A 56,728-nucleotide genomic window follows, 5' to 3' on the forward strand; every position below is an offset into this window, starting at 1 on the left:
CGCGGTGAACACTTAACCCCGTCGAAGCGAACCCGCCACGTCATGCGGTTTCATGGGATGGATGATCGAGGAAATAACGGCGAGAAGGGGTGCGGGCGGACCTGCTGAACGCGTGAACGTGCGAACGTGCTGAACGTGCGGCACCGACCTCGACGGCTCACGAACACGGCTCGTTGAGCAGGCCACGCATTGGATGGCGGCATGTGCCCCCCGCACCGGGGCGGTATGCCCCGCACCGGTCCGGTATGCCCCGCACCGGATCGGCGTGCCCGGCATCGGGTCGCGGATCGGCGTGCCCGGCATCGGGTCGTTTATACCACGGGCGTTTATAAGGGAGGGGGCCACATATAAAAGCGAACGATGACGAACCCTGCAGACTCGATCGAGATCCAGAACGTAGTTGCATCGACGGGGATCGGCCAGGAACTCGACCTGGAGGCCCTCGCGGAGGACCTCCCGGGAGCGGACTTCAATCCCGACAACTTCCCGGGGCTCGTCTACCGGACCCAGGAACCGAAGGCAGCGGCACTCATCTTCCGGTCGGGCAAGATCGTCTGTACGGGCGCGAAGAGCATCGACGACGTTCACGAGGCGCTCGGTATCATCTTCGAGAAGCTTCGCGGGCTCCAGATCCCCGTCGAGGAAGATCCCGAGATCACGGTCCAAAACATCGTCTCGAGCGCGGACCTCGGCCACAACCTCAACCTCAACGCCCTCGCGATCGGGCTCGGGTTGGAGGACGTCGAGTACGAGCCCGAGCAGTTCCCCGGACTCGTCTACCGGATGGACGAACCGGAAGTAGTGATCCTGCTGTTCGGTAGCGGGAAGATCGTCATCACCGGCGGGAAACGCACGGACGACGCGGAGGGGGCGGTCGAAGAGATCGTCGAACGCATCGAGGGGCTCGGCCTGTTGGGTTGAAGCGGTTCACGGGACGCTCGCCGCCGCTCCGCGACGGCGTGCCATCGGGTCGGGAAGACGTCGGTCAGCTGTTCGCGGAGTCCTCGACGAGTACTTCCTTGACCACGCCGGGGTCCTCGAGGAGCTGGTGTTTGGTGTAGCTTCCTTCCGCGCTCCCGCCGCTGTGTTTCGACTGTTCGATGATGTCGAGAAAGGCGTGTTCTTTGAGTAGGTCACGGACGCGGCGCAACGAGAGGCTATCCGACCCCTCCTGTCGACAGATGTTCTCGTATATCTCGTATACGCGACTGGTTCGAAACCCGTCCTTCCCCTCGTGTGAAAGCGAGAGCAACGCGAGAGCTTGGAGGACGTATCTCGAGTGTGGCGTCGACCCGCGGATAAGCTCCCGAAAGCGATCCGTCTCCGCGCGCTCGCGCGCTTGCGTGACGAACTCCTCTCTGACCGTCGGTTCGCCGTTGGCTTGGGCGATCTCACCGGCATATCGGAGGATGTCGATCGCTTTTCGGGCGTCACCGTGTTCACGGGCGGCGAGCGCGGCAGCTCGTGGGATCGTCGACGCTTCGAGGACGTCGTCGTGGAACGCATCCGACCTGGCCTGCATGATCGCTCGGAGCTGGTTCGCGTCGTAGGGCGGGAAGACGAACTCACGTTCACAGAGGCTGGATTTGACCCGTTCGTCCATCCGGTCTTTGTATTGGATCTTGTTGCTGATCCCGACGACACCGAGTTTACAGTCGGTGATCTTCCCGGCCTCCCCGGCACGTGACAGTTGCATGAGGATCGCGTCGTCGTCGAGCTTGTCGATCTCGTCGAGGATTATCAACACCACGTCGTAGCACTGGTCGAGGATCCGCCAGAGCCGTTTGTAGTACGTCGACGTCGAGAGTCCCTTGTCGGGGACGTTGATCCCGGTCGTCTCGGGGTCGTTCACGCCCTCGGCGATGGTCTGAACGGCTTGGGTCTCGGTCGTGTCCTGTGCGCAGTCGACGTAGGCGAACGTCGCGTTGACGCCCTCCTCGCCGGCGGTCGATACGAGCCGCTTCGAGACGTACTTCGCACAGAGCGACTTTCCGGTTCCGGTCTTCCCGTAGAGGAGAACGTTACTCGGACTCTGTCCGAATATTGCGGGGTTGACCGCTGTCGCCAGATCGGCGATCTCGTCGTCGCGGCCGACGATTCGACCTTCACCCGGGAGATGGCTTATTTCGAGGAGTTCCTTATTGGCGAAGATCGGGTCCTCCCTCGTGAAGAGATCGTCCGCGGCGTCCATAGGGGAGACACCGGGTTTCCGGTGAAATACGTTCTGTTTTCTCCGCTGTATCACTCCCGGAGTGGGAGACGGAGGAACGGGTAGTACAGACGGGGGAACGAACGGGAAGCCGTGTGCTGGCGTTTCGGTGGGCGTCCGCGGCGAATCCGTCCGCGAGCGAGGCGCCGGCGCGGTGCGCTAGTGTGCGGCTTCGCCGGCGGGAGCGTGCATGTCGTCGATCCGGAGAATGAGGACGTTCGCGGTGTCGTCCTTACCGTCGACGGTCCCCTCGATGAGCAACTTCGAGAGCGGCGTGGGCCCGACCGTCACCGAGTCGCCCTCGTGGAAGCTACGTACCGAGCCCTGAACGTGGATCTCCGCCCGGCAGAGTTCGGGGTGGTGGACGCTCGAGAGGTCGATCCCGTCGACGTTCACGCCCTCGACCGTCTCACCTTCGTGTTTGATCGGGACGTACGCGGGCTCGTCCATCCGCTGGATGTCGAGCGCCTCGTAGGCGGTCGACGTCGGTTTGTAGCCGCCTTTCGGGCCTGGGACACCCTCGACGAGTTGGAGCGCCTTCAGGCTCTGCATCTGGTTCCGGATGGTTCCCGGGTTGCGGTCGACTTCCTCGGCGATCGCCTCCCCCTTGACGGCGTCCTCCTCCTCCCCGTAGAGGTTGATGAGCGCCGAGAGGATGCTCTTCTGGCTCGACGTGAGTTCGATCGATGACATGGCCATGAGTAGATGGCGACCCCGCATAAAGGCGATGGAAGTCACTTATAAAAGAACCTGGGCGAGGCAGCCCGGTTGGTTCACCGCTACCGGCGTTCACGCGTAGAGCTGCCGGTATCGAACGTACGCTACGGGGCTCGCGAACACGACGACGAGCCCGATCACGACGAGGACGAAGCCGATATCACCGAGGAGAACGAACAGCCCGAAGCCGACGAACGCGATCACCGATCCCGTGAACGCGACGGTGATCATCGCCCCCGCCGGACCGATCTCCTCCGGATCGACGGGTCCCGGCTCGCGATCGCTTCCGTCCGTATCACCTCCGGCCGGATCACCTCCGGCCGGATCACCTCCGTCCGTATCACCTCCGTCCGCGTCGTCACCGTCCATGCGTACCCGTTCGTCACCTGCCAGGAAACCGTGACGGATCCGGTCTATCTCCGCACCGATGGCCTCGAGTAGCGTGTTCCCCGGCGTCGATCCAGCGCGAATCCAGTTCTCCCTGGGGCCGACTAACCACGGATCCTCCCCTTTCAAGCGACAGGGGGGTCCCTTACCGGTATGACGAGAGTCAAGATCATCGGCGCACCGACCGACTACGGAGCCAACCGACGCGGGGTCGACATGGGGCCGTCGGCGATCCGCTACGGCGGGCTCGGGGACGAGCTGGCCGGCGCAGGCGTCGACGTCGTCGACGCGGGAGACCTCGCGGTCCCCCGCGCCGAGGAACGGGACCCGGACACCGACGCCCCGTCGGAGGGGGAGGCAAAGTTCCTCCACGAGGTCGCGGACGTCTGCCGGCGGCTTGCGGACGTGGTGGAGGGGACACTCGCCGAGGGGGCGGTCCCGCTGGCGCTCGGCGGCGACCACTCGATCGCGATCGGGTCGCTCGTGGGGGCCGCCCGCGACGCCGACATCGGCGCGGTATGGTTCGACGCCCACGCCGACCTCAACACCCCGTCGACAACGCCCTCGGGCAACGTCCACGGGATGCCGCTCGCGGCCGCGCTCGGGATCGGCGATTTCGCGGACACCGAGTGGGCGAACGCTTCGGGACTCGAACCGGAGAACGTCGCGCTCGTCGGACTCCGGTCGGTCGACGCAGAAGAGGTCGAACTCCTTCGTGAGCACGGGTTCACCGCCTACACGATGTCCGATATCGACGAACGGGGGATCACGGACGTGACGGAGGACGCGTTGAACGCGGCCTCGGCGGGCGTCGACGGCGTTCACGTCAGCCTCGACCTGGACTGGCTCGACCCCAAGGAGGCGCCAGGCGTGGGGACGCCCGTCCGCGGCGGAGTTACCTATCGGGAGGCCCACAGCGCGATGGAGATCGTCGACGAGTTCGACTGCCTCCGCTCGATGGAGGCCGTCGAGGTCAACCCGACGCTCGACCAGCACAACGAGACGGCGGAGCTCGCGACGGAGCTTGCCGCGAGCGCGTTCGGAAAGCGCGTTATCTAACGGGCGATTCCGACGGCGGAACCGGTCAGATCTATCGCATCGGTCACTCAGTCGAGCGATCAGTACGTCCGAGCGATCTGTCCGTCCGAGCGATCTGTCCGGGAGCTACGGTTCGGACTCGTCGATCCGGTCCCGTGCCCGCTCGAGGGAGGCAGTGGTTCCGGATCGAACGTAGTCGCCGAGGGCGTTCGCCGCCGCGACGAGCGCGTCGGCGGTTGCGGGTTCGACGTCTCCCTGGAGCGCCTCCACTCGCCGGATTCTATCACGGAGTCGCTCGAGCGCCTCGCGTGCGGGCGCGACACGATCGACGTCGACATCGTCAACAGCATCGACGTCGACATCGTCAACAGCATCGACGTCGACATCGTCAACAGCAACGTCGACGTCGGCATCCTCAACGTTGGCGTCCCGTTCACCGTTCCGTTCGGCGTCGACCCCCACGCCAACGTCTCGGACCGAGACCGCTCCTTCTCCCTTGCCTCCCGCCGGTTCCCGGAGGTCCGCCAGTTCCTCGAGGAAGGTCGACAGGTCCGCACGATACTCGTCGACCGAGCGGACTGCAGCCATGCCGCGGGCCTCCCGCATGGCTTCGGGGACGACGGTCGTGTCGGGACGGTCGCCGTCGTCCGCGCCGGCGAGGAGCGCGAGGAGATATTCCCGGTCGGCGTCGGTCGGGTTCCGAAGCCGGTCGTAGACGTCTACCGCCTCGATCAGCTCCCGCGCCGCGAGGTACGTCGAGTCGAGGTCGCGAAGCTCCCCGCTGTGGATGAACCCTCGCTTGTGGACGTACTCCCGGAGGTCACGTTTCAGGTCGTCGATGCCTTCGGTGGGGAGCGTTCCGCGCGCCTCGCCGAACCGGTCGCGGTGGGGGCTCAACTCGAGCGTGACGGGGGAGTCGGTGTGGGTCGCACGCGCGGTCGTCCCGACACTACGGAGGCTCCCACAGTCGGGGCATTCGACGGTGCCGGTCTCGAAGTACGACCAGCGGTTCCCGCAGTCGTGACACTTCCGCTCGCCGCGGATCTTCATTGTCGAGGCTTCGTGGACTCACAGCTAAAACGCTACGGGTCGATCGTCGACCGTCGTCGTCGAGCACGTGCTGGTCGTTGAGTGTGTGCTGGTCGTTGAGTGTATGCTGGTCGTTGAGCGCATGCTGGTCGTCGAGCGGCGATCGCAGACCGGACCGAGTGAAAATCATATATATGGGATGCCCACGAAACGCCCGATCATGAGTTGGAGTGCCGTTGACGCCGTGGACGACGCGGTCGAGGCCACCCGTAGCTTCCTGTTCCCGTTCAGTCTCGTCCGCTGGGCGAAACTTGCCCTCCTCGTCCTCCTGATGGGAGGTGGCGTACGCACGAACGTCTCGGTCCCGTTCTTCCCGAATCCCGAGTTCACGGCGGGTCCGGGAGGGACGGTAGAGCCGGGATCCACGGGTAGCGCCCCGCTCTTCGGGCCGAACGGGCTCCGAGGGGACGTCGGGTTGGAGACGGTCGACGTGAACCTCGTCATCGCGATAGCGGCGGTCGTCGTCGCCGTCGCCGTCGCGTTCTCGATCGCGTCGCTCTCGCTTCGGCTGGTCTTTTACGATGCGCTTCACAAGAACGAGGTCGAACTCTGGCGACCGTTCGTCGGTCGGCTGCGGCAAGCGTTCGGGCTGTTCGTCTTCTCGACGCTACTCAGCCTGCTGATGGCGATCCCGATCGTCGTCGCCGTGCTGGCGGAGGCGGATCTCGGGTGGGAGCCCGCGGACGCGCTCGGTTCCGTCGTGGCGAGTGTTCCGACCTGGGGGATCGGGCTGTTGATGTCGGTCGCGGTCCTACTCGCGGTCGTGGTGCTCTTCGTGCTCCGGTTCACCTACGAGTTCGTCGTTCCGGTGATGGTCCTCCGTAACGAGGGCGTCCTCGCAGGATGGAGTCGGTTCTGGCAGACGCTTCGTGCGTCGTGGGTCGAGTTCCTCCTGTATCTGGTCGTCCACTTCTTTTTGGGGGTCGGTATCTCGGTCGCCGAGAGCTTCGTCTTCCTCTTCGTCGGTGGCCTCGTCGCGGTGTTCGCGGGCGTCGCCGTGTTGATCGCCGCTGGGGTGCTGGGCGGGTTGCCAGCCATGACCGGAACGACGGTCGGACTCGCGGTGCTTGCGGTCGTCGTCGCCGTCGCGTTGCTCGCGCTCTTGATCCTGCTACTTCCGGTTCGGCTCCTCACGCGGACGTATCTGATCGCCTACGAGGTCTCGACGCTCGGCGGCGTCGATCCGGAGCTCGCACTGCTGGCTCCGGCGATCGATCCGAACGTGTCGGATGGATCAAGCGATGGTGGCGGGTCGAGTGGTTCGGATCGGGATGACGGGCCGGGTGGTTCTGGTGGCTCTGGTGGCTCTGGTGGTTCTGGTGGTTCTGGTGGCTCTGGTGGTTCTGGTGGTTCTGGTGGTTCTAGTGGATCGGGAGGGGTCGGTGGTGTAGAGAATACGGCAGATCCGGATCGACGGGATACCACGAGTGAGGACCCTGCTCCGGAGGATCGACCCGTGGAACGTTCTCGAGATCGATCCGGTGATCTCTTCGGAAACGATCGGTGAACGAAGACCGATCGGTGAACGAAGAGACAGTGGGTCGATGAACACACAGAATAGGAGCAAATGGAAGGAGAACACGGGGAAGGAGAACACGGGGAAGGAGAACACGAGGAAGGAGAACACGGGGAAGGAGAACACGGGGAAGGAGAACAAATCGACGTCCTGTGGTGTCAACGGGGTTAGACACGTGTCGAAAGGAAATCTCGACGAGTACGGATAGCTTTTTACTCCGTTCCCGAAAGGGGGTATTCATGGGATTAGACGACGACGCACGCGAGTACCACCGGCGGGACCCGCCCGGGAAGATCGAGATCTCGACGACGAAGCCCACGAACACCCAGCGAGACCTCTCGTTAGCCTACTCTCCAGGTGTCGCCGCGCCGTGCCGGGACATCGCCGCGGACCCGGAATCGATCTTCGAGTACACGGCGAAGGGGAACATGGTGGCTGTCGTCTCGAACGGCTCGGCCGTGCTCGGCCTCGGCGACATCGGCGCCGCAGCGTCGAAACCCGTCATGGAAGGGAAAGGGGTTCTGTTCAAGCGGTTCGCCGACATCGACGTCTTCGACATCGAACTCGACATCGACGAGGTCGACCCGTTCTGTACCGCGGTCTCCGCGATGGAGCCCACCTTCGGCGGGATCAACCTCGAGGACATCAAGGCGCCCGAATGTTTCGAGATCGAAGAGCGTCTCCGCGAGGAGATGGACGTACCCGTCTTCCACGACGATCAGCACGGGACCGCGATCATCTCGGGTGCGGCGTTGCTGAACGCGACCGACATCGCCGACAAGGAACTCGCCGACCTCGATATCGTCTTCTCCGGCGCGGGCGCGTCCGCGATCGCGAGCGCTCGGTTCTACGTCTCGCTCGGTGCGAAACGCGAGAACATCACGATGTGTGACTCCTCGGGGATCATCACCGAGGAGCGAGCCGAGGCGGGAGACGTGAACGAGTACAAACGGGAGTTCGCGAGCGACGTCGACGGCGGCGATCTCGCGGACGCCATGGAGGGTGCGGACGTGTTCGTCGGGCTCTCCGTCGGCGGGATCGTCTCACAGGAGATGGTCCGCTCGATGGCGGCGGACCCGATCCTGTTCGCGATGGCGAATCCCGACCCGGAGATCACCTACGAGGACGCGAAATCGGCTCGCGACGACACCGTGATCATGGCGACGGGACGGTCCGACTACCCGAACATGGTGAACAACGTCCTCGGGTTCCCGTTCCTGTTCCGCGGGGCGCTCGACGTGCGCGCGACGGAGATCAACGAGGAAATGAAGCGGGCGGCTGCGACGGCGCTCGCGGAGTTGGCTCGGAAGGACGTCCCGGACGCGGTCGTGAAGGCGTACGGCGACGACCCGCTCCAGTTCGGCCCCGAGTACGTCATCCCGAAACCGCTCGATCCCCGCGTGCTCTTCGAGGTCGCTCCCGCGGTCGCACAGGCGGCCATGGTGTCCGGATCCGCGCGGACCGACATCGACCTCGAGCAGTACCGCGAACGGCTCGAGGCTCGGCTCGGCAAGTCCCGCGAGATGATGCGGGTCGTGTTGAACAAGGCGAAAAGCGACCCGAAGCGGATCGCGCTCGCGGAGGGGACCGACGAGAAGATGATCCGGGCAGCCTACCAGCTCTCCGAACAGGGGATCGCCGAGCCGGTGTTGCTCGGCGACGCCGACGAGATCGCTCGCACGGCGGACGGCCTCGGCCTCTCGTTCCATCCGGAGATCGTGGACCCCGACGAACGGGACGTTACCGCGTACGGGGACCAGTTGTACGAGCTCCGGAAACGGAAGGGCATCACTCGACGAGAGGCGAACGAACTCGTTCGGCGGGACACGAACTACCTTGGGAGCGTCATGGTGAAGGCCGGCGACGCCGACGCGATGTTGACCGGGCTCACCCATCACTACCCGTCAGCGTTGCGACCGCCGCTTCAGGTGATCGGCTCGGCAGCCGACACCGACACCGTCGCCGGGGTGTACATGTTGACGTTCAAGAACCGGGTCGTGTTCTGTGCGGACACGACCGTCAACCAGGACCCCGACCGGGAGACGCTCGCGGAGATCACCCGTCACACCGCCGAGCTCGCCCGACGGTTCAACGTCGACCCGCGCGCGGCGGTCCTCTCGTACTCGAACTTCGGGAGCGTCGACAACGAGGGCACGCGAAAACCGCGTGAGGCGGTCGAACTCCTCCACGAGGACCCCGATGTCGACTTCCCGGTCGACGGGGAGATGCAGGCAGACACCGCCGTCGTCGACGAGATCCTCAACGGAACCTACGAATTCTCCGAACTCGACGAGGCCGCGAACGTGCTCGTGTTCCCGAACCTCGAGGCCGGTAACATCGGCTACAAACTGCTTCAGCGGCTCGGCGGCGCTGAGGCGATCGGACCCATGCTGGTCGGAATGGACGAACCCGTTCACGTCATCCAGCGTGGCGACGAGGTGAAGGACATCGTCAACCTGGCCGGCGTCGCGGTCGTCGACGCACAGGAGTGACCGTGGGCACGCGCCGGTAACTGCGGTCGCGGTCACGGGTGAACGGCCGGAGATGCGGTTGGCGTCACCGAGTTCGAAGCGTCGTCGCGTACGATCCCGGCGTTGTGACCGGGATGTTCGACTCGTTGTGACCGGGATGTTCGACTCGTTGTGACCGGGATGTTCGACTCGACCATGAGCGGGTGAAATCCGCCGTCCGTTGAAATCGCGTTCGCTGAAAACGTGATGTCCGCTTGGTCGCGATCTTCGTTTTGCTACTGAGTTCGCGATTTTCGTTTTCGCGATGCTTCGGATACATTGCTGATGTGGGGGACACACCGTGTTTCCGGTGAAATGGGGTGATGGTGGGGGTGGTCTTTCGTTCAGGACGGGCCCTGCTTTCGTCGAGTACCGTCGAGTACCAACTACTTCACTAACTATTTGTAAGACACTGTATAGTTGATTTAAGTATAACCAGTACTATTATATATAACACTCGAGAATATTCCAGTAAGTCAAATGTAGTCACGAGACGAACTTCGTGTAGTCACATCACGGGATACACTAGAAGACGTGATCTAGTCACGATCGACGACAACACGTGTCGATCTCGCGTATCAGGAACCCACGACGGAAGTCGTGGACTTGCCAGTGGACCACCGCTCTGACCGAATGATTCAGGTTGATTCGTGATCCGTGAATCGTGGCCGGATGACCCGTAAATCGCACTCGTGGCCCGTTTGACTGGTCGTCTGTATCCTGTTTTCTCGGACTTCTCGTCTCGGACCACACCTCGTTTCCGATGAATCCCCACCCCCAACCACCCACCCATTTCACCGGAAACACGGTGTGTGTCTCAACGAATTCAATACACTCCGTAGAACGGGATCGTTGCTGGCGGGATGAACGCCTCCAAAGCCTCAGCCGCTCGATTCTACAGAGTAGTGAGCACAACTTCGGTGAACACTTCCAAAGCCCCAGCCGCGAGGGCTCACGGCTTCGTCGCCGGCGGCGTTGCCGCCGGCTTCCAGAGGCGCGGAGCGCCTCGCGGCCGTTCGCCATTCGAGGGCTCGCGACTGCCCCTTTGAGTCCCGCCCCGCACAGCCCCGCAACCGCACCTCATACCTCCCCAGCCTCGCGCCCTACCGGGCGCTCGGAGGCGCGCCACCGTAAAATCGTTCGTTCTTTCAGCTGTACTGAGTGAACCCCGCATCAGACGTGTGAGCCGTTTCGAGACACCTTCTCAGGAAGCTACCACACCCGGAAAGATGTCAAGCCGCTAGCGAGCGTGAGTAGTGTCGTGCTGTCGGCCGAGTTCCCACACCTAACCGGCAGTCTAGGACATCTAGAGAGCCACGCCTCGAAAACGGTGGTTACATGTCGCCGAACGCGCCGACGCCGCGACCGGGGGAGGAGACCTTCGCGATCCAGCGCGAGGCGATCGCCTTCTTCAACAGCTTCGCGGGAGTCCCGCCGAACGTCTTGATCGGCATCCCGACCACGTCGTGTGCGACCGCCTCCTCGCCCACGGAGATCACGGTTCCCTTGTCCTCGTGTTGCCACGACTGGAGCGGCGCGCCGCGGGCGGCGCGGGCGAGGTTCTCGCCGGCGATCTCCGCAGCCTGCCAGGCAGCCTGGGCGGTCGGCGGCGCGACGTCGTCGCCACCCTGGTCGATCAGGGCGGTGTCGCCGATGGCGAATACGCGATCGTCGCTCGTGGTGAAATCGGACTCCGCGAACACCCGGTTCGAACGGTCGTCCTTATCGATCTCGACCGCGTCAAGCTCCTCCTGGCCGGTGATCCCTCCGGTCCAGATCAGCACGTCGTAGGTCAGTTCCTCCGGCTCCTCCTCCTCGCCGCCACCGAGGTACACCGCACCCTCGTCGGCCTTCGAGATGAAGTCGCCGGTGAGGATCTCGACGTCCGCGTCCTCGAGCCGCTGGCGGAGCGCCCCCTGGATCTGCGGGTCGTTCCCGGGGAAGACCTCGTCCAACCCCTCGACGAGCTTGATCTCGAGGGGGGCGCGGTGTTTGTCACGGTACTCCGCGATCTCGCCGGCGGTCTGGATGCCCGAGAGACCCGCACCGCCGACGACGACGGTGCCGGGATCGGAGCGGGTCGCGCTCCCCGCAGCCTCGCGGACGTCGTCGTGGATCGCCTGTGCGTCGGCGAGGCTCTTGAGCTGGTGGGCGTGTTGCTTCAGCCCGTCGATGCCGAAGAAGGCGGTCGTCGAACCGATCGCCAGGAGGAGGTAGTCGTACTCGACGGCCTCGCCGTCGTCGGTCTCGACGACCCGGTCGTCGGTGTCGACGTCGACGACGCGGCCCTGGACGAACTCGCCGTCGTCGGACATGATCTCGCCGACGGGAATGGTGATGCTGTCCTCGACGGCGGGGTTCCGGATCGCCCGGTGGACCTCGTGTAACACGAGGTGGTAGTCGTGTTCGGAGATCCAGGTGAGTTCCGCCTCGCCCTCGCCGACCTCGCCTTCGAACGACTTCACCGCCCCGGCACCGGCGTACCCGGAGCCGACGACGACGACCTGAGTAGTCATGTATGTCGTTCCGCGGTCCGCGGATAAAGACGCTTTGGAACCGCGTTCGGCGGCGTCGTGGGCTATCGGATCGAGAGCCCGGCGTGCCAGCGGTCGGCACCGGCCTCGCGTTTGACCTCGTCCATCCGCGCGAGCAACTTCACGGCGAGGCTCGCGGTCTCGGCCGCCCGCGACTCCCCCTCGGTCCGGAACTCGCCGGTGACGCGGTTGGCGTACACAGAACATATCGCGCCCGCGCGCAGGCCGTACACGTTCGCGATCGTGAGGATGGACGACGCCTCCATCTCGATGTTCTTCACGTTCGCGTCCCGGAGCGCAGCGACCAGCTCGTCCGATCCTGCCGCCTCGAACCCCTCGAACCCCGGGCGACCCTGTCCGGCGTAAAACGAGTCGGCGCTCATCGTGATCCCGGTGTGGTACTCGTAGCCGAGCTGTTCGGCGGCGGCGACGAGCGCGGAGACGACCTCCCGGTCGGCAGTCGCCGGGTAGTCCTCGCGGACGTACTCGTCGCTCGTCCCCTCTTGCCGGACCGCGCCGGTGGTTATCACTAGGTCGCCGACGTCCATCCCCGGCTGGATGGCCCCACAGGAGCCGACCCGAACGAACGTGTCGACGCCGATCCGGGCGAGCTCCTCGACGGCGATCGCCGCCGATGGCGAGCCGATCCCGGTGGAGGTCACGGAGACGGGCGTGCCCCCGTAGGTCCCGGTCGCGGTGCGGTACTCGCGGTGGTATGCGACTTCCTCGTGGTCGTCCCACAGCGCGGTGACCTTGTCGACCCGCTCCGGGTTTCCGGGGAGAAGCACGGCGTCGGCGACGTCGCCCGTGCGGAGCTCGACGTGATACTGGACCTCGTCGTTGGGATCTTCGCTGTCGCCGGCGGTTCCGGTGTTGCCAGAGATCCCAGCGTCGTGCTCGTCGGTCATGACCTCGACCTTCGAGGAGACGTTTAAAAGTCGTTCCGCATCGAGTGACCTCGAGTGGCGCCCGCGCACTCGTGTCGAACGACGCGACGTACTCAGCGGTTGCGGGCGTCGTCGAGCGTCCCCTCGCTGATGGTGTTCGGGAGGAGCTCGCCGAGCGTGTACTCGCTGGTCTCGCCGTCGCCCTCGTCACAGACCACCGGGAGGTCGTCGTCCGCGAACTCGGTGAGGCTCTGTCGGCACATCCCACAGGGAGTGACGCCGTCCCGCGCACCCGAGGCGACGGCCAAGCGGTCGAACTCCCGGTGGCCGTTCTTCACTGCCTCCGCGAGCGCCACCTCCTCGGCGTGGAGGCTGTTGGAGTAGTTGGCGTTCTCGATGTTACAACCGGTGTAGACGGTGCCGTCCGCGGTCCGGAGCGCGGCCCCGACGCGGTACTCGGAGTACGGGACGTGAGCGTCCGCGAGCGCGTCACGGGCGGCCTCGATCAGGTCCATGTTCGCCACTCGAGGGGCGACCCGATAAGCGACCGGGTCACCGACGGGTATCTACTGTCGGGTATCCACCGCCCGGTGTCGTTCACTCCCCACCGTCGTTTATCGCCCGGTGTCGTACTTGTAGGTCGCCGACTCCGGGTCGATCCCGAAGTCCTCGGGTGATTCGACGGGTTCCTCCGTGTCGCCTTCGTCCCCGTCGGGGTCGCCGGCGTCGGCGTTCTTGAACGCGTCCCGGAGCCGATCCGGCATCTCGAAGTCGTCGACGTCGACGTGGAGCCCGACCACGCCGCCGCCGAGGAACTCGCGTTTCTCCGCCAATCGGTCGGAGAGCGCTGACGGGAGGTCGTCGGTGTCGACCTCGTCGAAGCCGAACTGCGTCAGGTAGTCGGGCTGGTCAGTGAGCACGTACACCGTCTCGAACCCCTCTGCGGACGCGGTATCGACGAGCCGCTCGACGACGTGTGCCCCGACGCCCCGCCCCCGCCACTCCGGGAGCACGCCGATCCCGGTGAGCTCGATCCGCTCCACGTCGTCGCCTCGATGAAGCCGGAGCCGACCGAAGCCGGCCCTGTCACCCGACTCCTCGTCGACCGCGATCACGTAGTCCCGTGACCGGAAGGCAACGTCGTCGAGCCCTAGCCGCTCGATCGCGTCCAGTAACCACGCCTCGTCACGGTTCTTGGCGTCGCGGACGTACATAGGCTGTCCTACGAGGCCGAGAGTAAAAACGGTTCGCCGGCGGCCAACCGTCACCGCTCGATGGAGACCGACCTCACCGCTCGATGGAGACCGACCTCACCGCTCGACGGAGCGCTCGTCGAGCGCGACCGGGATCGACCGGGACGCGACGTCGCCGGCGAACGCCTCCCCATCCGCCTTCAGGGCGTCGAAGGTGTCGTAATGTATCGGGACGACCAGGTCGGGCCCCATGCGATCGGCGAGGTCGGCGGCAGTGTGACGGTCGGAGACGATCCCGCCCCCGCCGATGTTCGCGAGGAGGACGCCGACGTCGAGCTCGGCGAGCCCGTCGAGCGCGTCGCCGTCGCCGGGCCAGAGCACGGTTCGGCCCCCGATCGAGAACAGGAACCCACAGCCGAACCCCGGCGGGTGTGGAACCGTCCCGTCGTCGTTCGCACAGGGGCCGTCCGGCTCGTTGTGCGCTGGGACCGTCCAGACCGTCACCGTCCCGGCGTCGGTCTCGACGTCGACGCGGGCCTCGTCGTCGACGCGGACCACGTCGTAGTCGGCTGTCAGCGCCTCGATCGGCTCCACATCGCGGTCGATCCGCTCGGCGTCGACGGCGTCGTAGATCACGAGCGTCGCGTCCACGTCGGCGACGGAGCGGATCCCCGCCGGGTCGTAGTGGTGGTCGTGGGTGACGACGACGACGTCGCCGTCGCGGGCCCAGTAGTCGTCGAGCACCCCGTACCGACCGGGGTCCGTGTAGACGACGGGTTCGCCGACAGCGGAGACGCGGGCGGTCGCGTAGCCGAGCCACTCCACGGAGAGGTCGTCGTATCTGACGGTCATATCGGACGATACGGTCCGTCGACGCCTTGAGGGTAGCTATTTGTCACGTCCGATCGGTTCCTCGACGACGATCTCCCACGCGTCCTCGACGTCGACCCCAGGACCGAGGACGTGTTCGGGGACGAGCGGCATCGGGATCGGCACGAACCCGGCGGTGCGCATCGCCGCGAAGCCGCTCGCGGTCTCGACCACGGTCCCGTCGTCGCAGTGTCGCACGCGGAACCGCTTGTCCGCCGGGTCGCGACGGTAGACGTACGGGAACGCCCCAGCAGGCGGCGTCCGAAGGCTCGCCGTGCCCGCGAGCACGGCGACGACCCGATCGTCGGCCTCACACACCAGTCGCGGGACGGTCGGACGACCGTCCGGCCCACTCGCGGCTGTATCGACCCCGTTCACGGACGGAACAGGACCGGACGGCGTGTCCGTCTCCCGCCAGCGGAACGTCGGATCCGCGTCGGATCCCGCCTTTCGACCGACGAGGTCCTCGACGCGAACGCAGGCGTAGCCGCCGGTGGCCCCCGGAAGTCCTTCGGTGTCGACGGCGACCCGGTCGGGACCCGCGTGGAACGTCCGGCGACCGTCCGTCTCGTCGACGAGGAGCGGCGGGTCGGTGAGGACCGATCGAACCGCGGCCGCGACCTCGGAGTCGGCGACGACGAACAGCGCCCGACGGTCGCGATCGATTGCGTGACCGAGCCGCGAGACGACCGTCGTCGGCGTGGCATCCGCCTCGGTGAGCGGTTCGACCCCGAACGTCTCCTCGCCCCGTACGGCGATCGCCGGCGGCTCGGCTCGGGTCTCCGGCCGGGAGACGTCGTAGCCGCACGCCGCGAGCCGGTCCGTCACTGCCTCCGTCAGCCGCCGCCGCGCGGCGTCGCCGAGGGGATCTGGCATGGCTATCCGTACGACCCCGACTCGAAAGCCCTTTCGCGTCCGTCACGCTCGATCCGGGCCGTCGTCCTTCGTCTCGTTCTCGTCCGACCCGCCCTCCCCGTCTGCGAGCCTCGCGACCCGTTCCAGGGTGTCGACGTCCCCCGCAGACTTGTCCTCGCGGACGCCGACGAACCGGGGGAACCGGAGGGCGTACCCGGAGCCGTACGTCGGGGAGGTCTGGATCTCCTCGTAGCCGACCTCGAGGACGACTTCGGGCCGGATCCGTAGCTCCGTCCCCGACTCGGCGACGACGTGCGGTTCCAGCCGCGCCGTGAGATCCTCGAGTTCCTCGTCGGAGAGGCCGGTGGCGACCTTCCCGATCGGTTCGTACTCGTCGCCGTCGCGGACCGCGAGCAGGAACGTCCCGAACAGCTCCGCACGACGCCCCTCGCCCCACTCCGCGCCGACCACGACGGCGTCGAGCGTCTCCACGTCAGGCTTCCGTTTCAGCCACTCACGACCGCGGTTTCCGGGCGTGTACGCCGACGCAGGGTCCTTCAGCATGACGCCCTCGTGACCCGCCTCGAGGGCCGTCGACTCGAGCCGGGCGATCGTCTCCACGTCGTCGACGGTCCGCAGGTCCGCGGCAGCGTCGGGAACGACGTCGACGAGCCGGTCGTGACGGAGTCGGAGCGGTTTCGCGAGGAGGTCGTCGAGTTCGTCGTCGTCGCCCACGAGCAGGCAGTCGAACGCGTGAAGACGGCAGGTGACCGCCTCGCGCATCCGGTCCACGTCGTGTTTCCGACGGAACCGACGGAGCACCTCCTGGAACGGCAGGGGGGAGCCGTCGTCGTCGACGGCGACGATCTCCCCGTCGAGGACCACGGGTACCTCGACCCGCTCGGAGACGTACTCGACGATCTCCGGGAGCGCGTCGGTCACGTCGTCCATGTTCCGCGAGTAGAGTCGCGGGCCGGCTCCGTCGGACCCCGGCGCGTAGTGGACCTGAACGCGGGCCCCGTCGAACTTCGTCTCGACGGCGACCTCGCCGAACGACTCGACGGCGTCGGCGGCGGTTCCCGCCTGCGCCAGCATCGCCTGGACCGGCCTGCCGACCCGGATCCGTTCGGCGTTCAGCCCCTCGATCCCCGACTCCCGGGCCAGCCGTGCGACGTGCCCGTAATCGTTCGTCACCTGGAGCGCGCGCTCGACCGCCGCGTTCGCCTCGTCGGTCGCGCTCTCCGCGTTCTCCTCGTCGGTCGCGCTCTCCGCGTTCTCCTCCCCCTCGTTGTCGGCTCCACCGTCCTCGCCGTCCCCCTCGCCACCGCCGCCTCCCTCGCCACCGCCTCCCTCGTCACCGCCGACCCCGCCGTCCTCCGCGAGGAACGCCTCGGCGATCGCGTCCCGAACGGTGCCTTCGCCGACGCCGATCCGCATCTCGCCGAGCACCAGGCGCGCGAGCGTCTTCGCCTCGGCTGGGTCGCACCGATTGAACAACCCGAACAGCGCGTCGACTTTGTAAGACTCGCTTCCCTCGCCCGTCGAGGCCGCGAGCTCCCGGAGCGTCCCGTCGACCTCGGCGACCGAGAGCGGGTCGCTCCCGGCCCCGAACGCGGAGAGCCCTCGCTGGCCGCCGAAGTCGAACCCGGCGGCGACCGCGCCGATCTCACCTCGGCTCGCGAGCCGCTCCTCCACGTCCTCAGCGGTGACGTTCGGGCCGGCTGCGCGGGCGATGGCCTCGCGACACGAGGCGGGACCGACGTCGATGGTTCGGTCGTCGTGTGCGGGGTACGTCCGGCCGAGCAGGAACCGCGTCACCGTCTCGAGGTCGTCGCCGGCGTCCGCGAACAGCTCCGCGACGAGCGCCGTCGTCTCGAGGTCGGCCGGCTCGGACTCCAGTCGCTCCACCCGCTCGGCGAACGCGGCGAACTCCATGCCCCGGATCGGCGATCGGCGGGCAAAAACGCGCCGATGCGGGACGGGCCGTCGACGCGTGCGGAACGAACCGAGACTCCGGGTCGGGGCTCTTTTATTATCGGAGGTCGTCCGGCCATCGCATGAGTACCGAGTCGGCCCTGGCCGACGGCGTCCGGGAGGCGCTCGCCGTCGACGCGGACGAGTTCGCCGTGCGCGCCGAGGAGGAGGCGGAGGTCGTCAAACAGGGGCTACACGACGGGGCGTTCGACAACCACCAGTCGATCGTCGGCTTCGAGTACGAGTTCTACGCCGTCGCCGACGGCCGCTGGAGCGAGGAGTCCCGTGCCGGCGAGTACGCTCTGATGCGCGTACCGCGCCGCCTGTTGGAGCTGATGGGCTTCGAGAAGGAGCTCGGGCTCCACAACGCCGAGATGTCGACGAGCCCCCAGCCGCTCTCGGACCACGGCCTGCGCGCCCAGCTCGCGGAGGTCCGCGCCCGGTTGGAGGCCGCGGAGAACACCGCCGGGGTCGAGGGGATGCGGCTCGTCTCCGACGGCGTCTGGACCATCCCGCCCGCGGGCGAGACGGCACGGGAATATCTCACCGACAGCGTCGACCTCGACGGCGTGACCGTCGCGGCCAACATGAGCGACGCCGTCCGCTACCACGCGATGGCGAACGCGGGCGACGACGCGCCCGTCGCCATGGAGGCACCCGGCGTCACGCTCCACGCGGACACCGTGATGCCCGAGAGCCTCATCACCTCGATCCAGCCGCACTACCAGGTCGCACAGGCCGATACGCTCCCCGTTCACTTTCGATACGCACTCCGGATCGCGGGACCGCTTTTAGCGCTCGGCGTGAACTCGCCGTTCCTCCCACCGGACCTCTACGACGACGACTGGGACGCGGAGCGGGTCCTCGAGGAGGGCGCGACGGAGAACCGGATCCACGTGTTCGAGTCCGTGCTCAACGCCCGGACCGACGCCGAGAAGGTGCGGTTCCCGCACGACTTCCACGACGTCGAGACCGCCGTCGACCGGATCGCGGGCGACGAGACGCTGATACCGATGCCCGAATCGGACGGCACCGACCGGTTCGACGACGGCTTCGCCACGTTCCGAACGAAACACGGCACCTACTGGCGATGGGTCCGTCCGGTGTTCGAGGGGGCGACCCGCTCGAGCGCGAACGCCCGGATCGAGTTCCGACCGGTGCCCGCACAGCCCACGGTGCGCGACTCGATCGCGTTCCAGGCCGCGTTCGCCGGGCTGATGGGCGCGCTCCCGCGACACGAACACCCCGTCATCGGGCTGGAGTGGGAGACCGCACGCGACAACTTCTACGCCGCGGTCGCGGACGGACTCGACGCCGAGATGGAGTGGATCGGCTACGACGGCGAACACACCACGGACGCGACGGCGATGTACGCGGACCTCCTCGACCACGCGGCCGCCGGTCTCCGGACGGCCGGCTGTTCGGAGGCCGAGGCCGAGTCGTGGCTCGCGCCGCTCAGGTACCGGGTCGAGCACGGGGTCACCCCGGCCGGCTGGAAGCGGACGGGCGTCCGGTCACGGCTGGCGGACGGCGAGCCGTTCGCCGACGCGGTCCACGACACCCAGCGGGCGTACATCGAACGGCAGGCAGACACCCTCATCGACGGCGGGTTCTCCGACTGGTGACGCGTATGATGTGCGGACGTGACCCGGATCCTTTCCTCCATTTTAAATACTGATCGCCCTATCTTCTGCTAGCTCCGACCACATGCCCTGGCAATCGACGTCGTACGTGCTTCTGCTCTTTCTCTCGGCGCTGGTGGCGTCTATCTGGGCCGGGTACGGGATCGTGTCGGTCCCACGGGAGAGACGGAACCGCACTGTCACCACGTTCGTCGTCCTCTGTCTCTCGGCGGCGGTGTGGGCCGTGACGTACGGGATCCAGCTCGCGAGCACCGGCCTCGAGGCGAAGCTGTTCGCCTACCGGGTGTTACACGTCGGCGGGGCCGCCACGCCGTCAGCCTGGCTGGCGTTCGCGCTGGCGTACAGCGGTCGGGGAGACCGGCTCACGCCGATCGTCGTCACGGCGCTCACGGCGATCCCCGCTGTAGTGGTCGTACTCCTTGTCGCGAACCCGTACTCGTTGGTGCTGGTGGACGCGGAACTCGTCACGATCGGGTCGTTGACCCGGCTCGAGACGACGCTGGGTCCGGCGTATCAAGCTCACCTCGCCTTCTCGTATGTCGCGGTCGTCGGGGGCGCAGGGCTCGTCGTCGACCACGCGCTCCGGTCTGGCGGACGGATCAGACGGCAGGCTGCGCTCCTGATCGTCGGGGCGACGGTTCCCCTCGCGTTGAACGTCTTCGAGGTCCTCTCGCTGCCGCCGTTCGGGACGACAGCCGTGAACCTGACTCCCGTCTCGATTTCGCTCTCGACGGCGTGTTTCGGCGTCGCCGTGTTCCGCTACCGGCTCCTCGATCTGACACCCATCGCCTCGCGGGTCGTCCTCTCGGAGATGGACGACGGCGTGGTCGTCGTCGACGCCGGGGGGACGATAGTCGACGTCAACCCGGCGGCGGAGGCCGTCGTCGGCGACCGGACGACGGCGATCGGCGCGTCGATATCGGCACGGCTCCCGGAGTACGACCGGCTCGAGACTGAAGCGGGCGCTTCCGTCCTCGTGACCCGGGACGGCACGGACGGGGAGCGGTTCCTCCGGTTGAGCCAGTCGCCGCTGCGGCGGAACAGCGAGACGTACGGCCGGGTCGTCCTGATCGGGGACGTGACCACGATCGAAGAGCAGCGCCGGGCCCTGGAGGAACGGAACGAGCGGCTGGACGCCTTCGCGGGGATCGTCTCACACGACCTCCGAAACCCCCTTTCGGTCATCGGTGGCTACGCGGACCTCGCGAGCGAGACGAACGACCCGGAACACTTCGAGGTGATCGGCGATACCGTCGACCGCATGACCGAGTTCCTCGAGGACCTGCTACAGCTCTCGAGACGGGGCGAGGTCGTGACCGTGGTCGAGCCGGTCCGGCTGCGGGCGATCCTCGAGACGGTCGAGACCGATATCGCGGACGACGATCTGACGGTGGTCGTCGACGACGCGGTCGACGAGACGAGTGTTCTCGCCGACCCTGCCCGGCTACGCCAGGTCCTCGACAACGTCCTGCGGAACGCCCGCGACCACGCGGACGGACCGGTGACGGTGGCCGCCGGCCGGCTGTCGGACGGGTTCTACCTCGCGGACGACGGTCCCGGAATCCCCGAGTCCGAACGCGAGAGCGTCTTCGACGTCGGCTTCACGACCCGTGGGTCGGGGACGGGGCTCGGACTGGCGATCGTTCGCGACGTCGTCGAGGCCCACGGCTGGTCGATCGAGGTGGTCGAGGGTGGGGAGGGCGGTGCCCGGTTCGAGATCACTGGTGTCGAGTTCGGCGAGGCCGGGACGGCCGAGGAACCGACCGGCTCACCTGTCGACTCGTCGTGAACGTCGGCTCGTCGTGAACGTCGGCTCGGAGGAACGATCCCGAGAACGGCCTCCTACGCCTCGCGGAACGTCAGCCCGTCGCGAAGCTCCCGGGCCCGCGACAACAGCGCGTCGCGGGTGGCACCGTCGGAATCGAGGGTCCCGTCGGTCAGCGTCAGGTGGCCCATCTTCCGGAGCGGGCGCGCGTCGTCCTTGCCGTACCAGTGGAGGTCGGCCTCCGGCGCGCCGAGGACCGCCTCGACGCCCCGGAGGGTCGCGGGGCGGCTCTCGTCGGTGTCCCCGAGCACGTTCGCGGTGACCGCGGGCGCGACGAGTTCGGTCGGCCCCAGCGGCCAGCCGAGGACGGCGCGGACGTGGTTCTCGAACTGCGAGGTTCGCGTTCCCTCGATCGTCCAGTGTCCGGAGTTGTGGGGACGCGGCGCGATCTCGTTGACGAGCACGTCGCCCTCGCGGGTCTCGAACAGCTCGATCCCGTAGACGCCCCGCCCGTCGAGGAACTCGAGGACGTCCGTCGCGACCGCCTCGGCGCGGGCGATCACCTCGTCGCTCGCGCGGGCGGGGGCCACGCTCTCGCGGAGGATCTCCTCGCGGTGGATCGTCTCCGTCACAGGGTAGGTCCGCGTCGCGCCGTCGGCACCCTTCAGTCCCATCACGGCGATCTCGCGCTCGAAGTCGACGAACCGCTCGGCCATCGCGTCACCGCCGACCGCCGCGAGCGCGTCGGCCGCCCCGCTCGGCTCGTGGACCGGGACGTTCCCGCGACCGTCGTACCCGCCGCGGCGCGCCTTGAGCATGACGCCGTCGAACTCCTCGACGACGCGCTCGAGCCCCCTGGCGGTCGCGACCGCGGCGAACTCCGGGACGGGGATCCCGGCGTCCGCGAGCGCCTCAGTCTGGACCAGCTTGTCCTGGATCGTCTCGAGGGTCCCCGGGTCCGGGTGGACCGGCACGTCGTGTTCCTCGCCCGCCGCAGCCAACACCTCGGGGTCGGCGAGCTCGATCTCGAAGGTGAGCGCGTCGACGCGCGCGGCGAGCTCGAAGATACCGTCGGAGTCGTCGAAATCGGCGACGATCTGGTCGCGGGCGACGCCCGACGCCGGACACGCCGGCGTGGGGTCCAACACGACGACGTCGACGCCGAGCGGCGAGGCCGCCTCCGCGAGCATCCGTCCGAGCTGTCCCCCGCCGACGACGCCCAGGGTCGGGCCGGGAAGCGTGATCGACATCTACGCCGGAGTATTGAACGTCGACGAATAAACATTCCTCAATCCACCGATCGATATACACGTGTGTGGATCGTCTCGGGTCGGCGCTCGCCGTGGACCTCGGCGTCGGCGACACAGATCCCCTGTCTCGGTCCCGTTCAGCCGTCGATCCGCGCCTCCTCGCCGGCCAGCATCTCGAGGACCTGCATCACGCCCGAGTTGTCGTCGCGGCCCATGTCGTTCTGGACCATCGACTTGTACAGCTCGTGGGCGAGCTCGGTCTGGGGCATCGGCGAGCCGAACGTCTCGCCGGCGTCCGTCGCGATCCGGAGGTCCTTGTACTGGTACTCCGCGAAGAAGCCCGGGTCGAAGTCGCCGCGGATCATCGACGGGGCGCGATTGTCGAGCGTCCAACAGCCGGCCGCGCCGCCGCTTATCGCGTCCACGACCGCCTCGAGGTTCGCGCCCGCGTTGTGCGCGAACACCAGCGCCTCGCTCACCCCGACCATCTGGGCGGCGACGACGATCTGGTTGCACGCCTTCGTCGTCTGGCCGGCCCCGCTCGGCCCGCAGTGTGTCACCGTCTCGCCCATGACCTCGAGGGCGTCCGTCCACTCCGCGAGGACGTCCTCGTCGCCGCCGACCATGATCGAGAGCGTCCCCTCGATCGCGCCGGACTCGCCGCCCGAGATGGGCGCGTCGAGGGTGTCGACGCCCTCTTCCGCGAGCTGTTCGGCGACCGCTTCCGCGACCGTCGGCGAGATGGTCGAGTGGTCCACGACCGTCATCCCCGCGCTCACGCCGTCGATCACCGGGTCGGGCTCGCCGTCCTCGCCGAGCACGACGTCCGCCACGGCCGGCGAGTCGGGGAGACACAGGAAGACCACGTCGCTCCGCTCGGCGACGCCCGCGGGCGATCCGCCGTCCTCGCCGCCGTACTCGACGAGTTCCTCGACCGGCTCGGCCGAGCGGTTGTGCCCCACGACGTCGTACCCCGCGTCGAGAAGGTTCTTCGCCATCGGCAGGCCCATGATCCCGAGTCCAACGAATCCGGCTGTTGCTGTCGGCATACTCCCAGTGGCGAGGAGTACGACATAAACCTGACCCTGGCGGCCGCCTCTACACCGAGACGGTCTCGAGGTCGCTTTCCAACCCCTCCACGAACTCGTTGTACGCCTCGACGAAGCCCGCGAACGACTCGGCGTACTCGCGCACGTCGACAGCCGAGGGGGCCCCGTACTGTGAGAGGAGGTAGAGCCCGCCGGAGCCGCCGACGCGGAGGTACGACACCGCACCCTCCTCCCACTTGAGCTCCCAGCGGTCGCCGTCGACGCGGGCGGTGAACGTCCCGTAGTCGTCGCCCTCGTACCGGTACACCTCGCCCGCGACGACGCCGCACGTCTCACGGATCGAATCGAGCACCCGGTCGCGCTCGGCGACGACGCCGTCGGTCGAGGCGGGGTCGGGGAACTCCGCGGAGACCCCGTCGAGCACGCCCGACAGCGAATCGACGTACGCGTTCCAGGCGGTGACCATGTTCGGGTAGTCGGCCAGCGCGGGCGAGAGCCCCGAGGGATCGGGCGGCTGTTTCGTCGAGACGACGTAGGTGTCGGACCCGCTCTTCGGCGAGAACAACAGGAACTCCAGCTCGCCGGCCTCGTGTTTGACCGTCCACTCGCCGCCCGCCGTCGACAGCGCCTTGCGGCCGTAGTCGCCACCCTGGAGCTTGGCGAGCAGGTAGGCGATCCCGCCGGCGTGGTCGCGGACGGCGGCGACCAGCTCGTCGCGCTGGTCGGCCACCGCCTCGACGTCGGACACGTCGAGGTCGATGCCGAGCCCGGCGGTCTCGGAAGGGGAACTCACGTCCGGAAGCGGGCGACGAACGGTGTTAACGGGTTCGGTCGCGGACGGCTCGAGTCGGTCGCGGATCACTCGGTCCGCCCGCGAGTCGGTCGCGGATCACTCGGTCCGCCCCGGGATCGACTCGCGGATCTCGCGTATCCGCTCCGGTTCGTCGATCCCCGACCGGAGCACGATCGCGAACACCTCCTCGCCGTCGGGGATGGGCGCGTCCCCGCTCAGGATCGCCCCCGAACCGGTCTCCTCGGCGAGCCACCGTCGACCGTCGGCGATCGCCTCGCGGTTGAGCCACGGCGGCGGGCCGCCGACGACGAGCAGGGTCCGGTCGGCGCGTCCCTCCGGGACCTCGACCGTGTTCTTCCCGCGTGTCGCCTTCCGGATCACCGTCTCGACGGCCGACACCGCGGCGCTCGCGTCCACCTTCTCCGGCTCCGAGGAGCCGAACAGCCCGAGACCGAACCGCGACTCCGTCTTCGGCGGCTCGACCGCCTGGGTCGCGTACCCTACCGCCGCGAGCTCGCCGTCGTCGCCGACCGCCCGGGCGACGTCGCTCGCGTCGAGCACCTGTTGCGGGGTGACGACGTCGGCGTCGCTCTCGCCCGCCCCGAACAGCGCCGCGATCCGGTCGGCGACGGTCCCGTTCAGCCGGTCACGGGCGTCCGGGACCGTCTCGCCGGGACGCAGCCACGCGTCGGTGTCGAAGGGGAGGACGGCCGCCGTCCGCTCCGAGAGCGCCCCCAGCGTTCGGGCCGCGTTCCGTTCCGCGAGCGGGCGTCGCGGTTCCGCCCCGTCGCCGGGCCCGGTCCCCGTCTCCATCCCCGCGTCCGGGTCGCTCTCCGCGGCCGCGGGCAGGATGGCAACCGCGTACACCGGTGCGTCGTAGAGCGTGTCGAGCTCCACAGCGAGCGACGGGGCGACCCCACCGCCGGCGGCGCCGCCGACCCCGACGACGAGAACGAACGCCTCCGCGAGCGACGGGCGTTGGTCGTCGAGGGCCCGACCGAGTTCGCTCGCGTGGACCTCGCCGAGTTCGCTGCCGGCGTGGAGGTCGCCGTCGAGCCCGTCGCCGCCGGCGGCGTCCCCGAACCGATATCGTCGCTCCTCGCCGAGCGACTCGAGCCGGCGGAGCGCCTCCATGTCCGTGTCGAACGCGGAGACGCCGTGGAGGAAGCCATCCCCGTCGTGGTCGGCTGTGAGCCGGTCGACGATCCGGCCACCCGCCCCGCCGAGGCCGATGACGTGTACGCGCATACGTCTCCGGTCGGCGAACGGGGATTTATCACCTTCGGCCGGTCGGGGAGCGGTCGCGGTCGCCCGGGACGCCGGGCCAGTTGTCGTCGTCGCCGCGAGGATCCGACGCGCCGGACCCGTCGTCGGGGACCGTCCACTCGAACTCGTCGAGCCGCCGTTGACCGTCGGGAAGCCGGTCCGCGGGGGCCTCCGGCTCCACGCCGAGCAGTCGGGGTAACGCGGTGTCCCCGAACGTCAATACGAGCACCAACACGATGGGCGCGAGGAACAGCCCGTGGAACCCGAACACGACCGGGCCGAGGATGTACGCGAGCATCAACAGCCCGACGTGCGTCGTCTTCCCGCTGAAGTACGGCCGCAGTACGATGTCGGGGATCGTGTCGACGACGACGACGGCGACGAGGAGGAACCCGACGACGTACACCAACAAGGCGGTCTCGTCGTTCATGATCGCCGGCACCGCGGTCGCCGCGGTCAACGGCAGGTAGACGATCTTCATGCCGATGACCGGGATCAGGCTCGCGACGCCCGTGAGCGCACCCGCGAGCGTCGGGTACGGAACCGCGACGGCGTCGGGCGCGACCACGTTGTAACCGGTGTACGTCGCGATCGCAATGATCGATATCGCGATGACGTTGAGCAGGTTCCCGTACAACACCGCCTCGAGTTCCGCGTCGGCCGCCTCGAAGTACTCGCGGACGATCGCGTCGTCGTCGAACCGGAGCACCCACTCGTGGAACTTCGAGCCGTCGAGGAGCAGGTAGTAGGTGACGATGACGGTGATGAGCAGGTTGAGGAGCAGACCCGATACCGTGTTCGTCAACAGCGCGGCGTTGTCGACGAGGAAGTCGATGAGCGGGTCGAACTGTCCCGACCGGTACGCCTCGACGACGTTTCCGACCGAGAGGTTAGAGAGCTCCGTCACCCGCTCTACCCACTGGTTCCCCGACCCGAGCGTTTCGGCGATCGGGAACTCCTCGATGAACCGGCGAATCTCGACCACCAACAGCACCACCGCCGAGCTCAAAAGCAGGATGAGCGGGACGGCGATCAACGACAGCGCGGTCACCGCCCGGACCCGTGGGGGGAGCCGCAACCGCTCGAGGTAGTGGTAGAACCGCCGGGTAGTGTAATACAGGAAGACGGCGACGGTGAGGGCGGCGACGAAGCGATAGGCGATGTAGCCGGCGATGAGCGCGACCGTGAGACCGAAGAGGGCGACGACGAAGCGCTTCTCGTCCATGCGCGGACGTGTTCGACCCAGGATATAAATGGTGTGGACGGTCTAGCGTCCGATTCAGGAACGGGTGGACTCGGTCAGGAACGGGTGGACTCGGTTGTGAGGTCGTCGGGTCGGTCTTCGCCGAGCCGGCTGTCGTCGGGTCGGTCGTCATCGCCCGACTGGCAGGCCCCACTCCCCGTAGCGGAACGCCCGCCGTCACGGTCTCCGCCACGGTTGCCGGCGGACGACCCCAACCGCTCCGCGACGACGCGGTCCTGCCGGTCCAGTTGCTCTCGGTGTAACGAGAGGATCATGTCGGCGAGCACGCCGAACACGACGAGTTGCATGCCGAGGATGATCGCGCCGGTCGCGGCCACCGCGATGATCTCGTGGCCGACGTCGAAGACGATCCACCGGTAGAGGACGAACGCAGCCATGAGTGCCCCGGCGAGCGTCGAGACCGTGCCGACGCTCCCGAAGTAAAAAAGCGGGTTGTTCGTCTTCGCCTTCCGGTACAACTCCAGGAAGATCACGCCGCCGTCGCGGACCGGGTGGAGGTTCGTCGAGGAGCCGTCGGGGCGCGGCCGGTACGTGACGGGGACGACCGCGACCGAGACCCGCTGTTTCACGCACTCGACGGCCATCTCGGTCTCGACGCCGAAGCCGTCGGCGGTGAGGGTGAGCCGGCCGAACGACTCGCGGGTGAACGCCCGGTAGCCGGAGAGGATGTCGCCGTAGTCCTCCCCGTGGATCGCGCGGAACGCCCCGTTGATGAGGCGGTTGCCGACACGGTTCAGCCGCGTCATCGCGCCCGGACGCATGTCCGCGAAACGGTTCCCGACGACGTGTTCGGCCTCGCCCGCGAGGAGCGGCTCCAGCATCGCGTGGGCGTCGCCCGCGTCGTAGGTGGCGTCGGCGTCGGCCATCAGGACGTACGGGGCCTCGACGTGCTCGCGGACACCCTCGCGGATCGCCTGACCTTTCCCTTCCCCGGACTGTTCGACGACACGTGCGCCAGCCTCGCTTGCGATCTCGCGGGTGCCATCCGTCGAGCCGCCGTCGACGACGAGGACGTTCGGGAGGCCCGCCTCTCGGAACGAGGAGACGACGGTCCCGACGGTCTCGGCCTCCTCGTAGGCCGGCAGTAGGACACAGACGTCGTCGAAGTCGCTCATCGTCCGGGCGATGTCGGCCGAGTCGCTAAACTCTGTCCCTCCGGTCGCAAAACGAGGGGCGACCCACACGCTCATGTATCCCTCCACCATACGTGGTGACATGTCACAAACACTCGAGAGGCACACCGAGGAGCTGCTCAGTGCGGCACGGACCGCGACGGGCGACGAGCTTCGGAGCCTCACGTACTTCACCGCGGACGCCGTCGAGCAGCTCTACTTGCGGAGCGACCTGAGCAGGACCGCCGACCTCGTCGGGTTCGCCGAGAGCGAACGCCACGGGTTCCACGCGCAGTCGTTGTACGCCAACACCCAGCTCGGGGACTACTTCTTTACCGTTCGAGTGTTCGAAAACGGCTACCTCACCCGCGTGATCGCCAACGACCACGGCGTCTGGGTGACGACCGATTCGATGGAGATCGGTCGGTTCGAAGAGCTCGCCAGCGCGCTCGCCGAGATCCTCCGCTCGTTCGATCCCGTCTCTATCGAGGGGGAGTGAACCCGAGGGCGCGGACAACTCCACGATCGATCACCTCCACGAGGTATCACCTTGTATATCCGATCGAGAGTATAATGAACATAGGAACAAGGTTAAGGTATCTCACACGATACCAAGGGATATGGAAACGCGGAAGGTCCAGCGACTGGGGCCGTCGACACTGGCGATGACGCTCCCTGCCGAGTGGGCAAAGGAACACGGGGTGAACAAGGGCGACGAGGTATCCCTGCGGATGGGCGGAAAGGGGACGCTGACGGTGCTCCCCGAGTCGGTGAGCTCGGAGGAATCGGAGGCCGTGATCAACGCGGACGGGCTCGACGCCCGGGCGCTCGAGCGGGCCGTCGTCGCCCAGTACGTGCTCGGTCGGCGGGTGATCCACGTCCGGAGCGAGGGAACCCTCGACAGCGAACACATCAACGCGGTGTACAAAGCCGAGACCCAGCTCATGGGCCTCGGCGTGATAGAGGAGACGCCGGAGGACATCTCGATCCGATGTTCCGTCGACCCCGAGGATTTCACGCTCGACAACCTGCTGGAGCGGTTGGAGAACACCGGATCGACGATGCGCGGCGAGGCCGTCAAGGCGCTCGCCCACGGCAACGCCGACCTCGCCCAGCGCGCGCTCAACCGCGAGCGACAGGCGAACAAGATATTCGTGCTCCTCCTGCGGTTGATATTCACCGCCTACCAGAACCCGAACCTCGCCCGGGCGGTCGGGCTGGAGGAGGGGTTCCCCCTCATCGGCTACCGGTCGGTCGCAAAGAACCTCGAGCTCACCGCCGACAACGCCGAGGACATCGCCGACATCGTGATGGAGGCCGACGGTCACACGCTCGACGTCGACAAAGCCACGATGCGGCAGATCCGCGAGTTCACGGACCAGGTCGACGAGCTCACGGCGCTCGCGGTCCGGGCCGTCGTCGAGCGCGACTACGACCTCACCGTCGAGTGCCGGGACCTCTTCTCCCGTCTGGAGGACCGCGAACAGGAGATCCTCGGCGAGCTCCCGGACGACCTCGACAACGACGTCCTGTTGATGACGCGGGAAGTACTCGTCAGCCTCCAGCACACGGCCGAGTACGCCATGCGGAACGCCGAGATCGCCGCGAACCTCGCGCTCAACGAGGCGTCCGACCACGTCGACATCGTCTAGTCGACATCGTCTAGCCGTCGGTGGCACCCGCGGACGCTCCCACGCACCCACGCGGATCGCCAGGTTCGCATGAACTAAGTGTCCACCCGCGAAGCGATGCGTATGACCGAGGGATCCATCGCGTCCGACAAGGGGATCGGCGTGACGCTCGCGCTGTCGGCCGTCGCGGTGGTCGGCGCAGTCGTGATGTACGGCCACCCGACCCAGTACGGCAAGGCATGGGGGTTCGCGGCCGCGTTCGTCTTCGCGCTGTTGGCGGTCGTCGCCATCCAGGCGTTCGAGTGACGGCGTGACGGAGGAGCCCGACGAGAAACCGTTAAGCGCGTCTGACACCAACGTTCGACGATGACCGAGTACACCGAGGAGGAGCGGCGGATCCTCGCGTATCTCACGGACGGCGTCGCCCGTGGCGAGCGATACGTCCGCTCGAAGACGATCGCCGACGCGATCGGTCTCACCGCCAAACAGGTCGGCTCCAGGCTACCACGGCTCGCCGAGAAGGCCGACGACATCGAGATCGAGAAGTGGGGTCGGGCCCGGTCGACGACGTGGCGCGTGACGCAGGGGTGAGGAATCGCCCAGGGAGCGATCCGAACGCGAGGGCCCGATCGAACGCGAGGGCCCGATCGAACGCGAGGGCCCGATCGAACGCGTCCGGAGCCGGCGGCCGGATCCGTGATTCCACCCTTTTATTCTCCCCCCGTTCGTACGCGGAGCTATGACCGTCCGAGTCTCCCGGACGTTCGAGTTCGATGCCCCCGCCGAGGACGTGTGGGCGTTCATCTCGGACGCGGAGAAGCGCGCAGGAGCGATCAGCGTGGTCGATACCTTCGAGGTCCACGAGGACGGAACGGCGACGTGGCACGTCGCGCTCCCGATCCCGATGATCCGGTCGACGATCACGGTCGACACCGAGGAGGTCGAACGCGACCCGCCGAACCGGGTGAAGTTCGTCGGGAGGTCGAGCGCGTTCCGGGTGACCGGTGAACACGTCATCACGGGGACCGACGGGGGCTGTCGGCTCGCGAACGAGTTCGTCGTCGAGGGGAAACTGCCCGGCGTCGAGTCGTTCTTCAAACGGAACTTCGACGCGGAGCTCGACAACTTGGAGGAGGCACTCCGCAGATCGCTGACGGCCGACGCCTGACGTCGCTCGGCTCCTAACCTTCCCGAACCGGTACCGATCCGGCTCGATCCGGTCTCCGTGGATTTATACGCAAGGGAGCCATACTTGGACTTGCCGGAGTTCGACGCTTTTCTCGTCGAAGTTCGGCGACAACGACCCGCACCCGTCCCACCACGGGCGACGGCCCGATACAGCCTGGGGGTCCGCTGTTCGGCGCCGTCACCCGTCCGCCCGCCTCCCGCACCCGCCCGCCTCCCGCGCCCGTCTTTCACGTTCGTGAGCCGACGGCGGGGACGTCGCTGTCCTCGAAACGCAAGGACGATACGTCTCTGTAGAGAACGTTCGTTCGAATGTCCCCCCGCGAGTACCGAGGCGTCGCCTTCGCCGTCGGGCTCTTCCTCGTCGTCCAACTGGGCGCGCTGGCGCTGGTCCCCGAGTTCACGGAGAGCGGCTACCAGCCCGTCGAGGACCCGCAGGACCCGACGAACAGCCTGGTGTACATCCTCGCTATCGTGGTCATGACGGGGCTGATGCTCGCGGCGTTCCGCTACGAGTTCGACTGGGCGATCCGGCTCCTCATCGTCGGCGTCTCCGCGTGGCTCTCGTGGTACGTGTTCTCCGCGTTCGCTCCGCCGCTCGTCGCCGCCGTCCCCGCGGTCGCGGTCGCGGTCGGCCTCCTCGTCCACCCCGAGTGGTACGTGGTCGACACTGCGGGGGTGTTGATGGGGGCGGGCGCGGCCGGACTGTTCGGGATCTCCTTCGGGATCTTACCCGCGCTCGTCCTCCTGACGGTCCTCGCCGTCTACGACGCGATATCGGTGTACGGCACCGAACACATGCTCTCGCTCGCGGAGGGCGTGATGGACCTCAACATCCCCGTCGTCCTCGTGATCCCGCTTTCGCTCTCCTACTCGCTCCTCGAGGACGAGGAGATCGACGACGAGGTCGACGATGGCACGGGGACGGCCGACAGCGACAACGGGGAGATCGCCGACGAACCCGTTGCCGACGGGGACCGCGATACTGCTACCAACGGCGACCGTGATACCGCTGTCGACGTTCCCGACATCGAGGAGCGTGACGCCTTCTTCATCGGGCTCGGCGACGCGGTGATCCCGGCAGTGATGGTCGCCAGTGCCGCCACCTTCTCGTCGGCCCCGGCGCTTTCGGTCCCGTTCGTCGGACTCAACCTCCCGGCATTCTTCGCGATGGTCGGCACGCTCGCTGGCCTCCTCGTCCTGTTGCGCTGGGTGATGAAGGGACGACCCCACGCCGGGTTACCCCTGCTCAACGGCGGGGCGATCGGCGGGTACCTGCTCGGAGCGCTCGTCGCCGGCGTCCCGCTCGTCGAGGCGCTCGGGCTCGGCGTCGTGATTTAAGCGTCGAGGACTGCCCCCCACGGCCACGGATTTCTTGTCGATCCCGAAGGACGTCCCACGTATGCGTATCCCCGCCATCCCCCGCCGATACCCCCTCGCGACCCTCACGACGGGTGCGTTCTTCCTCGCGCTCGTCTCGACCGCGGCGTACTACGCCGGCATCGTCCCGTGGATCCCGAAGACGCTCCCCACCTTCGTCGACCTGCTGGTCGTCACGGGACTCCTGCTCGCGGTCACGTTGGCCGTGTGGGTCGTCGCGCTCGCCCGGTCGTGAGTGGTTCACTCCCGGTCGTCCGAGACCCCGTGACGGACCTTCACCGCGACGCCGCTGTCGAACGCGAGCGCCTCCGCGCCCGACAGCTCCGCGCGCCCGGCCGCGAACAGGGCGTCGTCGCCGTCGACGACGAGGACCTCGTCGCCCGGCCGGATCCCGCGGTCAGCCGCGGTCACGAACTTCGCGAAGGCGTTCCGCCCGTCGCGGACGAACGGCTCGCTCTCCTCGCCGACGACGACGCGATGGGCGGGCGCGGGGGACACCCGGCGTATCCGCCTCGCACCGACCTCGCCGAGGGTGAACCGCCCGTCGGTCCCGTAGGTGACGATCCGGTCGCCCTCGCTGCTCCCCGGGGTGTCGTCGACGTCGCCGGCGATCACCTGTCGGGGTCGCCCCCCGCTGGACCGGCGGATCGTGACCGGTTCCTCGGGCGGGAAGAGCGCCTCCCCGGCCCCCGACCCGAACTGGTAGTCCGCACCGGTCCGCAGGTCGGCGAGGTCCTCGCTGTCGCTCATGGGCGCGGTACCGCCGCCGCGCGCAAATCGGTTCCGATACGGCCGACCGTCACCGGTAGGGCCGGCCGTCACGCCACGGTCCCGTCCGGAGCCTTCGCCGCTGCCCGTCGCGCTTGGACGACGAAGAGCGTCGTGGCGAACCCGATGAAGCCCGCTGCGAGCAGAAAGCCCGTCTCGGTCGTGGTGAAGTCCATCGTCGTCCCGACGAGCACCGGCCCGACCACCTGTCCGATCTTCCAAGAGATGGAGCGCAACGACATCGCACTGGCGACGGAGTCGTGACGCTCGCCCTCGTCGACGAAGAGCGACATACTGGCGGGCAGCCGGATCGAGTCGGCGACGCCGAGAAGCGAGTAGGCGGTGAACAGCGCGAAGAAGGCCCCGCCGAGCGTCTGGGAGTCGCCGAAGTACGAGACGGTGACCGGGTCGACCGTCCCCTCGAAGTAGACGGCCAGCGGGATCGCGGCGGTACCGACCCCGTACAGCAGGGCCCCGGTCGCGACGAAGGCGTGTCGCCGCCCGTACCGGTCAGTCAGGTCGCCCACGAACCCCTGTGTGACCGCCTTCGTCGCCTTCCCGCCGGCCATGATCCACCCGATCGCGAACGCCGAGATGCCGAACGTCGTCCGCGCGTAGATCGGGAGGAAGATGATAACGGCCATCTTGCCGACGCTGAAGGTGAACCGGAAGACGACGAGCGAGCGGAGCATCGGTAACGCCAGGAGCGACCGGAACGTCTCGATCCCCCCGACCGCCTCGGGGTCGGTCCGTCCTCCCGGGTTGTCCCGCAGGAAGCGGTAGACGAGGAGGAAGCTCACGAGCGTGATCAAAGAGAGCACCGCGTACGTCTCGGTGAACCCGTACGCGTACAGCAGATAGCCCCCGAGGAGGTCACCCATGAGCGAGGACACCGACGCGAACTGATTGTACGACCCGAGCCAGAGCCCCTGTTCGTCGTCGGGACTGATCTCGCCGATTATCGTCGCGCCGGTGATCCAGAGGACGCTCGCGCCGAGCCCCTGGAGCATCCGCACGAGGATCACGTGGACGGGGCTCGAGACGAACGCGAACCCCACGAAGACGACGACGTTGATCAGGAACCCGGCGAGCAGGAAGCGCTTGGAGTTGCCCGTGTCGATCGCTCGCCCGAGCGGGAGGACGACGAGCAGTTGTACGGCTGCGAAGGCGGTTCCGAAGAGCCCCTCGACGAAGCCGGTGGTCCCGAAGAGGTCGGCGTACAGCGCGAGCGCGATGAGTATGGTCGAGTACGCCTGGCTACGCGCGAAGGCGGTCCCGGCGAGCGACGCGAACTCCGCGTTGCCGAGGAGCCGTACCGAGTTTCCGAAGCGGGCCACGTCCGGGTATCGACTCGCCCGAGGGGGTCCACGTATTAAAGGCCGGGCGACCCGGCGGTCCCTGCTGGGTTCCGTCGTCGTCGCCGATCCCGGCGACGGGTCGGTCCCAACCGTCGCGACGGCTCGGCGTCGAGCACGGCGAGACGGTGTCGGAGCACAGTGACGGTACCGGACTACAGCTCGATCCGCTCGACGAGCGACCCCTCGCCGTTCTCCTTGGTGTTGATCGCGACGATCCGGACGTCGTCTTCGAGCAGGGAGCCCTCGACTTTGGCCTTCAGGAGCGAGTCCACCTGGTAGACGCCCGCGGCGTTGTTCATCCGGATCTCCACCTGGACGGGGTTCTCTTCGTCGGAACGGAGGATCACGGACTCGATCGCCTGCGAGGAGACGGTGTTGATCCCGCGGCCACCCTTCTCGTAGGGGACCCGCGAGCGGCCACGCTCCATGTCGAGTCCGTCGGCGATCCGGATGACGCCCGCCTCCCGGGTCAGCGGTTGCTCCTCGGTGTGGTGACACAGGATCGCGTGGAGCACCTCCGACTTCACGCGGACGTGCTCGGGGACGTCGTAGAACTCCGGCAACAGCCGGTCGAGCACGTCGGCCGCCAACGGGATCGAGTAGTAGGAGTGGTCGTCGCGGTGGACCACGTGGCCGACGTCGTGAAGCGTCGCCGCGAGCACGATGATGACCGGCTCGTCGGCCTCGTCGAGCCCCTGCTGGCGGGCCCCGTTGAACTGGACGTCGTTGGCCTTGAGCAGTTCGTAGAGCTTGAGCGCGCGGTCACGGACGATCTCGACGTGTTTCGTCCCGTGGTCGTTGTACCCCTTCCGGGCGACCGCGTTGACGTTCTGTGCCTCGAGGTACGTCGTGACCTCCGGGTCGGTCTCGAGCCGCTCGAGCACCTCGTTGATCCGGCCGTCTGGGAACGGGTGATCGGCGTCCGGGTCGTACTCCTGTCTTTCGGCGCGTGCGTCGTCGGCCGCCTTCGTCATGGGATAACTCCGACGCGACGGGGCGACAAAAGGGTGTGGTCCGGTCGGTATTCGTCGTCGGTATCGGGCGACCTCCGAAGCGTTCCCCACCCGTTCCGGTACGCCAACCTATACCAGCGTCCCCGCGAGAGGACGGCCCATCGATGTCGCGACGGGTCGTCGGTCGCCGGGAGTACGGGATGACCCTCGCCGCGAGCGCGAGCTACACCTGTCTGATGTTCGTCTGGTTCTCGCTGCCCGCGTACCTCCCGACGATCATCGACGACGTGGGACTGACGAACACGCAGGCGGGCGTCCTCGCGGGGGCGATCCCGCTGACGTACGTCCCCGTCGCGCTGTTCTCCGGGCTCGCCGTTGACCGACTGGGTCCGGGGAGGGCCATCGGCGTGGGGGTCCTGGTCTACGGCGGCGGGCAGATCGGCCGGAGCGTCGCCCCCGGGTTCGCCTCCCTGCTGGCGTTCACGCTGGCGATGGGCGTCGGCGCGACGGCCGTCACGTTCGGGCTTCCGAAGCTCGTCTCCGTGCTGTTTCCCCCCGATCGGACCGGCCGACCGACGGCGCTCTACCTCGTCGCCGCCTCGGCGGGATCCGCGGGCGTCTTCGCCGTCGGCAGACCCGTTCTGGGTCCCGTCCTCGGCGGGTGGCGACCGCTGTTCCTCTGGAGCGGCGTCGTCGCGGTCGCCTACGGGGCGGTCTGGCTCCTCGTCGCGATCCGGACCGGCGTCGACGACGCGGACGCCGGCGGGACTGGTGACGGAGACGCCGGCGGGACTGGTGACGGAGACGCCGGCGGGACAGGTGACGGGGAGGCGTTCGACCTCGGGTCGCTAACAGCCGACCTCCGACTCGTGCTCACCCACCGCGAGCTTCGGCTGGTCGTCGTGGTCGGGACGATGTTCCTGCTGATCAACCACGGGATACAGGGGTGGCTCCCGACGTTTTTGGAGTCGCGCGGGCTGTCGGCGGCCCTCGCCGGACGGTCGACGAGCCTGTTCGTCGTCGCCTACGTCGTGGGTGTCCTCGGGATCCCCGAGCTGGCGGACCGGTTTACGGTCAGGCGGCCCGCGCTCACAGCGTCCGGCGGCGTGGCTTTCCTCGGGATCGCAGCGCTGATCGCGGGTGACACCGGGGCCCTGGCGGTCGTCGGCATCGCCGTCGCCGGGGTGGGAACCGGCGGGCTCTCGCCGCTGATCCGGACGATCCCGCCGGACCTCGAGGGGATCGGGTCCAGGCTGACGGGGACGGCGGTGGGGTTCATCTTCGCGGTCGGCGAGATCGGCGGGTTCGCCGGGCCGGTGCTCGTCGGGACGCTGTACGACGCGACCGGCTCGTACGGCCCCGGGTTCGGGATACTCGCAGCCGGCGGCGTCGGGATCGCCGTCGCCGGGGGCGTGCTGACCGCCTCGGAACGTCGGTGACGGACCGACGGGGGAACCGACGACTCCCGACCGGACGTCCGGAGCCCGGACCCTGCCCGTCCGGATCGAGTCGCCCCCGCGACCTACCGGGGGTCGGCCCGCCGGAGCCCGTCGCTACCGATCGGCCACGCGCCCGCCATCCGCCACACCGAGAGGTCGACCTCGACGCGCTCCGGGGATTCGGGGTCGGTCACCGTCCCGCTCGGAACGGTCGAAAGCGAGACGCCGGTCGCGTCGTGACGCGTCGGATAGATCCGCGTCGCGAGCGCCCGCCGCCCGTTCACGAACACCTCGAGGACGGAGGCGTCGACGAAGACGCGGACGTCGAGGGGACGCTCGAGGTCGTCGACGGCCACGCCGACCGGCGCGTCCCGCGCGTCGCGGTCGAGACTGCTCTCCGAGCGGTCGACGACGATCCGGTCGCAGCCGACCCGGACCGTCGTCCGTTCCGCGCCGTCCGGCGACTCCCGAACCCGGAGCGCGACGACCACGTCGCCGGGGTCGAGGCGGGCCCGGACCTCGAACGCCTCGACGGTCACGTCGAGTCGGTCCGAGGTCGGTCCGACGGTCCGCGTTTCGTTAACCAGCCGCGTCCCGCGGAGACGGTCGACCTCCCGTGCGGGTCGCTGTCGGAGTTCGCCGTCGACGACGGCCACCTCGCGCGGGAGGCTCATCGCCCCGGACCAGCCGGCGTCCCACTGGCTCGTTGCCGACCGTTCCTCGCGGAGCCAGCCGACGGTTACCGTCCGGCCGTCCGGCGTCGAGAGCGACTGCGGGGCGTAGAACGCGCCGGGATCGAGGGTCCCCTCGTCGTCCACGCGGAACCGGTCGTCGTCGGCGTCGAAGGTCCCGAGGAAGTACCGCACGTCCTCGTAGTCGGAGACGTGGAGGAGGTCGCCGTCGGGGAACCGCAACAGCTCCGGACACTCCCAGACGACGCCCGGTTCGGCCTCCGCGGTCACGAGGGCCGGGCCATCGTAGGTCCACTCGCGGAGGTCTCGGCTGGTGTACAACACCACAGCGCCGCCGCGGTCCTGGAGGCCCGCGCCGATCAGTTGGTGCCACCGGTCGGCCTCGTACCACAAACAGTGGTCCCGGAAGTGCGCGGGCTCGCCGGGCGTCGACAGCAGGTCCAGTTCGGGCGGCGGCGACCGGACGACCGGGTTCGCCCCGTCGGCCTCGAAGCCCGTCAGGTCGGCGTCGGTCGCGGTCGCGAGACACGGGCGCTGCCACCCGTCGCGTCCGCCGGTGTAGAGCGCGTAGACCGCGTCGGCGTCCGCGGCCTCAACGGGGGTGTCGGGGCCGCCGTCCGGCCCACCCGCCGGGACGACGCGCCGCGTCTCGCCGTCCGACCCTTCGAGCACGTCGACGGCGACCGCACAGCCCGACCAGCAACCGTCCCGGTCGGGTCCGCTCGGGTCGGGAGACATCGCCACGGGACGGTCCTCCCAGCGGACGAGGTCCTCGCTCACGGCGTGGCCCCAGTGGACCGAGTGGTGGTACGGGCCGGCCGGGTTGTACTGGTAGAAGAGGTGGTACGTCCCGTCGTGATGGATCAGTCCGTTGGGGTCGTTGAGCCAGTTGACCGGCGGGGTGACGTGGTAGGCGGGACGGTCGCGGTCCCCGGAGAGCGCGTCGCGGTAGCGCGCGAGCTCTCGACCGCTCTTCGGTCTGCCCGTCGCGAGCGCGGTGTCGTACTCGCTCGCGCCGGCGAGCCACCGGAGCACGTCGGCCGTGAAGCGCTCGCGGGTCGCCTCGGTCGTCTCGTCGTCGTGCTGGGCGAACTCCATGCCGACGCCGACGCCGAAGACGGTCCCCGAGCCGATCCGCCACTGGAGCACGGTCGCCTCCCGGGGAACGTCCTCGACGCCGCGGTAGGTGGACGCCAGCACGTCGGCCCGCTCCGGGAGCACGTCCTCGTATCGCGCGTACGGGGCGGTCGAGCCCGCGGGCCGGATGTGGTGACGGAGCCCCTCGAGCCCGTCGACCGCGGGGTGGCCGGCGTACAGCGGGTGCCACAGCGGGCCGACGGGCTCGCTCACCTCCTCGGTCCCCGTCGCATCCGGCGGAACGGGGTCGATCCCGAGCGCACTCACTTGCGCGAGCGCCCGCGCGGAACAGAACAGCCCGCCGCCGTCGGCGAGGAACGTCCGGATCGGTCCCGCACAGTCGGCGACGGTCGCGGGGTCGCTCACGGGGTCGTAGGCGTGCCACCAGAGCGCGTCGAACCGGTCGAGGTCGACGTCGCCGACGGCGACCGCCGCGAGCGGCACCGTCTCGACGTCGCCCACCACCCTGCGGGCGAACGCGAGCGCGGCTGTGGGCTCCTCGCCGGTCGGCACTGCCTCCACGTTTCCGGCCGTCTCCACGTTTCCGTCTGCGCCCCAGCCGTCCGTCGCCTCCGCTGTCGTGCGTCCCTCGTCCACGGACCGCTCGACGAGGAACCCGAGGCGGGCCTCGATCTCGGACATGATCCGAAGTTACCACGCTCGTTGTAAAAACCGTTCTCCACCGCGCGACGTCGAACCCGTCTGCGAACCGGGGGGACCGCGGGTGGCAGATTCCGTCGGAGACAACACATATAAGCCACCGATTCCCGTATCCGGGAGCGTGACTCGAACCGCGTCGTCGCTCGGCTCGCGACCGCCGACAGCGACGCGGCTCTTCTCGAAGAAACGCACGTGACGCGTCCACAGGCGGGAGTGGCGACCCCGTCCCGGACGACCCCCGACGCACATCGTTTCACGACGAGTACAGCCGTTCCGACGACCGACCCGCGACGACGCGACCGACACCACGACACCGATGACGAACGCTACGACAACGACGACACCGTACACGACCGACCGCGACGACACCGACCGAGAACCGACCGACGAACCCTTCGAGGGGGTGTACCCCGCGATGACGACCCCGTTCACGGACGAAAACGGGATCGACCACGACCGGCTCGCCGAGAACGCCCGCTACCTCGAGCGGGCGGGCGTCGACGGGGTGGTCCCCGTCGGCTCCACCGGCGAGTCGGCGACGATGACCCACGACGAGCACATCGAGGTGGTCGAGACCGTTCGTGACGCCGTCGACGGCGTGCCCGTGATCGCGGGCACGGGCTCGAACAACACCGCCGAGGCGCTCTCGCTCTCCCGCCGGGCTGTGGAGGCGGGCGCGGACGGGCTCCTGCTCATCTCCCCGTACTACAACAAGCCGGAGCCCGAGGGGTTCTTAGAGCACTACCGGACGGTCGCGGACGCGGTCGACCTCCCGCAGATCGTCTACAACGTCCCCTCGCGGACCGGGCGGTCGATCCCCGTCGACGTCGCCGTCGAGCTCGCGAGCCATCCGAACGTCCAGGGGTACAAGGCCGCCTCCGGCGACTTGAACCGGATCAGCGAGGTGATCGAGCGGACCCGCGATGAGGAGTTCTCCGTGCTCTCGGGCGACGACGGGCTGACCCTCCCGACGCTCTCCGTCGGCGGGACGGGCACGATAAGCGTCGTCGCGAACGTCGAGCCGGAGCGCGCGTGTGCGATGGTCGGCTCGGCGCTCTCGGGCGATTACGGTCGCGCGCGCGAGCTCCACCACGAGCTCGCCCCGCTGGTCCGCGAGCTGTTCGCCGAGACGAACCCGATCCCGGTGACGGAGGCGATGTACATCCGCGGCCGTGGCGGCCCGCACGTCCGGTCGCCGCTCACCCGGCTCTCCGCGGAGCGTCGCGAGTCGCTCCGGGAACTGCTCGCGGAGTACGAGGGGGAGGAGGGGACACCGGTTGCGACCGGGACGGCGGGGGGTGTCGAATGACGGCCCGGGGCGACACGGGCGATGGCGGGGCGAGCGCCGGGGACCTCCGGATCGCCGTCACCGGCGCGGGCGGCCGGATGGGTCGGGAGGTGATCGAGGCCGCGACGGCCCGGGAGGGCGTGACGGTCGCGGTCGCGGTCAACCGCACCGCCACGGACCCGGTCGCGGGCGTCGAGGTCGCGGACGCGGCCCGGCTCGCCGAACTGCTCGACGAAACCGACCCCGACGTGCTCGTCGACTTCACGGGACCCGCGTCGGCCGTCGCGTATGCCGAGACCGCCGCGGACGCCGGCGTGGCGGTCGTCATCGGGACGACCGGCTTCGACTCCGACGGGACGGCACAGCTCCGGGCCCTGAGCGAGCGCGTCCCCCTGCTGAAGGCGTCGAGCTTCGCGCGCGGGCTCGCCGCGCTCCGCCGGGCGGTCCGCGAGGCGGTCGCGGCGGTCCCCGGCTACGACGTGGAGGTGACCGAGACCCACCACAACGGGAAGCGGGACGCCCCGTCGGGGACGGCGAAGACGCTCCTCGACGACGTGGAGTCGGTCCGCGGGGACCTCGACCGCCGGGTCCACGGCCGCGAGGGCGACGCGCCCCGCGAGCCCGGCGAGGTGGGCGTCCACGCGAGACGCGCCGGCGACGTGACCGCCGAACACGAGGTGTTGCTCGCGGGCAACCACGAGACGCTCTCGCTCACGAACCGCGCCGGCGACCGCGGCGTGTTCGCGGAGGGGGCGCTCGACGCCGCCGTGTGGCTTTCGGGCCGCGCTCCCGGCCGATACGACTTCGACGACGTGCTCGGCGGGGGGTCGGCCCCGCCGACGCGGGACGAGGGGACGGACCGGTGAGCGGTCGACGAGCCGGCGAACACGATGAGTGAGGTACCCATGGACACACATCGACGAATAAATACCGCCGGTCGGCGTCAGGGGGAGTAATGACGCTCGAATCCGACGTGTCCGACCTCTGGCGGCGATACGAGGACGGGCTCTCGGCTGTGGAGACGACCGCCGACGACGTGGCGGTCCTCGACGACTTCCTCGCAGCACTGGAGGCCGGCGAGGTCCGCGCCGCCGAGAAGACTGGGAGAGACGTGACGAGTTGGGAAGCCAACGAGTGGGTCAAACGCGGGATCCTGCTCAACTTCGCGCTCCGCGGGACGGAGCCCCGCGAGTACGGCGGCGTGATCTACTACGACGTGTTACCGCTGCGGGACACCGCCGACCTCGCCGAACGCGGCACCCGGAACACGCCCGACGGCACCGTCCTCCGCCCCGGCGCGTACCTCGGGAGCGACTGTATCGTGATGAGCCCGGCGTTCCTCAACATGGGCGCGTACGTCGGCGACGGGACCCTCGTCGACTCCTGTGACACCGTCGGTTCCTGCGCGCAGGTCGGCGCGGAGGTAAAGCTCGGCGCGAACACGCTGATCGGCGGCGTCCTGGAGCCGATCGAGGACGCACCCGTCGTGATCGAGGACGGCGTCTCGCTCGGTGCCGGCTGTCGGGTCACCTCCGGGTTCCGCGTCGGCGAGGGCTCCATCGTCGGCGAGAACACCCTCCTGACCCCGCGGATCCCCGTCTACGACCTCGTCGAGGAGGAGGTCATCTACGGCCACCTCCCCGCCGAGCGGCGGGCGTTCGCGCGGATGGTCGAGTCCTCCGTCGGCGACCACGACCTCTTCGAGGGCGGCGCGTACAAGCCCGCGGTCGTCGCTACACACGTCGAGGAGGAGACGCTCGAGGCGACGCGGCGCGAGGGGGCGCTCCGGGAATGACGGCGACCGAAGGGGGTGGACCCGACGCGAACGCCTCCGGCGGAGACGAGTCCGACGCGAACCCCACCGTCCGACGGACGGACGACTGGGACGCCGGCCGGCTCCACGACCTGGCCGACGAGCACGACACCCCGCTGTACGTCCAGGACCTCGATCGGGTTCGTGAGAACTGCGAGCGCCTGCTCGCAGCGTTCCCCGACGCGGACGTGCGGTACGCGGTCAAGGCACACACCGGCCGTGCGGTGTTGGAGACCGTTCGCGACGCGGGGCTCGACGCCGAGTGTGCCTCCGCCGGGGAACTCGACCGCGCGCTCGCGGCCGGCTTCGACGGCGACCGGCTCCACTACACCGCGGTCAACCCGCCCGCCCGCGACCTCGACTACGTCGTCGATGTCGCGGAGTCGGAACCGGCCCTCACGGTCACGGCCGGCGCGGTCGACACCCTCGACCGGCTCGCCGAACGGGGCTACGACGGCCGGCTCTGTCTCCGGGTGAACCCCGGCGTCGGCGCGGGCCACCACGAGAAGGTCACCACCGGTTCGGCCCCCAAGTTCGGCGTCCCCTACGGGCGTGCCGTGCGGGTCGCCCGCGAGTCAGCCGAGCGGTTCGACGTGGTCGGGGTCCACGCGCACGCGGGCTCCGGGATCGACCCCGACCAGCTCGACAGCCACCGGGAGCTCGTCTCGCGGATGGGCGACCTCGCCCGGGAGCTGATCGGTGTGGAACCGGCCGACGACGCGGGCTCACGGGGGGCGGACCCCCTCGACCTCGAGTACGTCGACGTCGGGGGCGGGTTCGGCGTCCCCTACCGCGAGGACGACGAGCCGCTCGATCTGCCCGCCGTCGCGGAGGCGACGCGGGACGCGGTCGGCGACCTCGGCGGGCTCACGCTCGCGGTCGAACCCGGGCGATACGTCGTCGCCGACGCGGGCGTCCTCCTGACGCGGGTGAACACGGTGAAGCCGACGCCGGCGGAGACCGTCGTCGGCGTCGACGCCGGGATGACGGACCTCCTCCGGCCCGCGATGTACGACGCCTACCACCCGATCCGGAACCTCGGCGGGGCCGACGGCGAGCCGGCCCCGGCGGATCGGGGGGTCGAACCCGCCACCGTCGCAGGACCTATCTGTGAGACCGGCGATGCCTTCTGTACGGGACGCGCGATGGCGCGACCGGCCCGCGGGGACCTCCTCGCGGTCGGCGTCGCGGGCGCGTACGGGTACGAGATGGCGAACCAGTACAACTCGCGGCCGCGGCCCGCGGAGGTCGCGCTCGCGGACGGGGAGGCGTCGGTCGTCCGGCGGCGCGAGCTGGTCGCGGACCTCACGACTGTCGAGCGGGAGTCGCCGGGGGGGAAGCGATGAGCACCCACGCCGTTCCGGTGGAGAAGTACCACGGCACGGGCAACGACTTCCTCGTTGTCGACGCTGGCGAGGGCGTCGGCGACCGCGCCGTGTTCGCCCGGGCGTACTGTGACCGCGAGACGGGCGTCTCGGCCGACACGGTCGACGACGGAATCCCGGCGACGGACGACCCGAACGACGACCACGCCGGTCGCCGTGGGGCGGACGGCGTCCTCTTCTTAGAGCTCGGCGAGCGCTACCGCCCGACCCGCGTCGTGATGACGCTCGTCCAGCCGGACGGCTCGACGGCCGCCATGTGCGGCAACGGCGCGCGCGTCGTCGCCCGGTGGGCGCACGACCGGACCGGCGAACACGAGTTCATGATCGACACGCAGGCGGGGACGCGCCGGGCGACCGTGAGCCCCGACGGGAGCGAGGTGACGATCGAGATGGGGACGCCGCGGTTCGACCCGACGACGGTGCCCGTCGACCGCGAGGAGCCACTCGTCGAGGAGGCGGTCGGGGGGCTCACCGTCACCGCCGTCGACACCGGCGTTCCGCACGCCGTGGCGTTCCTCGAGGGGGGCCGTGGCGACCCCGACGGGATCGACACCGTCGACATCGACGCGGTCGCACCGCCGGTCAGACACGCGGACGTCTTCCCCCAGGGCGCGAACGTGAACCTGGCCGCCGTGGTCGACGCGGGCGGTAAAGGCGAGAACGGCGGGAGCCGGGACGGTCGCGACGAGCCGGCAGTCATCGATCAGCGCACCTTCGAGCGCGGCGTCGAGGGCGAGACGCGCTCGTGCGGCACCGGCGCGGTCGCGGTCGTTGCGGTCGCCCGCCGGCTGGGCTTGATCGACGGCGACACCGCCGTGACCCGGCCGCCGGGCGGCGAGTTGGAGATCACGGTCCCGGACGACGACCACGCGACGTTGACCGGGCCGGTCGCCCGCGAGTTCTCCGGGCGGATCGCGGCGGATCCGCGATGACCGACGCGTCGTCCACGCTCGGAGGGATCGACTTCGATCCCGTCGAGTTCCTCGCGGAGGCCGTCGCGACCCCCTCCCACGAGGACGTCGCGGAGATGCGTCGACTGCTCGTGCGGACGCTCGAGCGCTTCGGCGTCGACGCCGCGGTCGACGACGCCGGCTGTGTCATCGCGGAGAAGGCCTCGCCGGCTCCCGAGGAGGGTCCGCACGTCGTCGCGAACACTCACATCGACACCGTCACCCCACACGTCGCGTTCGAGCGCGACCGCACAGCGACTGGTCCGGAGGCGGGAGAATCCGACGACTCGGCCGACGTGATCCGCGGTCGCGGGGCGTGTGACGCCAAGGGGCCGCTCGCGGCGCTCCTGTACGGGTTCCTCAGGGCCGAGCCGGATCGCGGACGGCTCACGCTGGCGGTGACTCCCGACGAGGAGACGCTCTCACTCGGGGCCGCGGCGCTGACCGGGAAGCTCTCGGGGACCGCGGACCGGCTCGAGGGCGACCTGTACCTCGTCGGCGAACCGACCGGCCTCGACGTGTGTACGGCCGCGAAGGGGCGGTTCCAGGGGCGCGTCGAACTCTCGGGGGAGGCGGCACACGCCGCCGAGTTCGCCGGCGCGAACGCGGTCACAGCTGTAGAGGGGGCGCTCGCCGCGATCCGTCGGTTCGACGAGGGGACGGACGAGCACCCCCAGCTCGGGCTGTCGAAGCTCACGCCGACGGTCATCGAGGGCGGCGGGGCGACGAACCAGGTCCCCGCCGACTGCGCGGTCACGGTCGACCGGCGGAGCGTCCCGCCCGAGACCGCGGCGGGGTTCCGGACCGGCCTCGAGGAGGCGGTCCGGGAGGCGGTCGGCGCGATGGACGGGGGCACGGCGAGCGTCGACGTCGACGTCGCGCTCACCGACCGCGACTCCCCGTTCTTCGAGGCGTTCTCGACCGACCCGGACCACGAGTTCGTCGAGACCGTCGCGGAGGCGGCACGGACGGCGACCGCGGACGTGGGACTCCCGGGGAGCCGCGGCGGCGGTGTCCGCCCGTTCGGCGCGGCCACGGAGGCGTCGTACTTCGCGCCGACACCCACGGTCGTCTTCGGCCCGGGTGACCTCGCGGACGACGCGGGCGCGGTGGCGCACGCCGAACGCGAGTACGTCAGGGTCCGTGAGGTCGAGGCCGCGGCCGTGACGGTCGCGAACGCCCTCGATCGCGTTCTCGCTTGAGCCCGCGGATCGGACGGACGCGGATCGGACGGACGCGGATCGACGCGGGCTACCCGACGAAGAAGTCGATCGCGTTGCCCTTCGACTGGCCCTTGTACAGCTCCGAGTAGCCGCAGTTCGCACACGAGACGACGACGAACCGCCGGTTCTGGACGTCGAACAGCCTCGTGAGGCCGGTGCCGCTCGTCGCGATCTCGTCGGCTTCGGTCGCCTCGCTACCACATTTGGGACAGCCCGGATCGCCGTCCGAGCCGAGCGTCTCCGGATCGGGGTCGGCACGGCTCTCGTTCCAGGCGCGGGTCCCCTCGTCGTACGCCGCTCTACCGGGTCCGGGGCCGTCGTCGGTGGTGTCGTTGTCGGCGGAGCCGGCACCCGGTGGTTCGTCGTCGGTCGAGTCGCCGCCGAAGACGGAGTACTCCGTCCCGCTGTCGTCGGAGGGCATCAGTTCGGCTCAGAACCGTCGTGGACAAAGGCTTTCCGGGGGATCCCCGATCACAACAGGAAGCGGTCCTCGTGTTCGTCGATGTCGACGAACTCGTCGACGGCATCGACCAGCTCGTCGGCCGTGGAGCTGCCGAGACCGATCGCTTCGACGCGGACGCCCTCGTGTCTGAGGTGCGAACAGAGGCGGGCGAAGTCGCCGTCGCCGGTACACAACACCACGGTGTCGACGTGGCTGGCGAGCGTCACCGCGTCCAGGCTCATCCCCACGTCCCAGTCGGCCTTCTTCGAGCCGTCGGCAAACGTCTTGATGTCCTTGATCTTGGCCTCGAAGCCGATGTCGCGGAGCGCCTCGAAGAAGCTCTCCTCCTCCGGCGAGTCGGCGCGGATCACGTAGGCGATGGCCCGGACCAACGCCCGGTCGCGGACCGCCTCCTCGAGCAGCGCCGAGTAGTCGATGTTCCGAGAGTACCGACTCTGTGCGGAGTGATAGAGGTTCTGTGAGTCGGCGAGGACGCCGACGCGCTGTGCGGGATGAATGTCGACCATACGTGACCGACCGTCGGCATCGATTAGGGTTTTGGGATCCGCCGCGAGCGTTCGTCGAACCCGACACGCCCCGTCCAGCCGATTTTCAACGGGTGTAGTAACCGTTTTTTATCCGAGCGTCGAACGGCCGGTATGACGACCGACCGCGACGGCCGCGCCACCTGGACTCGGGAGGCCGCTGGCCGGATCGAACGCACCGACGGGACCGTCGCGCCGGTGATCTACCCCCCGGAGACGGATCGGTTCGAGGGGTACCACGTCTGGGACACGTGGCCGCTGCGGAACCGCGACGGGAGCCTCGCGGAGAACGACGGGTACCGCGTCGTCTGTGCGCTCACGACGACCGACGACCTGCTTCCGGGCAAGCGCCACGACGTGGCGTCGATCCACTACTTCACCTCGCGGGACGGCGAGTCGTGGAGCCACGGCGGGCCGCTCTTTTCGGGCGACGCGCTTGGCTCCCGGCAGTGGGCCGGATCCACGATGTACGACGACGGCGACGTCTACGCCTTCTACACCGCCGCGGGTGAGCGCGGCGAGGATGACCTCTCGTACACCCAGCGGATCGCGGTCGCGACCGGCGGAACCGTCGACGTCGAGGACGACGGGCTCCGGATCGACGGCGAGTGGGACCATCGGATCCTGCTGGAACCGGACGGCGATCGCTACGAACGACCGGATCAATCGCGAGGGATGACCTACACCTTCCGTGACCCGTGGTTCTTCGAGGACCTCGAGACCGGCGAGACGTACCTCCTCTTCGAGGCGAACACGCCGACACCGGAGGGAGCGGACCCCTGTGGCGGCGACGTCGAGGCTGGGAACTTCAACGGGAGCGTCGGGATCGCGCGTTCGCCGACGGGCGACCCGATCGACTGGGAGCTGGAGCCGCCGCTCCTCGACGCCGTCTGCGTCAACCAGGAGCTGGAACGTCCCCACCTCGTCGTCCGCGACGGCACCTACTACCTGTTCGTCTCCAGTCACCAGCACACGTTCGCGCCGGGGATCGTCGGGTACGACGCCCTGTACGGCTTCGTCGCCGACGACCTCCGCGGCGCGTACCGGCCGCTGAACGGTCACGGGCTGGTCGCGACAAACCCCGCGAACGCGCCGTTCCAGTCGTACTCCTGGACCGCCTACGACCACGGCGACGAGGTACTCGTGGTGAGCTTCTTCAACTACTACGAGTACGTCGGAGAGAGCCTCGACGGGATCGCGGACCTGCCCGAGAGCGAGCAGCGCCGGCGCTTCGGCGGAACCCTCGCGCCGACCCTCCGGATCGACCTCGACGGCGACCGGACCGAGCTGCTCGGGACCCTCCGGCACGGGTCGCTCCCGCTCCCGTCGGAGGAACTCTCGCCGGTCGATCTCGGCGGTCGACTGCGCGGGACCGACGGGCAGGGCGGTTCCTACCGGTCGTAGCCGTTCCGAGAGCCCCGTCGATCCCCGTCCCGCTTCAGCCGTCGAGCGCCGGCAACGACGCCACGTCGACCCGGGCGGGCTCGGGCGGGTCCGCATCCGCGCCGTCGACGACCGCCAGATCCCCGCGAGGTTCCGATCCGGTCTCCGTTTCTTTAGTCGCCTTCTCCGGTCGACCCTCGAGGACGACCACGCCGCCCGCGGAGAGCGGCGCGATCACGCCCACAGCGAGCGCCCGCGGGTCCGCGAACGAGGTGCGCAGGACGACCCGCGTGCCGGCGTCGATCCCGCGATCCGTCGCCACGGCCGCCGCCGCGCCGACGAGACGCCCGTGCGAGACGGTTCCGCGGTCGTCGCGGACGACGGGGTCGTCCGGCGAGACGGTCGACGGCGGCGTGGCGGGGTTCTCGCTCCAGAGCTCCTGCTCCCAGTGTGTCGTCTCGGGACGCTCCGGCGGCCCGCCGAACGCGGTGAGGTTCGTTCCGGGCGACGGGTCGATCGTCGGCTCGGCCGCGACGGGAACCACCACGACGCGGTCGCCCGCCTCGGCGCCCGCTGTGGGGTCGAAGCGGACCGCCGCGCCGAGGCCGGCAGCCCCGAGGAACGCCAGCGCGGTGTGGAGCCCCGGCGTCGGGTCAATGGCGACCGTCGACCCCTCGCGCACGCCGAGATACCGGAGCACGTTCGCAGCCTTGTACGCGTTGGTGATCAGGTCGTGTGCGGTCCGCTCACTGCCGTCGGGCGTGACGAGCGCGGGGTCTCGGCTCCGCCGGTCGCGCGCGAGGAGGTCGCCGACGACGTCGATCGACGCCACCTCAGGGCGCGCCCGCGACCACCATCCGGGAGCCGTCCACCTCGAACGAGAGCGTGCGGTTCGACTCGGGGTCGACCCGGACCGCATCGCCGGCAGTGAGGGCGACCGACTCGCCCTCGACGTCGAGCGTGGCCTCGCCCTCGAGGAGGAGGTACACCTCCTCCTGGCCGTTCTCGGCGTGGTCGTGTTCCATCCCGTCCCAGTCGGCGTCGCCCTCGACGACGGTCACGCCGAGTTCGGCGCAGTCGAGCGCCTCGCGCAGGAAGTACATGCCGGGCGCTTTCGGTTCGACGTCGGTGTAGGTGACTTCGTCGTAGCCCATACCACACGGTGGGGGCGCCATCCCGAAAAACCTACCCTCGGATCCGGTTTCGACGCGTTGGTTGGGGACACGACGCGTTGGTTGGGGACACGACGCGTCGGTTGGGGACACGACGCGTCGGTTGGGGACACGACGAGGGGGCTAGGGGCGCGACGACCCGATCAGAAGGAGCTCTTCAGCTTCTCGAAGAAGCCGCCGCCGACGTCGATGTCCTCGCCGCCTGCCTCCGCGAACGCCTCCAGCGCCTCGCGCTGCTCCTCGTTGAGCGACTCGGGGACGACGACGGCCACCTGGACGTAGAGGTCGCCGCGGCCGCGCCGCCGGAGCCGGGGCATCCCCTTCCCCTTCAGCCGGAACGTCTCGCCGCTCTGGGTCCCCGCAGGCACGTCCATCTCGACGGTGCCGTCGACGGTCTCGACGTCGATCGTGTCGCCGAAGACCGCCTGCGGGAACGAGATCGCTTCGTTGACGCGGAGGTCGTCGCCGTCGCGCTCGAAGTGGTCGCCGACGTCGACGTCGACCTCGATCAGGAGGTCGCCGTTCGGGCCGCCGTTCTCGCCGGGCGCCCCCTCGCGTTCCATCCGGAGGCTCTGTCCCGATCGGATCCCGGCCGGCACCTCGACGGTGAGCGTGGCCTCCTCGCGGACGATCCCGTCGCCGCCGCAGTCGGGACAGTCCTCGCTGTACACCTCGCCCGCGCCCTCACACCGCGGGCACGTCGAGGTCTGTTGGACGCGCCCGAGCGGCGTCTGCTGGACCTGTCGGACCTGCCCCTGCCCGTTACACTGCGGACAAGTACGCACGTCGGCGTCCGGCGGGTGCCCGTCGCCTCCGCAGGTGTCACACCGGGTGGGTCGCGTGATCGTGAACTGCTTTTCGGTCCCTTCGAACGCCTCCTCGAGGTCGACGGTGAGGCCCGTCCGGAGGTCCGATCCCTGCCGCGGGCGGTCGTCCCGGCGGCCGCCCCGGCCGCCCGGACCGCCGCCACCGCCGAAGAACTGGTTGAAGATGTCCTCGAAGCCGCCGGCACCACCCGCGCCGCCGAACGGGCCACCAGCACCGCCTGGTCCGGCCCCGCCGGTCGCACCGTGTTTGTCCGCCTCGGTGAACCGCTCGTGGCCGAGTTGGTCGTACTGCTGGCGCTTCTGTTCGTCCGTGAGCACCTCCTTGGCCTTCTGTATCTTCTTGAACCGCTCCTCGGCGTCGTCGTCGTCGCTGACGTCGGGGTGGTGTTTCGCGGCCTTCTTCCGGTACGCCTTCTTGATCTCGTCCTCGCTGGCGTCCCGGGAGACACCCAAGACGTCGTAGAAGTCCTCGCTCATGCGTTGCGTTGGTGGTGTACTCGTGGTTCGGTCGTGTTAAACGGCGCGGCCGACGGCTCGGGGGGCTGGTCTCCCCGCGTCGCTACTCCTCGTCGTCCTCGTCGTCGACGTCCTCGAAGTCGGCGTCGACGTACTCCTCGTCGTCGCCCGCACCGTTCGCCCCGGCGCCGCCGGGGCCGGCGCCGCCGGGGCCAGCGCCACCCATGCCACCGGGGCCGGCGCCACCCATGCCACCGGCGCCGCCCGCACCACCGGGACCGGCCTGTGCGGCCTGCTGTTGCTGGTACATCTGCTTGCCGATCTCCTGGAGCTGTTCGGAGAGCGCCTCGGTGACCGACTCGATCTCCTCGGTCTCGGCGTCCTCGTCCTCCAGCGTCTCCTCGACGTCCTCGATCGCAGCCTCGATGTCCGCGACGAGGTCGTCGTCGACGTTCTCCTCGTTCTCCTCGAGGAGGGTCTCCGCGCGCTGGATCGCCGTCTCGGCCTCGTTGCGGGCCTCGATCCGCTCGCGGCGGGCCTCGTCCTCCTCGGCGTGCTTCTCGGCCTCCTCTTGCATCTGCTCGATCTCCTCGTCGGAGAGGCCGACGCCGCCCTCGATCGTGATCGACTCGGCGTTGCCGGAGCCCTGGTCTTCGGCCTCCACGTTAACGATCCCGTTCTCGTCGATGTTGAAGGAGACCTCGATCTGCGGGGTTCCGGCGGGCGCCGGGGGGATGCCCGACAGCTGGAACGCGCCGAGCAGCTCGTTCTCGTCGGCGATCTCGCGTTCCCCCTGGAAGACGCGGACGTTGACGGAGGTCTGGTTGTCCGCAGCGGTGGTGAACACCTTCGACTCCTCGGTGGGGATCGTGGTGTTCTTCTCGATGAGCCGCTCGAACAGGCCGCCCTTCACCTCGATGCCGAGCGAGAGCGGGGTGACGTCGAGCAGGACGATGTCGTCGACGTCGCCGGAGAGCACGCCGCCCTGGACCGCCGCGCCGAGCGCGACCGCCTCGTCAGGGTTGACGTTCTTCTTCGGCTCCTGGCCGACCAGTTCCTCGACCTTCGCCTGGACCTGCGGCATCCGGGTCGAACCGCCGACGAGGATGACCTCGTCGATGTCGCCCTTGTCGTAGCCGGCGTCGGCGAGCGCCCCTTCGGTCGGCTCGACGGTACGGTCGAGCAGGTCCGAGGTGAGGTTCTCGAAGGTGGCGCGCGTGACGGACTGCTCGAGGTGGACCGGGCCGCTGTCGGTCGCGGTGATGAAGGGGAGGTTGACCGTCGTCTCCTTCTTGTTCGACAGCTCGATCTTCGCCTCCTCGGCGGCGTCCTTCAGCCGCTGGAGCGCCTGTCGGTCCTCCCGTAAGTCGATCCCGTGGTTGTTCTCGAACTCCTCGGCGAGGTGGTCGATGAGCGCGTCGTCCCAGTCGTCGCCGCCGAGGTCGTTGTCTCCGTTCGTGGCGACGACCTCGTAGACGCCACCGCCCAGGTCGAGGACGCTCACGTCGAAGGTACCGCCGCCGAGGTCGTACACGAGGACGGTCTGGTCCGACTCGTCGTCGAGGCCGTACGCCATCGAGGCCGCGGTCGGCTCGTTGACGATCCGTTCGACCTCGAAGCCGGCGATCTCGCCGGCGTCCTTCGTCGCCTGCCGCTGTTTGTCGTTGAAGTAGGCGGGGACCGTGATCACGGCCTTCTCGACGTCGTCGCCGAGGTACTCCTCCGCGTCGCGTTTGATCTTCTGGAGGATCATCGCCGATATCTGCTCGGGGCTGTACTCGTCGTCCCCGATCCCGACGGTGTAGTCCGCATCGCCCATGTGCCGTTTGATCGACTGGACCGTCCGGTCGGGGTTCTGGACGGCCTGGTTCTTCGCCGGCTTCCCGACGAGCCGCTCGCCGTCGTCGGAGAAGGCGACGACGGACGGCGTCGTCCGGTCGCCCTCCGCGTTCGCGATGATCTCGGGTTCGTCGCCCTCCATCACCGCGAAGGCGGAGTTGGTGGTACCGAGGTCGATACCCAGGATCTTGTTGGTCGCCATCTTGCCTACGAATACCGGCTTGTGTCGGTTAAAGGTTACTAGACGCCCCGATACCGATATCGACCCGATACCGCTTACGTCGGGCGTTTTCCTCGATCGTGGTAGCCACTCACATCGATGTCTTTATACTGACCCGCAAGCCCAGCCGGAGCGACGACGGTCGGGGCGTTCAGTCGATTCAGATCCCCGAGACGAGGTCCTCGAGCACCCCAACCGGGTCGTCCGCCTTGGCGACGCCTGACGCGAGGAGGACGCCGGACGCGCCGAGGTCGGCCGCCGCGTCCACGTCGTCGCCGGTGGAGACGCCGGCCCCGCAGAGCACGTCGACGTCGGGGTCGACCTCCTCGGCGGCTGTGACCGCGTCCTCGACGATGCCGGGGTCGGCCGTCGCGACGGAGACGTCGCCGCCGATGAGCTCCGGCGGCTCGACGGCGACCGCGTCGGGCGAGAGCGCCGCGGCCGCGGCGACCTGCGCCGGGTTGTTCGCACAGACGATCGTCTCCAGGTCGGCCCGTTCGGCCGCCCGGACGGAGCCGTCGACGTCGGCGAGCTTCAGCCGGTTCTCCGAGTGGTTGATGAGCGTCCCCTCGGCCCCGTTTTCGGCGACCGCCTCCGCCAGCGTCGAGCCGGTGTACGAGCCGTGCGCGTTCGGCGAGACGTGTTGAGCCCACGTCTCGACGTCCGTCTCCGCGACGCGTGCGAGGTCGGCGGCCTGTGGCGAGACGGCGATCCGCGCGCCGGACGTCTCGGCGACGTCGCGGGCGGCGGTCGCGACCTCGATCGGATCACAGGGATACGCCTTGAGGTTCACCAGGATGAACATACCCGGGGTAACGTGCGGGACCGCAAATACCTTCGTGGTTGCTCCGGTGACTCCCTGATCGCTCCGGTGACTTCCTGATCGCTCCGGTTCCCCGGAGTAACACTATTAACCCGCGAGGAATACCGACAGACGAACCCGCGTCACGACGGGTCGAATATCGCATGTCGCTCATCGAGATAATTTCCGGCGTCGAGGCCCGCGAAGCCACGCTGACGGTGTTCGATCCGGACCCGGAGGTCGCGTCGACGCTCGCGGAGCACTTCGCCGACCGTAACCTCCGGGTGGTCGCCGAGCCGGCGGCGGACGGCCCGACGGGATACGCCGTGCTCTCTCGCGACGGCGAGTTCGTGACCGCGACCGCGATAGCCGACCTCCTGCCCGACGCCGACGACGCCGGTTCGGCCGGTGACGACCGCGCGGACCGCCTCGACACCGACGATGCCGACCACGCCGACGGGTCGACCGGAGCGAGCGACGGACCGACCCCTCGGCGAGTCGGTCGACCGGTCCTCGATCACCTCGAGGAGACCCTGTTCACCTCCTACTCCCGATCGGACATGGTCGCCGCCTCCCGCGAGATAGAGGACCGGGCGTGGCGCGTCGGGGACGGCGAACTCCACGCGGGGTTCCAGACGCTCGACGTGCTGGCCGGCGAGTCGAACACGTACGACAGGCTCAGCGGAAAGGACCGCCTCGAGGTCCACGCCTACGCCGCCGCGGAGGGCGACGCCCCCGAATCGGCGAACTTCACCCTTCACATCGGCCGAACCGCCGAGATCCGCGAGACGTGGTTCGTCGCCTACGACGGCGGCGGGTTCGACGGCGCGAAGTGCGTGCTACTCGCCGAGGAGCGCGAGCCCGGGCGGTTCTACGGCTTCTGGAGCTACGACCCCGACACGGTCGATCGGGTCGTCGACTACTTGACCGGACGGTACTGGGGGTCGGAACACCGGGACGAAGACGACGCCACCGCCTGAGTCGGCACCTCCCCGTCCCGAGGGCGTGTATCCGCCGCGAGCGCCGTCGGCGATCGGTCGATGTCTTGAACCGGGCCGGCGTTCAACGGCGAGTGATGACCACCGAGTCGAGCACGCCGTCCCCCTCGCGGCTGCTACTGGTCGGGGACGCGACGTGGACCGAGCCGTTCGCCGACGCGCTGGAGACCGATCTCGGAGCGACGGTTCGGGCGGTCCCGACCGAAACACACGCGCTCGAAGCGATCCGAACGCGACGACCGGACGCCGTCGTCACCACACATCGACTCCCCGAGACCTCCGGGGTGGACCTGCTCCGGTCGATCCGTGACCGGGACGCGACGCTTCCCGTGATCGTGGCGACCGCGTCCGGGAGCGAGGCGCTCGCGAGCGAGGCCATCGCCGCCGGAGTCAGCGACTACGTGCGTCTGGATCCCGACGGCGACCCGGTTCACTGCCTCCTCGAGCGAACCGAGACCGTCGTCGAGACGGCCCGTCACGACCGCGCTCGGCACGACCGTGCCAGACAGTTCGACGCGATCTTTCGCGACCCTCGGACCGCGACGTGGGTGCTCGACGCCGACGGCACCGTGGATCGGATGAACCGGACCGCCCGCGAGCTGTCGGGCGGGCGTGACGGGAGCGACGCGACCGTCCCCGCCGAGTCGGCCGAAAGCGCGGCCGTCCCCCTCTGGGAGCTACCCCGCTGGTCCGACACCGATCGCGTTCGGGGGGACGTCCGACAGGTAGTCGAGACCGCACTCGAGGGCGAGTTCGGGAACGCGGTCGTCATCCGCGGTTCCGACCGTCGAGTCGCGGGTGGGGCCGGAGACGACCACGGGAACGGCGGAGACGACCGCGCCGTGGTCGAACTGTCCGCGCGTCCGATCACCGACGACCGGGGCGAGTTGGTCTCCGTCGTCGTCGAGGGCGTCGACATCACGGACCACGCCGACGTGGAACGCGACCTCCGTCGGTCCGAGGAACTCCATCGAGTCACGCTCAACAACATGACCGACACGGTCCTCATCACGGACGAGGACGGCGAGTACACCTACGTCTGCCCGAACGTTCACTTCATCTTCGGATACACGGCCGGGGAGATCCGCGAACTCGGCACCATCGACGACCTCCTCGGCGAGGACCTCTTCGACCGGGAAGTCCTCGCCGAGTCGGGCGTGTTGAAGAACATCGAGTGTACGGTGACGGACAACACGGGTCGCGAACACGCGCTCTTAGTCAACGTCCGGGAGGTGTCCATCCACGACGGGACGCTCCTGTACAGCTGTCGTGACGTCACCGAACGCAAACAGCGAGAACGGGCGCTCGCGACGCTCCAGGACACGGCACGCGAGTTCCTGTACGCCGGAACCGACGAGGAGATCGCTCGACGCGTCACGGCGGACGCGCCGGACGTGCTCGGGCTCGAGGCCGGCGCGGTGTACCGCTTCGACCCCGACGCCAACGTGCTCCGCCCGGTCGCGTACTCCGCCGGGATGCGGGAGGTCCACGGACCGCCATCGCCGATCGACGCCGACGGGAGGACGCTCGTTGGCCACACGTTCGTCGAGGACGAGCGGCTGTTCCTCGACGACGTCCACGCCGACGACCGGCTCGCGGACCGGTCGACCGACCTCCGGAGTGCCGCGTTCGTTCCGCTGGGCGGACACGGCGTGTTCGTCGCCGGGACGACGGAAACCGGCGTGTTCGACGAGGTGACCCGCGAGCTCGCCGACCTGCTCGCGGCGACCGCCGAGGCCGCGTTCGACCGTATCGGCCGCGAGGAGCGGCTCCGCGAACAGGACCGTGAGCTACAACAGCGAAACGACCGTCTCACGGCGTTGAACCGCATCAACGAGACGATCCGGGAGGTCGACGGTGCGCTCGTTCGCGCGGGGACCCGCGAGGAGATGGAACACGCGGTCTGTGAGTTATTGACCGGCGAGGACCGCTTTCGGTTCGCGTGGATCGGGTCGACGGACGCGGCCGGCGGGAGCCTCACCCCGCGGGCGTGGGCCGGCACGGACCGCGGCTACCTCGACGACCGATCCGTCCCGCTGACCGACGACGGCGGCGAACCGGCCGGACGGACCGCGTCGACCGGGGAGGTGACCGTCGTCGGGAACGTTCCGGGCGGACTCCGCGAGGAGGAGTGGCGAAAAGCCGCGGTCGCGCGCGACTACCTGTCCGTGATCAGCGTCCCCCTCGTCTACAACGATCTGACGTACGGCGTCCTCACCGTCTACGCAGCGGAGCGGGAGGCGTTCTCCGGGATGGTCCGG

At 68.7% G+C, this 56,728-nt stretch carries 52 protein-coding genes (1 of these 52 cut by a window edge); 24 read left to right on the forward strand and 28 right to left on the reverse strand.

Features of this window, described 5'->3' with window-relative positions; translation table 11 throughout:
• Positions 1 to 360 precede the first annotated feature (360 nt).
• Positions 361 to 921, forward strand: coding sequence for a TATA-box-binding protein (locus DQW50_RS08165; RefSeq protein ID WP_066417002.1), 561 nt, complete (start codon positions 361 to 363; stop codon positions 919 to 921).
• Between the two features lie 64 nt (positions 922 to 985).
• Here DQW50_RS08165 and DQW50_RS08170 read toward each other — a convergent pair whose 3' ends face one another.
• The 3 genes from DQW50_RS08170 to DQW50_RS17860 all read right to left on the reverse strand — a co-directional run bounded on the left by DQW50_RS08170 (position 986) and on the right by DQW50_RS17860 (position 3,295).
• The gene (locus DQW50_RS08170; RefSeq protein WP_112078801.1) at positions 986 to 2,191 is read right to left on the reverse strand and encodes a Cdc6/Cdc18 family protein; all 1,206 of its coding nucleotides are present in this window, start codon (positions 2,189 to 2,191) and stop codon (positions 986 to 988) included.
• A 177-nt stretch (positions 2,192 to 2,368) separates the two neighbouring features.
• Positions 2,369 to 2,902, reverse strand: a complete 534-nt coding sequence (locus DQW50_RS08175) for an Rrf2 family transcriptional regulator (RefSeq protein ID WP_112078802.1) — start codon at positions 2,900 to 2,902, stop codon at positions 2,369 to 2,371.
• Positions 2,903 to 2,998: 96 nt separating this feature from the next.
• Positions 2,999 to 3,295, reverse strand: a complete 297-nt coding sequence (locus DQW50_RS17860; RefSeq protein WP_157964855.1) for a hypothetical protein — start codon at positions 3,293 to 3,295, stop codon at positions 2,999 to 3,001.
• Between the two features lie 171 nt (positions 3,296 to 3,466).
• Between DQW50_RS17860 and rocF the strand changes: the two genes are divergently transcribed.
• Complete coding sequence (gene rocF, locus DQW50_RS08185; RefSeq protein WP_112078804.1) at positions 3,467 to 4,372, forward strand: arginase; 906 nt, start codon at positions 3,467 to 3,469, stop codon at positions 4,370 to 4,372.
• 105 nt (positions 4,373 to 4,477) lie between these two features.
• Here the strand turns inward: rocF and DQW50_RS08190 are convergent, their stop codons facing one another.
• The gene (locus DQW50_RS08190; protein ID WP_112078805.1) at positions 4,478 to 5,401 is read right to left on the reverse strand and encodes a hypothetical protein; all 924 of its coding nucleotides are present in this window, start codon (positions 5,399 to 5,401) and stop codon (positions 4,478 to 4,480) included.
• 199 nt (positions 5,402 to 5,600) lie between these two features.
• Here DQW50_RS08190 and DQW50_RS08195 point away from each other — a divergent pair, with 199 nt between their 5' ends.
• From DQW50_RS08195 to DQW50_RS08205, 3 genes are read left to right on the forward strand one after another with little or no spacing between them, the layout of a single operon-like run.
• Positions 5,601 to 6,947, forward strand: a complete 1,347-nt coding sequence (locus DQW50_RS08195) for a hypothetical protein (RefSeq protein ID WP_198664641.1) — start codon at positions 5,601 to 5,603, stop codon at positions 6,945 to 6,947.
• Between the two features lie 37 nt (positions 6,948 to 6,984).
• Positions 6,985 to 7,164 carry a hypothetical protein gene (locus tag DQW50_RS17590; RefSeq protein WP_127341320.1) on the forward strand — a complete coding sequence of 60 codons (180 nt, stop codon included), beginning with the start codon at positions 6,985 to 6,987 and terminating at the stop codon, positions 7,162 to 7,164.
• Positions 7,165 to 7,195: 31 nt separating this feature from the next.
• Positions 7,196 to 9,448, forward strand: coding sequence for an NADP-dependent malic enzyme (locus tag DQW50_RS08205; protein WP_112078806.1), 2,253 nt, complete (start codon positions 7,196 to 7,198; stop codon positions 9,446 to 9,448).
• 1,352 nt (positions 9,449 to 10,800) lie between these two features.
• Here the strand turns inward: DQW50_RS08205 and DQW50_RS08210 are convergent.
• The 7 genes from DQW50_RS08210 to ligA all read right to left on the reverse strand — a co-directional run bounded on the left by DQW50_RS08210 (position 10,801) and on the right by ligA (position 17,740).
• The gene (locus DQW50_RS08210; RefSeq protein WP_112078807.1) at positions 10,801 to 11,982 is read right to left on the reverse strand and encodes an NAD(P)/FAD-dependent oxidoreductase; all 1,182 of its coding nucleotides are present in this window, start codon (positions 11,980 to 11,982) and stop codon (positions 10,801 to 10,803) included.
• Between the two features lie 62 nt (positions 11,983 to 12,044).
• Positions 12,045 to 12,908 carry a nucleoside phosphorylase gene (locus tag DQW50_RS08215; RefSeq protein WP_112078808.1) on the reverse strand — a complete coding sequence of 288 codons (864 nt, stop codon included), beginning with the start codon at positions 12,906 to 12,908 and terminating at the stop codon, positions 12,045 to 12,047.
• A 92-nt stretch (positions 12,909 to 13,000) separates the two neighbouring features.
• Positions 13,001 to 13,402: a cytidine deaminase gene (cdd, locus tag DQW50_RS08220; RefSeq protein ID WP_112078809.1), complete on the reverse strand. Its 402-nt coding sequence runs from the start codon at positions 13,400 to 13,402 to the stop codon at positions 13,001 to 13,003.
• Between the two features lie 99 nt (positions 13,403 to 13,501).
• The gene (locus DQW50_RS08225) at positions 13,502 to 14,101 is read right to left on the reverse strand and encodes a GNAT family N-acetyltransferase (RefSeq protein WP_112078810.1); all 600 of its coding nucleotides are present in this window, start codon (positions 14,099 to 14,101) and stop codon (positions 13,502 to 13,504) included.
• Between the two features lie 96 nt (positions 14,102 to 14,197).
• Complete coding sequence (locus DQW50_RS08230) at positions 14,198 to 14,932, reverse strand: MBL fold metallo-hydrolase (RefSeq protein WP_112078811.1); 735 nt, start codon at positions 14,930 to 14,932, stop codon at positions 14,198 to 14,200.
• A gap of 36 nt (positions 14,933 to 14,968) precedes the next feature.
• Positions 14,969 to 15,826 (reverse strand): hypothetical protein, encoded by an 858-nt coding sequence (locus tag DQW50_RS08235; protein ID WP_112078812.1) that lies wholly within the window; start codon positions 15,824 to 15,826, stop codon positions 14,969 to 14,971.
• A gap of 42 nt (positions 15,827 to 15,868) precedes the next feature.
• Positions 15,869 to 17,740 carry an ATP-dependent DNA ligase LigA gene (gene ligA / locus DQW50_RS08240; protein ID WP_112078813.1) on the reverse strand — a complete coding sequence of 624 codons (1,872 nt, stop codon included), beginning with the start codon at positions 17,738 to 17,740 and terminating at the stop codon, positions 15,869 to 15,871.
• A 122-nt stretch (positions 17,741 to 17,862) separates the two neighbouring features.
• Here ligA and DQW50_RS08245 point away from each other — a divergent pair, with 122 nt between their 5' ends.
• Together DQW50_RS08245 and DQW50_RS08250 are read left to right on the forward strand one after the other, a co-directional pair.
• Entirely contained in the window at positions 17,863 to 19,404 is a 1,542-nt protein-coding gene (locus DQW50_RS08245; protein WP_112078814.1) for a hypothetical protein, read from the forward strand.
• An 82-nt stretch (positions 19,405 to 19,486) separates the two neighbouring features.
• Positions 19,487 to 21,211 (forward strand): histidine kinase N-terminal 7TM domain-containing protein, encoded by a 1,725-nt coding sequence (locus tag DQW50_RS08250; protein WP_112078815.1) that lies wholly within the window; start codon positions 19,487 to 19,489, stop codon positions 21,209 to 21,211.
• A 53-nt stretch (positions 21,212 to 21,264) separates the two neighbouring features.
• On the opposite strand, the gene purK is transcribed toward DQW50_RS08250, so the two are convergent.
• From purK to aglJ, 6 genes are all read right to left on the reverse strand, one after another.
• A complete protein-coding gene (purK, locus tag DQW50_RS08255; RefSeq protein ID WP_112078816.1) occupies positions 21,265 to 22,437 on the reverse strand; it encodes a 5-(carboxyamino)imidazole ribonucleotide synthase in 1,173 nt (390 codons plus the stop codon).
• A gap of 137 nt (positions 22,438 to 22,574) precedes the next feature.
• Positions 22,575 to 23,486 carry an NAD(P)-dependent oxidoreductase gene (locus DQW50_RS08260; RefSeq protein WP_112078817.1) on the reverse strand — a complete coding sequence of 304 codons (912 nt, stop codon included), beginning with the start codon at positions 23,484 to 23,486 and terminating at the stop codon, positions 22,575 to 22,577.
• Between the two features lie 49 nt (positions 23,487 to 23,535).
• Positions 23,536 to 24,279 carry a hypothetical protein gene (locus DQW50_RS08265; RefSeq protein WP_112078893.1) on the reverse strand — a complete coding sequence of 248 codons (744 nt, stop codon included), beginning with the start codon at positions 24,277 to 24,279 and terminating at the stop codon, positions 23,536 to 23,538.
• Between the two features lie 96 nt (positions 24,280 to 24,375).
• Positions 24,376 to 25,527, reverse strand: a complete 1,152-nt coding sequence (locus tag DQW50_RS08270; RefSeq protein WP_112078818.1) for a cell division protein FtsZ — start codon at positions 25,525 to 25,527, stop codon at positions 24,376 to 24,378.
• 28 nt (positions 25,528 to 25,555) lie between these two features.
• The gene (locus DQW50_RS08275) at positions 25,556 to 26,770 is read right to left on the reverse strand and encodes an AI-2E family transporter (protein WP_112078819.1); all 1,215 of its coding nucleotides are present in this window, start codon (positions 26,768 to 26,770) and stop codon (positions 25,556 to 25,558) included.
• A gap of 74 nt (positions 26,771 to 26,844) precedes the next feature.
• Entirely contained in the window at positions 26,845 to 27,924 is a 1,080-nt protein-coding gene (gene aglJ, locus DQW50_RS08280) for an S-layer glycoprotein N-glycosyltransferase AglJ (protein WP_112078820.1), read from the reverse strand.
• Between the two features lie 100 nt (positions 27,925 to 28,024).
• On the opposite strand from aglJ, the gene DQW50_RS08285 reads away from it, so the two are divergent.
• From DQW50_RS08285 to DQW50_RS08315, 7 genes are all read left to right on the forward strand, one after another.
• Entirely contained in the window at positions 28,025 to 28,420 is a 396-nt protein-coding gene (locus DQW50_RS08285; protein ID WP_112078821.1) for a hypothetical protein, read from the forward strand.
• Between the two features lie 121 nt (positions 28,421 to 28,541).
• Entirely contained in the window at positions 28,542 to 29,573 is a 1,032-nt protein-coding gene (locus tag DQW50_RS08290) for a phosphate uptake regulator PhoU (protein WP_112078822.1), read from the forward strand.
• Between the two features lie 102 nt (positions 29,574 to 29,675).
• Complete coding sequence (locus tag DQW50_RS08295; protein WP_112078894.1) at positions 29,676 to 29,858, forward strand: hypothetical protein; 183 nt, start codon at positions 29,676 to 29,678, stop codon at positions 29,856 to 29,858.
• A gap of 60 nt (positions 29,859 to 29,918) precedes the next feature.
• Positions 29,919 to 30,143, forward strand: a complete 225-nt coding sequence (locus DQW50_RS08300) for a FaeA/PapI family transcriptional regulator (protein WP_112078823.1) — start codon at positions 29,919 to 29,921, stop codon at positions 30,141 to 30,143.
• Between the two features lie 148 nt (positions 30,144 to 30,291).
• Positions 30,292 to 30,720, forward strand: a complete 429-nt coding sequence (locus tag DQW50_RS08305) for a CoxG family protein (protein ID WP_112078824.1) — start codon at positions 30,292 to 30,294, stop codon at positions 30,718 to 30,720.
• A gap of 329 nt (positions 30,721 to 31,049) precedes the next feature.
• Complete coding sequence (locus DQW50_RS08310) at positions 31,050 to 32,078, forward strand: presenilin family intramembrane aspartyl protease PSH (RefSeq protein ID WP_112078825.1); 1,029 nt, start codon at positions 31,050 to 31,052, stop codon at positions 32,076 to 32,078.
• Between the two features lie 61 nt (positions 32,079 to 32,139).
• Positions 32,140 to 32,352: a hypothetical protein gene (locus DQW50_RS08315; protein WP_112078826.1), complete on the forward strand. Its 213-nt coding sequence runs from the start codon at positions 32,140 to 32,142 to the stop codon at positions 32,350 to 32,352.
• Between the two features lie 5 nt (positions 32,353 to 32,357).
• On the opposite strand, the gene DQW50_RS08320 is transcribed toward DQW50_RS08315, so the two are convergent.
• The 3 genes from DQW50_RS08320 to DQW50_RS08330 all read right to left on the reverse strand — a co-directional run bounded on the left by DQW50_RS08320 (position 32,358) and on the right by DQW50_RS08330 (position 35,217).
• Complete coding sequence (locus DQW50_RS08320) at positions 32,358 to 32,867, reverse strand: PUA domain-containing protein (RefSeq protein ID WP_112078827.1); 510 nt, start codon at positions 32,865 to 32,867, stop codon at positions 32,358 to 32,360.
• 68 nt (positions 32,868 to 32,935) lie between these two features.
• Positions 32,936 to 34,222, reverse strand: a complete 1,287-nt coding sequence (locus tag DQW50_RS08325; protein ID WP_112078828.1) for an MFS transporter — start codon at positions 34,220 to 34,222, stop codon at positions 32,936 to 32,938.
• 173 nt (positions 34,223 to 34,395) lie between these two features.
• Positions 34,396 to 35,217: an HD domain-containing protein gene (locus DQW50_RS08330; RefSeq protein ID WP_112078829.1), complete on the reverse strand. Its 822-nt coding sequence runs from the start codon at positions 35,215 to 35,217 to the stop codon at positions 34,396 to 34,398.
• Positions 35,218 to 35,360: 143 nt separating this feature from the next.
• Here DQW50_RS08330 and DQW50_RS08335 point away from each other — a divergent pair, with 143 nt between their 5' ends.
• Positions 35,361 to 36,635, forward strand: coding sequence for a CynX/NimT family MFS transporter (locus DQW50_RS08335; protein WP_112078830.1), 1,275 nt, complete (start codon positions 35,361 to 35,363; stop codon positions 36,633 to 36,635).
• 83 nt (positions 36,636 to 36,718) lie between these two features.
• Here DQW50_RS08335 and DQW50_RS08340 read toward each other — a convergent pair whose 3' ends face one another.
• Positions 36,719 to 39,106 carry a GH32 C-terminal domain-containing protein gene (locus DQW50_RS08340; protein ID WP_112078831.1) on the reverse strand — a complete coding sequence of 796 codons (2,388 nt, stop codon included), beginning with the start codon at positions 39,104 to 39,106 and terminating at the stop codon, positions 36,719 to 36,721.
• A gap of 334 nt (positions 39,107 to 39,440) precedes the next feature.
• Here DQW50_RS08340 and dapA point away from each other — a divergent pair, with 334 nt between their 5' ends.
• From dapA to DQW50_RS08370, 6 genes are all read left to right on the forward strand, one after another.
• Positions 39,441 to 40,433, forward strand: coding sequence for a 4-hydroxy-tetrahydrodipicolinate synthase (gene dapA / locus DQW50_RS08345; RefSeq protein WP_112078832.1), 993 nt, complete (start codon positions 39,441 to 39,443; stop codon positions 40,431 to 40,433).
• Complete coding sequence (gene dapB / locus DQW50_RS08350; RefSeq protein ID WP_112078833.1) at positions 40,430 to 41,278, forward strand: 4-hydroxy-tetrahydrodipicolinate reductase; 849 nt, start codon at positions 40,430 to 40,432, stop codon at positions 41,276 to 41,278. Before dapA ends, dapB begins: the two co-directional genes overlap by 4 nt.
• Positions 41,279 to 41,367: 89 nt before the next feature.
• Positions 41,368 to 42,207, forward strand: coding sequence for a 2,3,4,5-tetrahydropyridine-2,6-dicarboxylate N-succinyltransferase (locus DQW50_RS08355; protein WP_112078834.1), 840 nt, complete (start codon positions 41,368 to 41,370; stop codon positions 42,205 to 42,207).
• Complete coding sequence (gene lysA, locus DQW50_RS08360) at positions 42,204 to 43,571, forward strand: diaminopimelate decarboxylase (RefSeq protein WP_112078835.1); 1,368 nt, start codon at positions 42,204 to 42,206, stop codon at positions 43,569 to 43,571. Before DQW50_RS08355 ends, lysA begins: the two co-directional genes overlap by 4 nt.
• On the forward strand, positions 43,568 to 44,542 hold the full coding sequence (locus DQW50_RS08365) for a diaminopimelate epimerase (protein ID WP_112078836.1): 975 nt from the start codon (positions 43,568 to 43,570) through the stop codon (positions 44,540 to 44,542). The genes lysA and DQW50_RS08365 overlap by 4 nt, the downstream gene beginning before the upstream one ends.
• Positions 44,539 to 45,762 carry a M20/M25/M40 family metallo-hydrolase gene (locus DQW50_RS08370; RefSeq protein WP_112078837.1) on the forward strand — a complete coding sequence of 408 codons (1,224 nt, stop codon included), beginning with the start codon at positions 44,539 to 44,541 and terminating at the stop codon, positions 45,760 to 45,762. Before DQW50_RS08365 ends, DQW50_RS08370 begins: the two co-directional genes overlap by 4 nt.
• Before the next feature lie 49 nt (positions 45,763 to 45,811).
• On the opposite strand, the gene DQW50_RS08375 is transcribed toward DQW50_RS08370, so the two are convergent.
• Positions 45,812 to 46,204 carry a zinc ribbon domain-containing protein gene (locus DQW50_RS08375; protein ID WP_112078838.1) on the reverse strand — a complete coding sequence of 131 codons (393 nt, stop codon included), beginning with the start codon at positions 46,202 to 46,204 and terminating at the stop codon, positions 45,812 to 45,814.
• Positions 46,205 to 46,254: 50 nt separating this feature from the next.
• On the reverse strand, positions 46,255 to 46,752 hold the full coding sequence (locus DQW50_RS08380) for an NYN domain-containing protein (protein ID WP_112078839.1): 498 nt from the start codon (positions 46,750 to 46,752) through the stop codon (positions 46,255 to 46,257).
• A gap of 132 nt (positions 46,753 to 46,884) precedes the next feature.
• Here DQW50_RS08380 and DQW50_RS08385 point away from each other — a divergent pair, with 132 nt between their 5' ends.
• Entirely contained in the window at positions 46,885 to 48,174 is a 1,290-nt protein-coding gene (locus DQW50_RS08385) for a glycoside hydrolase family 68 protein (protein ID WP_112078840.1), read from the forward strand.
• Positions 48,175 to 48,208: 34 nt separating this feature from the next.
• Here the strand turns inward: DQW50_RS08385 and DQW50_RS08390 are convergent, their stop codons facing one another.
• The 5 genes from DQW50_RS08390 to tpiA form a co-directional block, all read right to left on the reverse strand.
• On the reverse strand, positions 48,209 to 48,976 hold the full coding sequence (locus DQW50_RS08390; protein WP_112078895.1) for an AMP-binding protein: 768 nt from the start codon (positions 48,974 to 48,976) through the stop codon (positions 48,209 to 48,211).
• Positions 48,977 to 48,986: 10 nt separating this feature from the next.
• Entirely contained in the window at positions 48,987 to 49,307 is a 321-nt protein-coding gene (locus DQW50_RS08395; RefSeq protein WP_112078841.1) for a cupin domain-containing protein, read from the reverse strand.
• A 161-nt stretch (positions 49,308 to 49,468) separates the two neighbouring features.
• Positions 49,469 to 50,629, reverse strand: a complete 1,161-nt coding sequence (gene dnaJ / locus DQW50_RS08400) for a molecular chaperone DnaJ (RefSeq protein ID WP_112078842.1) — start codon at positions 50,627 to 50,629, stop codon at positions 49,469 to 49,471.
• Positions 50,630 to 50,711: 82 nt separating this feature from the next.
• Positions 50,712 to 52,649: a molecular chaperone DnaK gene (dnaK, locus tag DQW50_RS08405; protein WP_112078843.1), complete on the reverse strand. Its 1,938-nt coding sequence runs from the start codon at positions 52,647 to 52,649 to the stop codon at positions 50,712 to 50,714.
• Between the two features lie 178 nt (positions 52,650 to 52,827).
• On the reverse strand, positions 52,828 to 53,472 hold the full coding sequence (tpiA, locus tag DQW50_RS08410; protein WP_112078844.1) for a triose-phosphate isomerase: 645 nt from the start codon (positions 53,470 to 53,472) through the stop codon (positions 52,828 to 52,830).
• 161 nt (positions 53,473 to 53,633) lie between these two features.
• Here tpiA and DQW50_RS08415 point away from each other — a divergent pair, with 161 nt between their 5' ends.
• The gene (locus DQW50_RS08415; RefSeq protein ID WP_112078845.1) at positions 53,634 to 54,449 is read left to right on the forward strand and encodes a DICT sensory domain-containing protein; all 816 of its coding nucleotides are present in this window, start codon (positions 53,634 to 53,636) and stop codon (positions 54,447 to 54,449) included.
• Between the two features lie 95 nt (positions 54,450 to 54,544).
• On the forward strand, positions 54,545 to 56,728 hold the 5' portion of the coding sequence (locus DQW50_RS08420; protein ID WP_112078846.1) for a bacterio-opsin activator domain-containing protein. It continues 756 nt past the right edge of the window; 2,184 of the gene's 2,940 nt are visible here — the first part of the coding sequence; it begins with the start codon at positions 54,545 to 54,547; its stop codon lies beyond the right edge, outside the window.

Origin of the sequence: Halorubrum sp. 48-1-W (assembly GCF_003287355.1) — an archaeon.
In the GTDB taxonomy this organism is placed as follows: Archaea; Halobacteriota; Halobacteria; order Halobacteriales; family Haloferacaceae; genus Halorubrum.

Coding starts and splice junctions, on each gene's coding strand:
- DQW50_RS08165 (WP_066417002.1), top strand. CDS start 361: ATGACGAACCCTGCAGACTCGATCGAGATCCAGAACGTAGTTGCATCG.
- DQW50_RS08170 (WP_112078801.1), bottom strand. CDS start 2,191: ATGGACGCCGCGGACGATCTCTTCACGAGGGAGGACCCGATCTTCGCC.
- DQW50_RS08175 (WP_112078802.1), bottom strand. CDS start 2,902: ATGTCATCGATCGAACTCACGTCGAGCCAGAAGAGCATCCTCTCGGCG.
- DQW50_RS17860 (WP_157964855.1), bottom strand. CDS start 3,295: ATGGACGGTGACGACGCGGACGGAGGTGATACGGACGGAGGTGATCCG.
- rocF (WP_112078804.1), top strand. CDS start 3,467: ATGACGAGAGTCAAGATCATCGGCGCACCGACCGACTACGGAGCCAAC.
- DQW50_RS08190 (WP_112078805.1), bottom strand. CDS start 5,401: ATGAAGATCCGCGGCGAGCGGAAGTGTCACGACTGCGGGAACCGCTGG.
- DQW50_RS08195 (WP_198664641.1), top strand. CDS start 5,601: ATGAGTTGGAGTGCCGTTGACGCCGTGGACGACGCGGTCGAGGCCACC.
- DQW50_RS17590 (WP_127341320.1), top strand. CDS start 6,985: ATGAACACACAGAATAGGAGCAAATGGAAGGAGAACACGGGGAAGGAG.
- DQW50_RS08205 (WP_112078806.1), top strand. CDS start 7,196: ATGGGATTAGACGACGACGCACGCGAGTACCACCGGCGGGACCCGCCC.
- DQW50_RS08210 (WP_112078807.1), bottom strand. CDS start 11,982: ATGACTACTCAGGTCGTCGTCGTCGGCTCCGGGTACGCCGGTGCCGGG.
- DQW50_RS08215 (WP_112078808.1), bottom strand. CDS start 12,908: ATGACCGACGAGCACGACGCTGGGATCTCTGGCAACACCGGAACCGCC.
- cdd (WP_112078809.1), bottom strand. CDS start 13,402: ATGGACCTGATCGAGGCCGCCCGTGACGCGCTCGCGGACGCTCACGTC.
- DQW50_RS08225 (WP_112078810.1), bottom strand. CDS start 14,101: ATGTACGTCCGCGACGCCAAGAACCGTGACGAGGCGTGGTTACTGGAC.
- DQW50_RS08230 (WP_112078811.1), bottom strand. CDS start 14,932: ATGACCGTCAGATACGACGACCTCTCCGTGGAGTGGCTCGGCTACGCG.
- DQW50_RS08235 (WP_112078812.1), bottom strand. CDS start 15,826: ATGCCAGATCCCCTCGGCGACGCCGCGCGGCGGCGGCTGACGGAGGCA.
- ligA (WP_112078813.1), bottom strand. CDS start 17,740: ATGGAGTTCGCCGCGTTCGCCGAGCGGGTGGAGCGACTGGAGTCCGAG.
- DQW50_RS08245 (WP_112078814.1), top strand. CDS start 17,863: ATGAGTACCGAGTCGGCCCTGGCCGACGGCGTCCGGGAGGCGCTCGCC.
- DQW50_RS08250 (WP_112078815.1), top strand. CDS start 19,487: ATGCCCTGGCAATCGACGTCGTACGTGCTTCTGCTCTTTCTCTCGGCG.
- purK (WP_112078816.1), bottom strand. CDS start 22,437: ATGTCGATCACGCTTCCCGGCCCGACCCTGGGCGTCGTCGGCGGGGGA.
- DQW50_RS08260 (WP_112078817.1), bottom strand. CDS start 23,486: ATGCCGACAGCAACAGCCGGATTCGTTGGACTCGGGATCATGGGCCTG.
- DQW50_RS08270 (WP_112078818.1), bottom strand. CDS start 25,527: ATGCGCGTACACGTCATCGGCCTCGGCGGGGCGGGTGGCCGGATCGTC.
- DQW50_RS08275 (WP_112078819.1), bottom strand. CDS start 26,770: ATGGACGAGAAGCGCTTCGTCGTCGCCCTCTTCGGTCTCACGGTCGCG.
- aglJ (WP_112078820.1), bottom strand. CDS start 27,924: ATGAGCGACTTCGACGACGTCTGTGTCCTACTGCCGGCCTACGAGGAG.
- DQW50_RS08285 (WP_112078821.1), top strand. CDS start 28,025: ATGTCACAAACACTCGAGAGGCACACCGAGGAGCTGCTCAGTGCGGCA.
- DQW50_RS08290 (WP_112078822.1), top strand. CDS start 28,542: ATGGAAACGCGGAAGGTCCAGCGACTGGGGCCGTCGACACTGGCGATG.
- DQW50_RS08295 (WP_112078894.1), top strand. CDS start 29,676: ATGACCGAGGGATCCATCGCGTCCGACAAGGGGATCGGCGTGACGCTC.
- DQW50_RS08300 (WP_112078823.1), top strand. CDS start 29,919: ATGACCGAGTACACCGAGGAGGAGCGGCGGATCCTCGCGTATCTCACG.
- DQW50_RS08305 (WP_112078824.1), top strand. CDS start 30,292: ATGACCGTCCGAGTCTCCCGGACGTTCGAGTTCGATGCCCCCGCCGAG.
- DQW50_RS08310 (WP_112078825.1), top strand. CDS start 31,050: ATGTCCCCCCGCGAGTACCGAGGCGTCGCCTTCGCCGTCGGGCTCTTC.
- DQW50_RS08315 (WP_112078826.1), top strand. CDS start 32,140: ATGCGTATCCCCGCCATCCCCCGCCGATACCCCCTCGCGACCCTCACG.
- DQW50_RS08320 (WP_112078827.1), bottom strand. CDS start 32,867: ATGAGCGACAGCGAGGACCTCGCCGACCTGCGGACCGGTGCGGACTAC.
- DQW50_RS08330 (WP_112078829.1), bottom strand. CDS start 35,217: ATGACGAAGGCGGCCGACGACGCACGCGCCGAAAGACAGGAGTACGAC.
- DQW50_RS08335 (WP_112078830.1), top strand. CDS start 35,361: ATGTCGCGACGGGTCGTCGGTCGCCGGGAGTACGGGATGACCCTCGCC.
- DQW50_RS08340 (WP_112078831.1), bottom strand. CDS start 39,106: ATGTCCGAGATCGAGGCCCGCCTCGGGTTCCTCGTCGAGCGGTCCGTG.
- dapA (WP_112078832.1), top strand. CDS start 39,441: ATGACGAACGCTACGACAACGACGACACCGTACACGACCGACCGCGAC.
- dapB (WP_112078833.1), top strand. CDS start 40,430: ATGACGGCCCGGGGCGACACGGGCGATGGCGGGGCGAGCGCCGGGGAC.
- DQW50_RS08355 (WP_112078834.1), top strand. CDS start 41,368: ATGACGCTCGAATCCGACGTGTCCGACCTCTGGCGGCGATACGAGGAC.
- lysA (WP_112078835.1), top strand. CDS start 42,204: ATGACGGCGACCGAAGGGGGTGGACCCGACGCGAACGCCTCCGGCGGA.
- DQW50_RS08365 (WP_112078836.1), top strand. CDS start 43,568: ATGAGCACCCACGCCGTTCCGGTGGAGAAGTACCACGGCACGGGCAAC.
- DQW50_RS08370 (WP_112078837.1), top strand. CDS start 44,539: ATGACCGACGCGTCGTCCACGCTCGGAGGGATCGACTTCGATCCCGTC.
- DQW50_RS08375 (WP_112078838.1), bottom strand. CDS start 46,204: ATGCCCTCCGACGACAGCGGGACGGAGTACTCCGTCTTCGGCGGCGAC.
- DQW50_RS08380 (WP_112078839.1), bottom strand. CDS start 46,752: ATGGTCGACATTCATCCCGCACAGCGCGTCGGCGTCCTCGCCGACTCA.
- DQW50_RS08385 (WP_112078840.1), top strand. CDS start 46,885: ATGACGACCGACCGCGACGGCCGCGCCACCTGGACTCGGGAGGCCGCT.
- DQW50_RS08395 (WP_112078841.1), bottom strand. CDS start 49,307: ATGGGCTACGACGAAGTCACCTACACCGACGTCGAACCGAAAGCGCCC.
- dnaJ (WP_112078842.1), bottom strand. CDS start 50,629: ATGAGCGAGGACTTCTACGACGTCTTGGGTGTCTCCCGGGACGCCAGC.
- dnaK (WP_112078843.1), bottom strand. CDS start 52,649: ATGGCGACCAACAAGATCCTGGGTATCGACCTCGGTACCACCAACTCC.
- tpiA (WP_112078844.1), bottom strand. CDS start 53,472: ATGTTCATCCTGGTGAACCTCAAGGCGTATCCCTGTGATCCGATCGAG.
- DQW50_RS08415 (WP_112078845.1), top strand. CDS start 53,634: ATGTCGCTCATCGAGATAATTTCCGGCGTCGAGGCCCGCGAAGCCACG.